Below are 57671 nucleotides of genomic sequence, written 5' to 3' on the forward strand. Positions count from 1 at the left end.
AACTGATGACCCCCTCCGTGTAAAGGAGATGCTCTACCAACTGAGCTAATCGCCCCGCCGTGTTGTTGGAGTCGCATTATAGGGATAGTTCGAAGTGAGTCAACGGTTTTTAAAACGAAAACAACCGTTCGCCGCAAATTTAGACAGGATGCGATATTTATCGCCGCTATGAACGTTTGTTTAGCTATATCTGTCAGTAATCATCGATTGCATACCGGTAACATCGTTGAGGAATTACCTCAGGGTGGTAGAATGGCGCCTACTTTTTCGAATTTCGAGCAACAGCCGGCGTCTGCTGGTCGGCGTAGCGTAATAAGGCATCGATCCCAATGAAAATCAAAACCCGTTTTGCACCCAGCCCTACCGGCTATCTCCATGTAGGTGGCGCACGTACCGCACTGTACTCCTGGTTATTCACCCGTCATTTAGGCGGTGAATTTGTGCTGCGCATAGAAGACACCGATCTTGAGCGCTCAACCCAGGAAGCTATTGATGCCATTATGGACGGTATGAACTGGCTGAATCTGGATTGGGACGAAGGCCCGTATTTCCAAACGAAACGTTTCGATCGCTACAATGCCGTGATTGACCAAATGTTGGAAAAAGGCACCGCTTATCGTTGCTACTGCTCTAAAGAGCGCCTGGATGAGCTTCGTGAGACTCAAATGGCCAATGGCGAGAAACCTCGCTACGATGGCCGCTGCCGCGATAGCCACTGTACCCACAGTGCTGATGAGCCATCGGTAGTGCGTTTTCGTAACCCGCAGGAAGGTTCGGTCATTTTCGACGATAAAATCCGTGGGCCGATCGAATTCAGCAACCAAGAGTTGGATGACTTAATTATCCGCCGTACTGATGGTTCACCAACCTATAACTTCTGCGTGGTAGTTGATGACTGGGATATGGAGATCACACATGTTATTCGTGGTGAAGACCATATCAACAACACCCCGCGCCAGATTAATATTCTAAAAGCATTGGGAGCACCTGTTCCTGAATATGCCCACGTTTCAATGATCCTCGGTGATGACGGCAAAAAACTCTCTAAACGTCACGGCGCGGTTGGCGTCATGCAATACCGTGATGACGGCTACCTGCCAGAAGCACTGCTGAACTATCTGGTGCGTTTGGGCTGGTCTCATGGTGATCAAGAGATTTTCTCGGTTGCCGAAATGACCGAGCTATTCACACTGGATGCGGTGAGCAAATCAGCCAGTGCTTTCAATACTGAAAAACTGCAATGGTTGAACCATCACTATATCAATAGCTTGCCGCCAGAACATGTTGCCGTGCAACTGTCGTGGCATATCGAGCAGTTGGGTCTCGATACCCGTAACGGCCCTGAATTGGTTGAAATTGTTAAGCTGCTGGGCGAGCGCTGCAAGACACTGAAAGAGATGGCCGAGTCTTGCCGCTACTTCTATGAAGAATTTGATGAGTTCGATGCTGACGCCGCTAAAAAACATCTGCGCCCGGTTGCACGCCAGCCGCTTGAAGCAGTCAAAGCTAAACTTGCCGCTATCACTGACTGGACCACGGAAAACGTGCACAATGCCATTCAGGGCACTGCTGACGAGTTAGGTGTCGGTATGGGCAAGGTTGGTATGCCGCTGCGTGTTGCCGTCACCGGTGCCGGCCAATCACCGGGGATGGATGTGACCGTCCATGCTATCGGTCAGGCTCGTTCACTGGCCCGAATTGATAAAGCACTGGCCTTTATCAACGAACGCGAAGCGCAACAGCAATAACTGAGCATTCTTAATATGATCAGGCGGCTACTCAGCCGCCTTTTTTATATGGATAGCATCATTAATTGTGAGCAGGATTCCATTTATTCTGCTGTTTGTTGACTGATTTGGCGGCTTTTTCAGCGCTTAACACGAGAAATAGAATTAGCCGTTGACACTGTTTCAGCGGTTTCATATCATGCGCCCCGTTCACACGATTTATTATGTGCGCATTGGGGCTATAGCTCAGCTGGGAAGAGCGCTTGCATGGCATGCAAGAGGTCGACGGTTCGATCCCGTCTAGCTCCACCAAATTTTACCTTTTTGATCAGTGCGCTTTATCGCCTAATCAGATGGGTTAAATGGGTGGCACAGAGATAAATCAGTACGAACAACCACATTTGTGGGGCTATAGCTCAGCTGGGAGAGCGCTTGCATGGCATGCAAGAGGTCGACGGTTCGATCCCGTCTAGCTCCACCACTCTTTAAAAAACCGGCTCATGGCCGGTTTTTGCTTTCCAGCGCCCATCCTTGTCACGCACCTCGTTTTAAATGCACCATAAAACCGTCACTCCGTTTTGTCATTGACCCCTGTTATCCTGCACACTCTAAATGCATTGATGACTTTAGGAATGGGGTATGGATCAGCAGCAACAAATCATTCAATGGCTCTATGCTGACTCTTATCGTATGCAGGCATTGTCTATTGCCCGCGAACTCGGGCTTAACCAATGGTGCCTGGCCGCGGGATTTGTCCGCAATCTCGTGTGGGATCAGCTCCACGGTCATCAGCTCCCGACACCACTCAATGATATTGATTTAGTCTATTTTGATAAGCAAAACATCAGCGAGCGGCATGATTTACAGCTAGAGGCGCAGTTACAGCAAAACGCCGCATCTCAGCACTCCCCTTTCCCCTGGTCAGTAAAAAACCAGGCCAGAATGCACCTGCGCAGTGGCCGTCAGCCTTATCGCAGCACAGAAGATGCCATCAGCCATTGGGTTGAAGTGGAAACAGCGATTGGTGCCAGACTCAAAGAGTGTGGGGATATCGAGTTGGTGGCTCCGTTAGGGCTGAATGCACTATTTACCCGAACTATTACTCTGAATCCTAAAAATGGTGAAATTGACACCTATCATCAACGAATAAGCAGCAAAAGTTGGCAACAACATTGGCCTGAGTTACGTTTGGTGGTTTAGTCGCTCAGAACCCTGTTTTTGCGCTCATAAAACCGCCAAGTGATAAGTTAGTGATAAGATTGTGTAAAACAGCCCTGGAAAGTTAAAGGTTAATTTTTTCCCGTCGATAAGCATTACTCCAATCCACCTTTTTCTAAGGAATAATGATGTCGAACACGATTTCAACCGCATCTGCGTCAGTCAGCAGTAGTAGTAGCTCCTCAGACAGCAGCGCTGCCGCACAGATTAAGTCCATTAATCAGCAGATCCAAAAACTGACAGAAAAATTAAGCACCTTAAAAGATTCTGGTCTGACGGCTGATGAGTTACAAAAACAGCAGCAACAGATTCAGGGTCAAATTGCCGCGCTGCAAGCTCAAGTCGCCCGTATTGAGACTCAGGAAGCGGAAAAAACCAAAGAGGGTAAAAACGATACCCTAAGCGCGAGTACGCCGACAGGTGATGGGGTTAACCGCCCTTCTGCTCAAAACCAGATTGACGTTTATATTTAATATTTTTGTGCCCTACAAAACAGGGTCATGGCGATGGACGGATCATGCCCACCGCCATGTTTTAGCCCCGCTTAAGCGGTATGACTAAGCTATCTAATCCTTCCACCTTAATTGTCAGCGTCAGTTCCATCAGCATACCCAGCTTACCTTGTGGAAATTCACCTTTGCGGGCGAACCACAGCAAGTACTCTTCGGGCAGATCGATCAATACTCGTCCCTGGTATTTACCAAAAGGCATCCGAGTATTGGCAATCTCAATCAGATCCTCTTTTTCCATACCGTCCTCTGATGTTAGAACTATTCACCCAGCAAGCGGATCATCTCTGCTTCATCAATGACTGTTATCCCAAGCTCCTGCGCTTTCGCCAGTTTTGAACCCGCAGCCTCACCGGCTATCACCAGATCAGTTTTCCTGGAGACACTGCCACTCACTTTTGCCCCCAGGGCTGTCAGGCGATCTTTCGCTTCGTCCCGCGAGAGGATCGTTAGTGAGCCAGTCAAGACCACCGTTTTACCGGCAAATGGGCTGTCAATCTCTTCAGCAATAATCTGCTGCGGCTCTGGCCAACTGATCACCTTCTCCAGCGCCTCGATCACTCGCTGATTGTGCTCCTCGCCGAGGAAGTTCAGCACGTGTTTAGCCACCACTTCACCGACATCTGGCACACTTTTTAGCTCGTCAATATCAGCTGCTCGCAGATTTGCCATATTGCGGAAGTGAGCCGCCAAATTAGCTGCCGTCGCCTCGCCCACCTCGCGGATGCCCAGGGCATACAGGAAGCGAGCAAACGTGGTCTGTTTTGCTTTCTCTAATGCCACAATCAGATTTTGTGCAGACTTTGGCCCCATCCGATCCAGCCCGGTGAGTTTACCTGCCGTCAGCTCAAATAAGTCCGCCGGGTTCTCGACATACTGTTTTTCCACCAACTGCTCGATAATTTTATCGCCCATGCCGTCCACATCCAGCGCCCGGCGGGAGACAAAGTGCTTTAGCGCCTCTTTACGTTGCGCCGCGCAGAACAGACCACCAGTACAGCGGGCAACCGCCTCGCCTTCTACCCGCTCGATATCAGAACCACACACCGGGCAGTGATCTGGGAAGGTGATCTCTTTCGCGTCCTGCGGGCGCTGCTCCATCACCACCCCCACCACTTGCGGGATCACATCGCCAGCACGGCGCACAATGACGGTATCGCCGATGCGTAAACCAAGGCGCTCAATTTCATCGGCATTATGCAAGGTCGCGTTGCTAACAATCACACCCGCCACCTGCACAGGTTCCAGACGGGCAACTGGCGTAATAGCCCCTGTGCGCCCCACCTGAAACTCAACTTCGCGGACCTGTGTTATCTGCTCTTGGGCTGGAAATTTAAACGCGGTTGCCCAACGAGGGGCGCGTGCCACAAAGCCCAACTGCTCTTGCAAATCGAGATCATCAACTTTGATAACCACACCATCGATATCGAAGCCTAAACCGACGCGGTCCTGTTCTACCTGACGATAGAAAGCAATAACCTGCTCACTGCCAGTGCAGAGCTGCACTCGATTACTGACCGGTAAGCCCCAGGCCTTAAATTTCATCAGGCGCTGAATATGACTGCGTGGAAGCTCGCCGCCATCCAACAAACCAACGCCGTAACAGAAGAAAGCTAATCGCCGTTTGGCCGTGATGCGAGGGTCAAGCTGGCGCAATGATCCAGCGGCGGCATTACGTGGGTTAGCGAAAACCTTGCCACCTTTACGGCGCGCCTCATTATTCAGTTGTTCAAAACCCACTTGCGGCATAAAGACTTCACCGCGCACTTCGACCCGCCGAGGGATATTCTCCCCCTGCAAGCGCAGCGGAATGGCACGAATGGTGCGCACATTGGCGGTAATATTTTCACCGGTGGTGCCGTCACCACGGGTTGCCGCCCTGACCAGTTCGCCATCTTCATACAGTAAACTGACCGCCAGACCATCCAACTTCAGCTCGCAGCAAAAGGTTAGCGGCTCGGTGCGTTTCAGGCGATCATGCACCCGCTTATCAAACGCCAAATAGCTCTCTTCATCAAACACGTTATCGAGAGAGAGCATCGGCACTTCATGCTTAACTTGCTCAAACGCATCAAGAGGGGCTGCGCCCACCCGCTGCGTCGGTGAGTCACTGGTAATCAGTTCGGGATGTTGGGTTTCCAAATCACGCAATTGCTGCATCAGGCGGTCGTATTCAGCATCAGGGATCTCTGGGGCATCCAACACATGGTATTGATGTTCGTGATGGCGCAATGAGGTTCTTAGTTGATTAATTTGCTGAATTATCGATTCCATAGCTCACCATCAAAGATAAAAAACCCCCGGCATGCGGGGGTTCGGATTAATTCGGTTCATTGCGAGGCAACGTGATTAGGCGGTTGCGTTTGCTTCCAGCACTTCGCGGATGCGCGCCTTATACGTTTCCAGTTTTTGCGGGGTCATCATACGGCGTTCATCATCCAACACCACACCACCGACATCATCGGCAATACGTTGGGCTGATTGCAACATAAGCTTAAAGTTCTGATGTGCATCGCCATAAGACGGCACCATCATAAACATTGAGACACCCGGCGTTGAGAAATCAGCCATGGTATCAGGGTCAAAGGAACCCGGTTTGACCATATTCGCCAGGCTAAATAATACTGGGCCACTCCCTGCGGGGCTAAGATGACGATGGAAAATGCCCATCTCGCCAAACTGGAAACCAGACTGAAGAACACTCTGTAGCAGCAACTCGCCACCTAGCGCACCACCGTGATGCGCTGCAACATGCAGCACCAAAACGGTCTCTTTCAGTTTTTGCGGTTTCACCTCAGGAGCAGGAGCAACAGGTTCTGGCTGTGGAACCGCATGAGGTGCCGGTTCTGCCGCATGTTGTGGCTCTACATGTCGCGGTTGTGAATAGGATCCGTCAACCGATCCAAGCAAAGGATCACGCTGTGACTCATGCGGTGGTTGCTCAGCAGATAGCCCACCCAAAAGAGGGTCGTCATATTCTGTTTGCACGGAAGCAAAAGGCTGCTGACGAGATTCTGTCTTCACCTGAACCGGCTTAGCATCATCATGCTGAATAACCGGCATTTCTTCATCATCGTCATCAGTATGACTAAACGAAGGCTTCTCCTGTGGATGAGCGGTGCGGACGCGCACCTCTCCTACCCCTTCATCGAGACTCTCGATCGGGGTTTCAACACGTTCTTGTTTCAGACGTTTAACTGGGCGATCGCGAAAAAGTGATGAGCGTTCTTTACGGCTGGTCCATAAACCATGCAATAACAACGCTATTATGGCGATCGCGCCAACAACGATTAATATCAGACGCAAATCCTGCATCATTACTATCTCTGTTGTTCCAATACATTGCCACCGCGGCAAACATTCACCCTTTAACTCTATTTCCCAACGAACACAAGTGCAAGTCCGTGCTCAATTTTCTTCGAAGAAAGATGATTATGCTAGATGTTTCGCTCATTTTTCGCACAATATGTGACTATGCAGTGGGAAATCATACCGATATGATACCCGGGTTGATAAGCTAATAGAGAACTGAATGGCATGGCGTATACGCAAAAAGCGGTAAAAAAGGTCAGTGGTGTCCACTATTTTGCCCAAGGATGGCAGTTGATCTCTCGTCCGGGCATCCGGAGATTTGTTATTTTGCCTTTGCTGGTGAATATTCTGCTGATGGGAGGCGCTTTCTGGTGGTTATTCAACCGCATAGGTGACTGGGTGCCACAATTGATGAGCCATGTTCCCGACTGGTTACAGTGGCTGAGTTATTTGCTGTGGCCGGTTATGGTGATTTCGGTACTACTGGTATTCAGTTACCTGTTCAGTACCCTGGCCAATTTTATCGCGGCCCCTTTTAACGGTTTACTTGCCGAGCAACTGGAGGCCAGTCTGACCGGCAAGCCCCTGCCAGACACCGGTATCATGGGGATCGTGAAAGATCTGCCGCGCATTATGGCGCGTGAATGGCGCAAATTGGCCTACTACCTGCCACGAGCCTTAGTGTTACTGCTGCTGTACTTTATTCCGGGCATCGGTCAAACACTGGCTCCGGTGCTGTGGTTCTTATTCAGCGCCTGGATGCTATCAATTCAATATTGCGATTATCCCTTTGATAACCATAAAGTGAGTTTCCAGGAGATGCGCAGTGCGCTGCGCCAAAATAAAGTCGATAACCTGCAATTTGGTGCACTGGTGAGCTTATTCACCATGATCCCCTTCCTCAATCTGGTGATTATGCCAGTTGCGGTCTGCGGTGCCACAGCAATGTGGGTTGACCGCTACCGCGAGCAGTTTATTCAACCATCACGATAATCATCTGTGGGCGTGCTGGTCACGCCCTTGTTATTGGGATTAAAACTTATTTCCTAATAACATATCGATATACCAATTACTTACTTCCATAGCCATACTGTTAGCGTATGCTTTGAACGTTTCCTACATTTTCATAGAGTTAAAGGACGGGCTATGAGCAAGATATATGAAGACAACTCTTTAACAATCGGCCATACGCCGCTGGTTCGTTTGAACCGTATCGGTAACGGACGCATTTTGGCAAAGGTTGAGTCACGTAATCCAAGTTTTAGCGTTAAATGCCGTATCGGCGCGAATATGATTTGGGATGCTGAAAAACGCGGCATTCTGACGACAGATAAAGAACTGGTAGAACCTACCAGCGGCAATACCGGTATTGCGCTGGCATTTGTTGCCGCCGCACGCGGTTACAAATTAACCCTGACCATGCCTGAAACCATGAGCATTGAGCGCCGTAAACTGCTAAAAGCGCTAGGTGCCAATCTGGTGCTAACCGAAGGTGCCAAAGGGATGAAAGGGGCAATTGCTAAAGCAGAAGAGATTCAAGCGACTGACCCAGACCGCTACCTCATTTTGCAGCAATTCAGTAACCCAGCGAACCCAGAAATTCATGAAAAAACCACTGGCCCAGAAATTTGGGAAGATACTGATGGTGAAGTTGATGTCTTTATCGCTGGCGTGGGCACCGGTGGCACCTTGACGGGGGTCAGCCGCTACATCAAAAACACCAAAGGTAAGGCGATTACCACAGTTGCGGTGGAGCCTACCGACTCTCCGGTTATTACTCAGGCATTAGCAGGTCAGGAAATCAAACCCGGCCCGCATAAAATTCAGGGTATCGGCGCGGGCTTCATTCCCGGTAACCTCGACCTAACACTGGTTGATCGTGTTGCTCTGGTAACCAATGACGAAGCCATCTCTATGGCCCGCCGTTTAATGGATGAAGAGGGCATTTTAGCCGGTATTTCTTCCGGCGCTGCGGTTGCTGCGGCGGTCAAACTTTCTGAAGAAGATGGCTTTACTGACAAAACAATTGTGGTTATTCTCCCCTCCTCGGGTGAGCGCTATTTAAGCACGGCTTTGTTCGCAGATCTGTTCACTGAGCAAGAGCTGCAACAGTAGTGATGCCGTCGCACTAAATGCTAAAAAAGCACCCTCCTGGGTGCTTTTTTTGTGGCGCACTTCAAAGTTTTTACTACATAAAGATTGATTTTAGCCTCTGGGTTTAGTATTTAACCGGACAATTATTTTGATACGCGAAATTAATCGCAGCTTCGATGCTTCTCAGGCTGAATCGATTTATCTATTATGCAATGCGTTATGCAAAGTGACAAAAAATGTCATCAGCTCACGCTGATTGAAGACATAATGTAAAGAGAGCATTATTCTTAGATACGACAGTGCTGATTTTAGACCTGAATTCAGGTTGCACCAGAAACTGTCTTTGTGACTTGCCGGTGGTTGAGGCATAGTCATGCGCGAGTCAAATAGTCTCGTTTTACGCGCACCAATACAGGCTAAAGTTTCGGTTTTACACTAGACTTTAGCTCCACAACATAAATCCAATAAGTTGGGGAAATACAATGTTCCAGCAAGAAGTTACTATTACTGCACCAAACGGTCTGCATACCCGCCCTGCTGCCCAGTTCGTAAAAGAAGCAAAAGGCTTCGCGTCTGAAATTACTGTGATCTCTAACGGTAAAAGCGCTAGCGCCAAGAGCCTGTTCAAACTGCAAACTCTGGGCCTGACCCAAGGTACTGTTGTTACGATCTCTGCTGAAGGCGAAGATGAAAAGAAAGCTGTTGAGCATCTGGTAAAACTGATGGCTGAGCTTGAGTAATCACGCGCGCTTTTTAAGTTAACACCAGTCAAGAGTAAGGTAGGGTTATGATTTCAGGCATTTTAGTATCACCGGGTATCGCTTTTGGTAAAGCACTTTTACTGAAAGAAGATGAGATTGTTATCAACCGGAAAAAGATCTCTGCTGACCAAGTGGAGCAGGAAGTCGAGCGTTTCAAAACTGGCCGGGCCAAAGCCGCAGAACAGTTGGAAGCGATTAAGACCAAAGCTGAAGCAAGCCTCGGCGAAGAGAAAGCTGCTATCTTCGAAGGGCATATCATGCTGTTGGAAGACGAAGAGCTTGAGCAGGAAATCATAGCCCTCATCAAAGATGAGCATGCCACTGCCGACGCAGCCGCTTATTCAGTGATTGAAGGCCAGGCAAAAGCCCTGGAAGAGCTGGATGACGAATATCTGAAAGAACGTGCCGCTGACGTACGTGATATCGGTAAACGCCTGCTGAAAAACATTCTCGGCCTGAACATTGTCGATTTAAGTGCCATTCAGGATGAAGTGATCCTGGTTGCAACTGATTTGACGCCATCAGAGACCGCACAGCTGAATCTGGACAAAGTGTTAGGGTTCATCACCGATTTAGGTGGCCGTACCTCTCACACCTCCATTATGGCCCGCTCATTGGAATTACCGGCTATCGTCGGCACCACCGATGTGACCAAACAAGTCCAGAATGGCGACTATTTGATCCTCGATGCGGTAAACAACAAAGTCTATTTAAACCCAACTGCCGATATCATTGAGCAGTTGAGGGCAGTGAATAATCAGTACATCACCGAAAGAAATGATCTGGCCAAACTGAAAGACTTGCCTGCTATCACGCTTGATGGTCATCAGGTTGAAGTGGTTGCCAACATTGGTACTGTGCGTGATATCGCCGGTGCTGAACGTAATGGCGCTGAAGGTGTTGGTCTGTATCGTACCGAATTCCTGTTCATGGACCGCGACTCACTGCCGACTGAAGAAGAGCAGTTCCAGGCATATAAAGCCGTTGCGGAAGCCATGGGTTCTCAGGCAGTGATCGTCCGTACTATGGACATCGGCGGTGACAAAGACCTGCCGTACATGAACTTGCCGAAAGAAGAAAACCCATTCCTGGGCTGGCGCGCTATCCGTATTGCTATGGATCGCAAAGAGATTCTGCACGCACAGCTGCGAGCAATCTTGCGGGCATCAGCATTCGGTAAATTGCGTATTATGTTCCCGATGATTATTTCGGTTGAAGAAGTACGCGAGCTGAAAGCAGAACTTGAGCTGCTGAAGAGCCAATTACGTGAAGAAAACAAAGCCTTCGATGAAACTATCGAAGTCGGTGTCATGGTTGAAACACCTGCGGCGGCGGTCATCGCTCGCCACTTAGCTAAAGAAGTTGACTTCTTTAGTATTGGGACAAACGATCTAACTCAGTATACTCTGGCAGTAGATCGTGGTAATGAGCTGATTTCACATCTCTATAACCCAATGTCACCATCGGTATTGGGCCTGATCAAACAGGTTATTGATGCATCTCACGCTGAAGGTAAGTGGACCGGAATGTGCGGTGAACTTGCTGGCGACGAACGTGCTACACTGTTGCTATTGGGCATGGGGCTGGATGAGTTCAGCATGAGTGCGATTTCGATCCCACGCATCAAGAAAATTATCCGCAATACGAATTTCGAAGATGTGAAAGTGTTGGCAGAGCAGGCATTGGCTCAACCAACAGCGAAGGAGTTGATGGATTTAGTCACCACATTCATCGAAGAAAAAACGCTCTGCTAATTCCACGATACTGGAACGCTGCCCAATATAAATACTTAGGAGAAGATCATGGGTTTGTTCGATAAACTGAAATCACTGGTTTCAGATGATAAAAAAGACAGCGGTACTATTGAAATAGTTGCACCATTGTCTGGCGAGATCGTCAACATTGAAGATGTTCCTGATGTTGTTTTTGCAGAGAAAATCGTTGGTGATGGTATTGCCATCAAGCCTACGGGCAACAAAATGGTTGCTCCTGTTGACGGCACCATCGGTAAAATTTTCGAAACTAACCATGCTTTTTCTATCGAATCAGACAGCGGCATTGAGCTGTTCGTCCACTTCGGTATTGATACTGTTGAACTGAAAGGCGAAGGCTTCAAACGCATCGCTGAAGAAGGTCAGCGCGTCAAGAAAGGTGATGTGGTTATTGAGTTCAATCTGGCCTTGCTGGAAGAGAAAGCCAAGTCTACATTGACGCCGGTGGTTATCTCCAACATGGACGAGATCAAAGAGCTGATCAAGTTGTCTGGCAGTGTCACCGTTGGTGAGACGCCAATTATTCGTATTAAGAAGTAATTTCTCGCTACGAATAAAAAACGGCACCCAAGGGTGCCGTTTTTGTTGGCTAAGACCAATTAATCAGCAGCAACCCAATGTGGTATCCGCAGTGTGATCACCAAGCCCACCGGCTCGCCATTTCTTGCTTCGACCTGTCCGCCATGGGCCAGAATCACCTTCCGCGTAATGGCCAACCCCAAACCATAGCCTTTGCCTGACATCGCAGATTTTACGCGCACGAAAGGGTCGAAAATGCAGGATAGCATACTCTCCTCGACCCCAGGCCCTTGATCGGCCACCTGAATCTGATAACTCTTATCAACCGCTGACAGCGCCACTTTTACCTGTTGACCATGGGCGGAGAAACGCAGTGCATTGCGAACGATATTGTCAATTGCCCGCCGCATCAGCTCGGCATTACCTTTAACGGTGTACTCGACTGACTGTGGCGCGACCTGTAGCAGGATCTCCACCCCCGGCACTTGTGCCTCGTAGCGAGCATCATTCACCACCACTTTCACTAATTCATGCAGATCGAAATATTCGTCATCATCGGACAAATCGTGATTTTCAGCACGTGAAAGTGCCAATAACTCACCAATCATCTTATCCAGCCGCTCCGACTCATGCTCAATACGCTGTAATGAGTTCTCCACGTTACCGGGATTCTGACGCGCCAGCCCGATAGCCAATTGCAAGCGAGCTAGCGGCGAGCGTAACTCATGGGAGACATCATGCAGCAGCTGCTCACGGGCGCTGACCAGCACCTCAAGGCGCTCGGCCATTGAGTCAAAATCACGCGCCACTTCCGTCAACTCATCATGGCGACGGCGCATTACGGGCAACAATCGCACAGATAAATCGCCCTGTGCCACCCGCTCAAAACCCGCCCTTAACTGCCGCATCGGCCGCGTCAGGTTCCAGGCTAATAGCGCACTGAAGAACAGGCCGCCTAATAGCCCCATCCAAATCATCGGGATCGGAATATTGAGTATTTCACGGCGTTTCTCGCCAGGTTCACCGCGCTCACCTCCCCCCCGTAAACCATCAATGTTATAGCTGATACGGTAACCCTGCCCATCGGGGTCTTTGGCCCACGTCGTGACTACCGAGCGATGAAGCTCTGGTTCATTGTCTCTGGCAGCTGATTTCTCAGCGGGGACGGCTTCAGCCATTGGCGCTATCATGGCGGCAGGCAAGACCGATAACTGGTTTATAGCTGCCTCTGGCCAGTCAGCAATCATGGTATTCAACGCGGGCAAGCCGCCGGAATGCAATACCGCAGCGGCTGACGCTATTTGTAGTTTGGCAATCTGGCGTGCCATTTCGCGCTCCGGCGGCTCATGGCGATTGCCGTAGAAGGAGAAGACCACCCACAGCATCTGGGTCATTAAAATAAAGGTCAGCCAAAAGCCCAGCAGGATTTTCCAGAACAATCGTCCACGCATATGTTATCCCATTTCATTGATGGCGATTATCTGATGCGATAGCCAATACTACGTACCGTTTCAATATTCAGGGTATTCCCCGGCAGAGCGGCAAGTTTCTGGCGGATATTGCTGATATGCACATCGACACTGCGGTCATAAGCTTCCCGTGGTCGCCCTAACCCTTTATCTGATAGCTCATCTTTGGTGACCACGCGATCCGGCGAGCGCAGTAGCAACTCCAGCAGATTAAACTCCGAGGCGGTCAAATCAAAGGGCAAACCCTGCCATTCACTGCTGCGTGTTGACGGATTGAGCGTCAAATCCCCCTGCGTGATAATGCTGTCATCGGTAGATGATAAGTCCGGATGTTCGTCGAAACGGCGCAGTACTGCACGTAACCGGGCCACCAATTCGCGCGGGTAGCATGGCTTCGGCATGTAATCATCTGCCCCCATCTCAAGGCCGATAACCCGGTCAATATTGTCGCCTTTGGCCGTCAACATAATGATGGGTAAACGGCTTTTCTTCCGCACTTGCCGCAACACATCAATACCACTCATATCAGGCAACATAATGTCGAGGATCAAGGCGGTATAGTCGCCGGACAAGGCACCATCAATGCCCTCTTTGCCAGTTAATACCAACTCAGCATTAAAGCCTTCGCCGCTCAGGTACTCTCTCAACATCGTGCCCAGTTCAACATCATCATCGACTAACAAAATCTTCATTTTTAACTCCCCTGCCTGATTTCAGCTATTTTCATGCCTATTTGACGCGCGCGCAGCCGGTTTTACTCAATCCTTACATATTTTTGAATCCGACTTAACCCACACTCAGCGGCCTTGGCGGTAAATTAGCTCCCTGCACCTGGCTTCACCACTCTCTTTATTGTGGTTCAAGGATTTTTGATTAATTATGCTACAGGTTACCAAATCAAAACGACGTTTTATTGGGTTAGCATTTGTGTTGCTGATGGTGGGCGGTGTGTTGCTCTTCAAATGGATATCTCCTGCAGAGAAACCCGGTTATATCACCGCAGCGGCCGAGATCCGCACACTGGAACAGACCGTCCTTGCCGATGGCACCATCAAGGCAAAAAAGCAGGTCACTGTCGGCGCACAAGTTTCAGGGCAAATCAAAGCCCTGCATGTCACCCTAGGAGAGCAAGTTGAAAAAGGCCAGCTAGTGGCCGAAATTGATGATCTTACGCAACAAAATGCGCTGAAAGACGCGGAGGAAGCACTGAAAAATGTGCTCGCACAGCGCGCAGCAAAAGTGGCGACACAGAAAAACAACCAGTTAACCTACCAGCGACAGCAGCAAATCCTCGCCAAAGGCCTCGGCGTCCGAGCCGATTTTGATAGCGCCAAAGCCACATTAGAGAGTACCCAGGCGGAGATTAATGCGCTGGATGCCCAAATTGCGCAGGCTGAGATCGCCGTGAATACCGCCAAACTCAATCTCGGTTACACCAAAATCAGCTCGCCGATCACCGGCACTGTGGTTGCCATTCCGGTTGAGGAGGGGCAAACCGTTAACGCGGTACAAAGCGCCCCCACCATTATTAAAGTCGCTCAGCTCGATACTATGACGGTCGAAGCGCAGATCTCTGAAGCGGACGTGGTCAAAGTCAAAGCCGGTATGCCCGTTTACTTCACTATCTTAGGCGAGCCGGAAGAGCGTTTTAGTGCCACACTGCGCGCCATCGAACCCGCCCCTGATTCGATAAACGATGAAACCACCACCACGACATCAAGTTCGAGTAGCAGCAGTTCCACCACCACCGCCATTTACTATAACGGCCTGTTTGATGTGGCTAACCCGAACGGAGCACTGCGTATTTCGATGACCGCCCAAGTGTATATCGTGCTACATAAAGACGAAAAAGCCTTGGTCATCCCCGCTACGGCACTGGAAAATGATCAAGGGAAGTATTGGGTTCAGGTGGTGAGCGACAACGGAAAAATCAGTGTGCGCGAGGTCACCGTCGGGTTAAACAACAATGTCGATGCTCAGATCTTCTCCGGTTTGCAGGCTGGCGAGCAGGTGATTGTCAGCCAGGCGAGCGCCGCCACCGCCAACAATAAGGCCCAACGTATGGGCCCGCCGATGGGGATGTAACTGATGACAGACCTAAACCAAAGAAAGATTTTGCTGCAACTCGATAATGTGAGCCGCTGGTTTGTTGCAGGCGAAGAGTGCGTTCGGGTGCTGAAAAACATCAACTTGGCGATTTACAGCGGCGAAATGGTGGCGATTGTCGGGGCATCCGGTTCCGGTAAATCGACTCTAATGAACATTCTTGGCTGCCTGGACAAACCCAGCTCGGGAGAGTATCTGGTGGCGGGTCGTATCCCGCAGCATTTGGATAGCGACACCCTTGCCGAGCTACGTCGTGAACATTTTGGCTTTATTTTTCAGCGCTATCACTTACTGAATGATTTAAGTGCGCGGGAAAATGTGGAGATACCGGCGATTTACGCAGGTATCAGTCGTGAAGAGCGCCGTCAACGCGCCGGCGATCTATTATCCCGCCTCGGCCTGGCAGATAGGCTAGAGTATCACCCGAGCCAGCTTTCTGGCGGGCAACAGCAGCGGGTCAGTATTGCCAGAGCATTGATGAATGGTGGCGAAGTTATTCTGGCCGACGAACCCACGGGCGCACTCGATACTCACAGTGGCAATGAAGTCTTAAACATCCTTAAAGACCTGCATCGACATGGCCATACCGTGGTCATTGTCACCCACGATATGTCGATTGCCGAACATGCCCAACGGATTATCGAGCTAAGAGACGGTGAGGTGATTGCGGATAGAGTAAGAGCAGTGCAGCAGACCGCGCCACCAGCACAACAAGCCCCCAATAGCGCAACAGAAATAGCGCCCGATATGACTAAAAACGCAGTGCTATCTCCCTGGAAATCCCAACGCGACCGCCTTCGGGAGGCATTCAAAATGGCGACACTGGCGATGGCAGCACAACGCCTGCGCACCCTGCTGACCATGCTGGGGATCATTATCGGCATTGCGTCAGTGGTCTCCGTCGTGGCACTGGGAAAAGGGTCGCAACAGCAAGTGCTCGCTAACATCAACGCCATGGGTACCAGCACGCTGGAGATCTTCCCCGGCAAAGATTTCGGCGATATGCGCTCTGCTGCCATCCAAACTCTGCGTGCCACTGATGCCGATGCATTGGCGAAACAAGGTTATATCCACAGCGTGACACCTGCGGTCTCCAGCAGTACCACGCTGCGCTATGGCAATAAATCTGTCAGTGGCACCGTGAATGGTGTTGGTGAGCAATACTTTATGGTGCGCGGCTATAGCATCGCCCAAGGGATGGCATTCACCCGTGCCAGCGTCGATGGATTGATGCAAGAGGCTGTTATTGATGAAAATACGCGCGATAAGCTGTTCCCTAACGGCGAAAATCCCTTAGGTAAAGTTATCCTGCTCGGCTCCCTGCCCTGCCGGATAATTGGGGTTGCAGCCAAGAAACAGAGCGGTTTTGGCAGTGACGAGAATCTGAATGTGTGGATACCTTACACCACCGCCATGAAGCGTATGCTGGGGCAAACCTATCTGCGCAGCATTACCGTGCGAGTTAACGATGATATAGATTTGGCGAATGCTGAACAGGGCGTCACCAAACTACTGGCCCAACGTCATGGCGCACAGGATTTTTTCGTGATGAACACCGATAGCATCCGTCAGACCATCGAGAAAACCACCTCAACCATGACATTACTGGTATCAATGATTGCGATTATCTCATTGGTGGTTGGCGGTATTGGAGTGATGAACATCATGTTGGTATCAGTCACTGAGCGCACTAAAGAGATTGGCGTTCGGATGGCGGTGGGTGCGCGAGCCAGTGATATTATGCAGCAATTCTTGATTGAGGCGGTTCTGGTCTGTTTACTGGGGGGTTGCATCGGGGTGGTGCTGTCACTGGGTATCGGCCTGCTGTTTAGCCAGTTCAACAGCAGCTTTTCGATGGTTTACTCGGCAACCTCGATCATCACCGCATTTGTCTGTTCCAGCCTGATTGGGGTGATTTTTGGCTTTTTCCCGGCGAAGAGAGCGGCGGAGATGGACCCTATCAGGGCGTTAGAGCGAGAGTGATTAATGACTTATTTCTACCGCCAAGATTTTTATTGTTAAATGTCATATCACCCAACCTGATTATGGGATCAGGTTGGGTTTTACTGGGTCATGGTAAGAGCGGTTACTCAAACACCCCGGTCGATAAATACCTATCTCCGCGATCACAAATAATCGCCACAATGACCGCACCCGGGTTCTCTGCCGCCACACGCAACGCCCCGGCGACCGCACCACCGGAGCTGACACCACAGAAGATCCCCTCTTTCGTGGCAAGCTGCCGCATGGTCTGTTCGGCTGAGATCTGCGTGATATCCAATACTTGATCCACTAATTCGGGGCGGAATATCCCCGGCATATATTCAGGCGACCAACGGCGAATACCAGGAATACTGCTACCCTCAGCCGGTTGCAACCCGATAATGGTCACCTCAGGATTTTGGCTTTTCAGAAACTGGCTGACCCCGGTAATGGTGCCGGTGGTTCCCATGCTGGAGACAAAATGGCTCACTTTACCTGCCGTTTGCTGCCAAATTTCTGGCCCTGTGCCGGTAAAATGGGCGTAGGGATTATCGGCATTATTAAACTGATCCAGCACCTTACCCTGCCCATCGGCCTGCATCATCAACGCCTGATCGCGCGCACCTTCCATGCCCTGCTCGCGGTTCACCAGAATCAGCTCAGCACCATAAGCGCGCATCGCCGCCTGACGTTCCTGACTCATATTTTCTGGCATCAGTAATTTCAGCGAATAACCTTTCAGGGCCGCAATCATTGCCAATGCAATCCCGGTATTACCGCTGGTTGCCTCGATCAACACATCGCCCGGAGCAATCTCTCCGCGCAATTCTGCCTGCTGGATCATGGCGAGAGCTGCCCTATCTTTGACCGAACCCGCCGGATTATTACCTTCCAGTTTGACCCAAATTTCTGCATTCAGCCCTTGACTTAAGCGTTGCAGTTTGACCAGTGGGGTGTTGCCGATGCAGTGTTCGAGGGTAGTCACATTCGTTACCTAACTTGAATTGATCTCAATAAAAGAAAAGGCGGCCATAAGGCCACCTCAGACTGATGACAAACCTCGACGACTCGATCTCAAGAGGTGAGGACAGGTAGAAGAGTAAAGCGTCCGCGCCAAGGATGGCGCGGCTCGAGCCTCCATGGATGGATTTACGGCGTCTTTACGATCTACCTGTCCTCTCCGCCGCTGGCACTTTGTCAATAACCTCAGACGGCCATAAAGCCACCTCTGTTTGCCACTTGCTGAAAAATTTATCAGGCGCTTTGGGCTAAAGCAATGGGTTGTAATAGGTGATCGCCTGAATATAAGCGAGCATTCAATCCACCAACGTAATAGCGATTGCCACGCACTGGGGCGTCGATATTACCCTCTGGCAGCACGACACTGATAGGATCTTGATGCCAACCAATAGGTTGCACCGTCAGTTGCCAGAAGTGACCGCGCGGGCTGACTTCAAGCACCTGTACCGGTAACGGGCAGCGATCGCTCGATTGGCTGCTGACCTCCATCTCCCATGGGCGCAGGAACAGATCCACACTGCCTTGATGCATCGGGGCTAAATCCAGCGGCCAGTGATGAGCGCCGATATATAACTGTGAGCCACGGATTTCACCACTCAGGCGATTCACTTCACCGAGGAACTCCAGGACAAAACGGGTCGCCGGGTAGCGCCACACGTCATCTGGCGTGCCGACCTGCTCAATATTCCCCTGACTCATCACCACTACTCGATCGGCAACTTCCATCGCCTCTTCCTGATCGTGGGTGACGAAGACGCTGGTGAACTTCAGTTCATCATGCAACTGGCGTAACCAGCGGCGCAGCTCTTTGCGCACCTGGGCATCCAGTGCGCCAAAAGGCTCATCCAGCAACAGAATTTGGGGTTCAACCGCCAGCGCCCGCGCTAATGCAACGCGCTGTTTCTGACCGCCGGAGAGCTGTGACGGATAACGGTTAGCCAGATGGCCTAATTGCACCATCTCTAGCAGTTGTGCCACCTTCTGTTTGATGGCCGCCGCATTTGGCCGCTCACGGCGCGGTAACACCGTCAGGCCGAAAGCGATGTTATCGAACACCGTCATATGGCGGAATAGGGCGTAATGCTGGAACACAAAACCCACGCGCCTATCACGGGCATGAAGACGGCTGACATCAGTGCCGTGGAAACTTAACCGCCCGGCGTTTTGGTTCTCTAACCCAGCAATAATGCGCAGTAAGGTGGTTTTCCCTGAACCGGACGGGCCGAGCAGCGCCACCATCTGGCCAGAAGGAATATCCAGCGTAATGTTGTTCAGTACCTTGGTGCGACCAAAATACTTGCTGATATTATCAATCTCAATGCTCATGCTTTTGCTCCTGTTCGAGACGAACAACCTGACGCGCTAAGCGCCATTGCAGGCCGCTTTTCAGAAAAAGGGTCACTATTGCCATCAGGGTCAATAACGCGGCGGCGGTAAATGCCCCGGCGGTGTTGTAATCCTGATGCAATAATTCAACTTGTAGCGGCAAGGTGTAGGTCTCGCCACGAATAGAACCGGATACCACGGAGACCGCCCCAAACTCGCCAATTGCGCGGGCGTTGGTCAACACCACGCCATACAGCAGCGCCCAGCGGATGTTGGGTAAGGTCACCCGGCGGAACATCTGCCAGCCGGATGCGCCGAGCAGCACCGCGGCTTCATCTTCCTGACTGCCCTGACTCATCATCACCGGCACCAGTTCACGGACCACAAACGGGCAGGTGACGAAGATGGTCACCAGCACCATGCCGGGCCACGAGAACATCAGTTGGATATCATGGGAATCCAACCAGCCGCCGACCACCCCGTTTGAGCCGTAAAACAGCAAATACATCAAGCCCGCGACCACTGGCGAAACAGCAAACGGGATATCGATTAGCGTCATCAATAATTGACGTCCGGGGAAGACAAACCGGGTCACCAGCCAGGCCAACACCACACCAAACACCAGATTCACCGGCACGGTAATCAGCGCCACCAGCACGGTGAGCCAAATGGCGTGCAACATATCGGGATCGAGTAAATTCTGCCCCACCACCTCAATCCCTTTCGAGAACGCGGTGATAAAGATCCATACCATCGGGATCACCAGCAGCAGGAGTGAGAACAGCGCGCCGATGGCGATCAAGGCCCATTTTCCCCAGTTGATCGGCGGGCGGGCCACGCCGTTAAACTCGCTGATATCCGCCATCAGTGCCCACCTATCCGCCGACCAAAGCGGCTTTGTAACGTGTTAATACCAAACAGCAGCAGCAGTGAAACCGCCAAAATAACCGAGGCAATGGCGCTGGCTGCCGGGTAATCAAACTCCTGCAAGCGGATGAAAATCATCAGCGAGGTGACTTCGGTCTTCCACGCGATGTTACCGGCGATAAAGATAACTGCGCCGAACTCACCCAAACTGCGGGTGAAGGAGAGTGCCGTTCCTGCCAGCAGTGCCGGAGCCAGTTCGGGCATCACCACCAGACGGAAACTCTGCCAGCGGCTGGCGCCTAAGGTTTCAGCCGCCTCTTCGTACTCTGGCCCCAACTCTTCCAACACCGGTTGTACCGTGCGAACCACAAACGGCAAGCTGGTAAAGGCCATCGCCACCGCAATTCCTAACCAGGTAAAGGAGACTTTGATCCCCAAAACGTCGTATAACCAGGCACCATACCAGCCGGTGGTGGAGAATAAGGTCGCCAGCGTCAAACCGGCGACTGCGGTCGGTAAAGCGAATGGCAAATCCATCAGGCCATCCAGCAAGCTGCGTCCGGGGAATTGATAGCGGGTTAAAATCCACGCCATCAACATGCCAAAGAGCGCATTAAAGAGGCTCGCCACCCCCGCCGCCAGTAGGGTCACTTTATAAGCCGCGACCACCTGAGGATTGGTTATCACCTCCCAGTACTGCGCCCAACTCATCTGTGCGACCTGCATCACTAACGCGCTGAGCGGTAATAGCAAAATCAGGCAGGTGTAAAGCAGGCTGCTCCCAAGACTGAGGGTAAATCCGGGCAGAACCCGTTTACTGGATGCCGACAACATTACTGATGCCCTTCCGCTAACAATTTATCCAACACGCCGCCGGTGGCAAAATGGGTACTCATCACTTGTGGCCAGCTACCGAATTGCTCCTCAACGCGGAATAATTTGGTATCAGGGAATTGGGATTTGGCCGCTTCCATCGCGGCTTTATCGTAAACACGATAGTTGAAGCTGGTGATAACCTGCTGCGCCGCTGGGCTATAGAGGTAGTTGAGGTAAGCTTTGGCGGCTTTTTCCGTGCCATTTTTCGCCACATTTTTGTCTACCCACGCCACCGGGAACTCCGCCAGAATATCGACCGGCGGGACAATGACTTCATATTTGTCGCTGCCATACTCTTTGCGGATATTATTCACTTCTGACTCGAAACTGATCAGCACGTCACCCAAACCACGTTCGACAAAAGTGGTGGTGGCACCACGACCGCCGGTATCAAACACCGCCACGTTGCCCAGGAAACGTTTCATCCAGTCGCGGGTTTTCGCCTCATCCTTGCCATTGGCCTGCTGTGTCGCGCCCCATGCTGCCAGATAGGTATAGCGGCCATTGCCGGAGGTTTTTGGGTTTGGGAACACCAGTTTCACATCTTCGCGCACCAAGTCATCCCAGTTGTGGATACTCTTTGGATTGCCCTTACGCACCAGGAAAGCCATGGTGGAGTAGAATGGCGAGCTGTTGTTTGGCAAGCGCGCCTGCCAGTCAGCGGGGATCAAATTGCCGCGATCGTGCAAAATTTGCACATCAGTGACCTGGTTATAGGTCACCACATCGGCTTTCAAACCTTGCAAAATAGCCAATGCCTGCTTAGAAGAGCCGGCATGAGATTGCTTGATGGTCAATTTATCGCCCGGATTTTGCTGCTCCCACTGTTGCTGGAAGCCCGGATTCAACGCGGTGAATAACTCGCGCGAGACATCATAAGAGCTGTTGAGTAACTCAGTTGCACAGGCGGTTGCACTGCCGAACATTAACGCGCTTAATAAGGCAACACGGGTCCATCCATTTCTCTTCACTGAGGTCTGTTTCATTCTGCACCTTATTCACTGAGTTCATCCGGCAGGCAGGTTATAAATGTTAATAACGCCCTTAATATGTTCAGTGTATTTATAACTAGGCGCATACCTATAATGCTTTTATATACCGTTTAGTGATGTGCAAGTATCAAATGCTCTAAGCCAGTCACACCGCAGGTCGCCAGCCACTCCATTTTGCGGTTCTCTACACATGAAAAAGCCCAGCCGACCTGCACTGGGCATAAATAATAGGCTGATTCTATTTTTGCGTGACAACACTGACATTGGTTGCACCAATAGCGCCACTAAATGGCTTGCCGTCGATAGCATCCACCATGCGCAAACCGGATGGCCGCACCCAGCGCTGTACGCGGGATGGCATATCAAAACCAATCAGTAGAATCACCACAAATGTCAGGCTGAATGAGAGTGAACCGAGCGCGGTGCCAAGACTCAGATGCTGAGCAATGGATGCCCCGAGAATTGGCGCTAATGCCCCACCCAGTGCGCCGACGTTGTAGGTAAAGCCCAGACCTGCGGCACGTTGTTCGGTATCGAAATAGCCGCCCAGCAATTTTGGCAGTAATCCGGCAATCCCCTGCCCCAACATCTGTTGCAAGAACAGTAAACCGCCAAGAAACACGATACTGCTGCCCTGAATAGCAAACAGCGGAATAATCAGTAATTGCGAAATCAGCAAGCTGGTCACATAAGCTTTGCGGGTGCCTAACCAATCACCGAGGAAGCCGCCCACACAGCAACCCACCGCCGCACCAAAGCCACTGAAGAATAAGATATTGCCGACCGTGTGTGGGTCATAGCCCAGATCCATTTTCAGATATGTGGGCAGTAGTGCCTGGATCGGCCATGAGTAGAGGAAGGCGCAGAACACCACCACCATCAGCATGACGCCTGTCGGCCAGCGCTCACCGCTGGTTTGAATCATAAAGTAGACGAATATTGCAGCACAAAGGATACCCAGGATCACCACCACTGGGGTCGATACCATGCCGGTAAAGCAGGCGTAGAGCGCGGCGGCGGCAAAGATGGTCAGGCCGATATTCAAATAACTCAAGTTGCTGCGATAGAGAATATCCACCATGTTGCGATTGTTAGTCTGTTTAGAGTGCTGTTGTTTGCTTTGGGCTTTTTCCCAATCTTCAGCTTCTGGCAGATTTTTACGCAACCAGAGTGCAAAAATAATTGGCAGCAATCCAATGTAGAAAAGCATACGCCAGCCAAATGCAGGAACCACGTAGCTATAGGCTTGAGCCGCTAATACTGCGCCGATAGAGAAGCCAGAAATCAGAAAACCACTGGCTTTATTGCGCATATTCTTCGGCCAGCTCTCCATGACATAGGTGGAACTGGAGCCATACTCCCCCGCCATCCCGATACCAATAATCAGTCGGGCGATAAACAGGGTGGTGTAACCCGGCGCTAAACCGCAGGCCAGCGTCCCGAAGGAGAACAGCACAATACTGGTGATCATCGCCAGTTTGCGGCCATAACGGTCACCCATGGCTCCTAGCACCAGGCCACCGAACCAGCGTGAAATAAAGGCCGCTGAGATAAGACTGGTGGCTTGAATCAGTGTCAGACCAAATTCTTGTTTAATATCAGTCAGAACCAGAGTAATAAGAACAAAATCGAAACCATCCAGGGCATAACCGATCCAGGCGGCAATAAATGCCTTCCATTGCGCAGGGGTTAGCTGCTTATACCAGCGTAATGGCTTGTCTCCACGAGATCCTACTGAAGTGCTCATATCGTCGCTCTCTCCACCACCAGCTAAATTCACTGGCAGAAACTGTTTTCCCCGCGGCAGGTATAACCATAGTAACCGATTGTTTATCATCACATAATCTGTCACTACCCGATGGTTCTCGCCACATTTATATTTATGCGGTTTAACTCCAAATAAAAATATACAAAGGAGTAAAACTCCATTTGAGTGTATAAGATCAGCCCGCTATTTCAATCACAATGTGTCTAAAACGTGACAAAGATGGCGAAATGCTAGTGTACGAGAGAGAGGCAACAGGATAACGGGGTCTTTACCTCCGCTGACGGAATATCTCCGCAGCGGGGGCTAGGTATTGCAGCAGGAAATGTATTACCGATCATCCATTTTGACTGACCGCCTGGGTGGTTTTGCGCTTAATGCTCTCCGCCTGCGCCGGATCAGCTTTAACCAGCAGGGCGTAGATCAGGTCCAGCACAAAGAGCTGCGCGATTTTGGTGCCGATGGAGTCCCCTTGCAACTGCCCCTGACGGTTGCCGTTAATCAGCACATAATCCGCCAGCTCAGTAATAGTGGAGCCCATATTGTGAGTCAATGCCACAGTGGTCGCCCCCGCCTGCTTCGCCAGCTTCAGGGCATGTACGGTTTCAGCCGAGGTCCCCGAATGGCTGATACCCATCGCCACATCACCAGGACGCATCAAAGAGGCTTGCATATACATAAAATGGTTATTGGTGGCGGCATCAACCCGCAGCCCGATCCGCATTAATTTGCCTTTGGCATCTTCCGCCGTGATACCAGAAGAGCCGACACCAAAAATGCAGATTCGATCCGCCGGACGCAGTAACTTAACCACCTGTTCGACACTCTCGATAGAGAGCAGATTTAGGGTTTCAGATAGCACGTTATTAATCGCCGACTGCAATTTATTGCCAATCGCCAGCGCATCATCGCCCTCTTGCACATCGGCATCCAACAGGCTGTTTTCACTGTTATGGCGGGTTGCCACTTCAATGGCCAGATCCATTTTGAAATCCTGAAACCCTTTATAACCCAGTGTCCGGCAGAAGCGGATGATGGTGGCTTCACCAGCCTGCGTGTGCGCGGAGAGATCAGCAATGGAGAGGTGAGTCACTTTAGCCGGTTCCGCCAGAATATAGGTCGCAATTCGCTGTGCTGAACGTGTCAGGCTATTTTGCATCGCACCCAAGGCATCAAGAATTTTACCTGGCTTAAAACGGGGGGCACCAGTCTTCACGCGGACACCTCAAGGGAAAGAGAATTGATGAACAGGGGACATATCTGGGGCGCATCATGACATAATTGCCCCATTTCGTGAAGAACAATGGCTCGGTTATGCGCAATGCATTCCATAAAAAATTGATAAAAAAACCCCGGAGGGCCGGGGAAGATGTCAAAGATAACGTGCGGTCTTATTATATAAAAATCATAGTGATAGCGTATTTACAATAGGCTGTCGTGAATCTTTACCACCACCTTCTTAATGGTGCCGGAGACAGCAATCTTGCAGCCTGGCTTATGAGGCTCGCCCGGTAAAAACAGCGCAAACATGCCCGGCAGCATACGTAATTGGCTTTTATCCGGAATATCGGCGATGAGTTGGTAGTCGTCATCAGCATGATAAGGCTCCAGGTGCTCAGTTGGTGTCAGTGTTGAATACTCAATGCCTTCAATGCCGCTTATCAATAGCTGGACGTCAGCATAGGTGCGATGCATTTCAGCTTTTTTGCTCTCAGCCGGTTGGGTGTCAAACTCCATGACATTCATGAAAAGTAGCTCACCATCAATGTCATGACGCCCACAGCTTAGCTCCGCCAGTGGCAACTCGGCCAAATAAGCTAAAACCCATTGAAGTCGCTCTGGCAACCCGCCAAAAAATGTTGTTTGTGTTAATGATCCGCTGATCATATTGACCCTCTATTTTTAATCATAAAATGAATACCCACACTCATTGCAGCCATGCTGCAGCGTCAAGAACAAAGGCTGTTTTTGGCCCAGAGTGCGGCCCCCAACAGGCCACTATCCTGCCGATGATGTGCCGCCTGTACCGGTACGCGATAAATTTCAGGTAGCGCTTTTTGCGCACCCAACACCCGCTCCAGATACCCCACAGCCAGCCCGACACTGCCACCCAGGATCACGATTTCCAGATCCAGTGCCATTTTCATGTCTGCCAGCATCTGCGCTATCGCTGTCGCGGAACGATTAATGATGTTTTCCGCCGGAAGATGACCAAGTTGCGCCATTTCAAACACTTTGGCGGCCGCGACCGGCTGTTTCCAGCCCAAGGTTTCAGCGCCAATGGCAGTGCCGGATGCCACGCTTTCGACACATCCACGGCGACCACAACCACATAGCAGACCATGGGGATCCGCTAGCGTGTGGCCAATATGCCCTGCCAGCCCGTGATTGCCGACCAGCAACTTTTTATTCAAGATAATGCCGCCGCCCACGCCAGTAGACACCGTAACGAACATCATATTATTGACAGAAATCAGACTGTCGCCATTATCACTTAATGCCTGATACTCAGCCCAGGCTGCGGCCTGCCCATCATTGAGCAACACACAGGGCAAGTCAGCGATCGACTGAATACACTCCTGCAATGGGAAATCCGCCAGCCCGCCCAGATTGGCAGGATTCAGCGCAGTGAGGCGGCCACCACTGATAATGCCTGTTGAGGCAACTGCAATAGAATCAACCAGATGCCGATAAGGTGTCACCAAGGTGTCCAGGGCGATAGCCAGTTGTTCCGCCCCGCCTCGTGGCGTCGCCACCTGCTGGCGGCCAATCAACATGCCACTCTCGGTAACCACTGCCGCAGCAATTTTTGTCCCACCGATATCCAGTGCTAATACTTTTCCCATCTGGCGTAACCCTCTTGCACCTGTAATAAATGTAATGACATTGACTATGGCAATTTCTTCGCCGTAACTCCATTATTATTTTTAAATTGGAGTTAAACTCCTAATGAGACATTTATTTACCTTTATCACCATTGCGCCCTGCAAATAAAAGATCTAACATAATGGAGTAATACTTCATTTTAAATTAAAGATCGGAGCAAAAAACCGTGCGCAATCTGACTGCGAGTGACCCGACCATGAGTAACACCAGTGATCTTCGCCACAAACTGCAAAATGGCTTGATTGCATCTTGCCAGCCACTCCCCGGCAGCGCCATGGATACACCTGAAATTGTGGCGGCAATGGCTTATGCGGCTCTCGCTGGCGGTGCAGTTGGCCTGCGGATTGAAGGTATCGACAATATTCTGGCGGTACGCCGGGTTACAGATGCGCCAATTATCGGCATTATTAAGCGCGACCTGCCGGATTCCGAGGTCAGAATTACTCCGTGGCTGGAAGATGTCGATGGCCTGAGTGCCGCCGGTGCCGATATCATCGCGTTTGATGTCACCTGCCGCGCCCGTCCGGTCTCGGTTGTGGATCTGTATCAACGAGTGCGAGCGACCGGCCGCCTGGCGATGGCGGATGCTTCCAATCTTGACGATGGCTTGCTGGCCCATCGATTAGGTATCGATTTTATCGGCACCACCCTATCCGGCTATACCCAAGATCCCGTGCCTACCGAGCCGGACTTGGCACTGGTTAATCAACTGTCCCAAGCCGGTTGTCGGGTGATTGCGGAGGGCCGCTATAACTCGCCAGCGCTGGCAGCCGCCGCGATTTCAGCGGGTGCTTATGCCGTGACTGTCGGCTCGGCCATTACCCGAATCGAACATATTTGCGGTTGGTTTTGCGAAGCTATCAAGCAGCATCAAGCCGCAAAACTGACTGAATACTGATGACTATTACGCCCATCCGGGCTACCCACTCTCTCTGATTTATAAGGATGCGTATGAAAAAGTTAACCGGCCTGATCGCAGCTCCGCACACCCCCTTTGATGAGCAGGGTGAGGTCAACTATCCCGTTATTGACCAAATTGCCGAGCATCTGGTCAATGATGGCGTAAAAGGGGTCTATGTTTGCGGCACCACTGGCGAGGGCATTCACTGCTCGGTTGAAGAGCGCAAGAACATTGCTGAGCGCTGGATCAAGGCGGCACAAGGCAAACTGAGCATCACCCTGCACACCGGCGCGCTCAGCATCAAAGATGCCGTCGACCTCTCTCGCCATGCAGAAACACTGGATATCTTCGCGACCTCCGCCATCGGCCCCTGCTTCTTTAAGCCCGGCAATCTTGATGATCTGATAGCCTACTGTCAGGCCATCGCGGCCGCAGCACCCTCGAAAGGCTTCTACTATTATCACTCTGGGATGTCTGGGGTGAATTTGGATATGGAACAGTTCCTGATCAAAGCTGAATCCAAGATCCCTAACCTTTCAGGGATCAAATTCAATAATGCGGATCTCTATGAGTTCCAGCGCTGCCTGCGAGTGAGTGGCGGTAAATTTGATATTCCATTTGGCGTAGATGAGCATCTGCCGGGGGGTTTGGCCGTTGGCGCTATCGGCGCGGTCGGCAGCACCTATAACTATGCTGCCCCACTGTTCCACAAAATCATTGCTGACTTCAATGCGGGCAATCAAGTGGCGGTGCAGCGTGGCATGGATCAGGTTATCGCGCTTATTCGTGTGTTGGTTGAATTTGGCGGTGTTGCCGCGGGCAAAGCGGCGATGCAGTTACACGGTATTGATGCCGGTAATCCACGTCTGCCACTGCGGGCACTGACCAAAGAGCAGAAGCAAACAGTGGTGAACAGAATGCGTGACGCAATATATTCTGCTTAATTGAATGGTGGCAGTGATAGCAAACAAAAGGCCGGATATCCGGCCTTTCTTTATTATAGCGATAATAATTTAGTCAGTGACGGCGCGAAATAGTAGCTGCCGGTCACCGGTTTACTGAAACCGAGTAACAGATCATGCTTGCCATCTATTGAGCCAAACATGCTTAATAACTGCTGTTCGATATTGTGTAAGCGCGCGCAATAAGCAATAAAATATAAGCCATGTTTGCCACTGGCTTGGCCGTAAGGCAGGCTTTGGCGCAAAATCTTCAGCCCCTTACCATTCTCTTTCAGATCAACCCGGCTGACGTGAGAAGTGTCTGGGCGTTGATCCGAAGGCAACTCCTGACTGTCATGCTTGGTGCGCCCAACAATTTGTTCTTGTTTATGCTCAGGAATGCGCTGCCATTTTTTCAGGTCGTGCTCATAACGCTGGACCAGGACATAACTGCCGCCCGCATCCTCTTCGCCATCAGCAATCACCGCCACCTCTGGCCGGCTATCACCCTGCGGGTTTTCAGTGCCATCAATAAAACCGGTAAAATCACGCTCTTCAACCCAGCGGAAACCGTGGGTCTCCTCTTCAACCGCAATAGCATCACCGAAAGCCGCAACAGCCGCTTGCGCTAAGGTAAAGTTGATATCCTGACGCAGTGATTGGATATGAATCAATAAATCGCGTTGAGTCGCAGGGGCGACCATTGGCGCTTTACCCAGTGGGACAAAAGGCTTTAACTCTTTCGCGCCCTGCCCATTGGATAGATCATGCCAAACGTCAGAACCGAAAGCGATAACGGCACCCAGATGTTCATGAGGAAATTGTTGCTGCAACTCTTGTAATGAATGGCAGAATTTTTTGCAACCCTGACGAATGGCATCAAATTCGCCCTGCACTCTTGCTTCCATAAATATGGCAAAACGGCAATGTTCCAGCAAAATGCCACTCTGTACTTGAGTCATCTTTTTTCCTTACTAAAAACCCGTATTGATAATGCTGGATATCATAGCTGAAACGATTTAAATAACCTTGCGTCAACGCAAAATAAAAACGGAGAAGGGAGATGAGAATATTATTAAGGCGCGAGAAATAAGCCACGCCTTAATAGCATGACAATAAAAACTATTGGCTGCTATGTCGCCATATAATCTTACTCACCTTCCAGCTTTTTAACGTGTCATCAGAGGGCATCAAGCCTTCAGGGCCATGCCAGTCACCGTCAAATAAGTAGCTTACATGCTTGCTGTCCGGTGCGGCGCACTCTATTTGCGCGGCGTCATCACCCGTGCCCTGACGGCAAACACCAAAGGCTTTTTTATATAAATCACCGAATGGAGTACCAATCTTAACACCCCACTGGCTAGGAATATTTTTATCCATTACGTCGATACGCTCTACCGTACCTTTTGGCTGACCGGATATCACCAGCTTAATTTGGCCTTCTTGCATCGCCTGATAGAAAGAGAGTAATTTGCCATCACTGGTCGCCATCCCGCTACGTAACCGATAATCACCTTTCAGCCCCTCTTTAATCTCATTTTCGGCCAACGGCGTACTGGCAGTAATCCCGCCGACACCCTGATCAGTCACCTGCAAACGACTACTGCCGCTAAACCAATTGAGCGGAGAGAGACTTGACCAGGAGAAACCGGACATGCTTGAACACCCAGCCAGCAACAAAGGGGCACCCAGTAATAACAACCGCACCCCAGACAACCGTGGGCGAATATTCATCTAAAGCTCCTTAAAAAAACCACTGCATCCAGTAAGCTTCTCTGCAAAAAACGCGACTCAGAGACAGAGTTATGGGCAGTTGAAAAATGATAACCAGTGGTTGGAGTCTTCAGCGCAGAAAAAGTGCCATTACCACGCAGGCATTGATCACTATCACTGGTCAGCGGCGCATCTAATTTACGGTGCTCTCCAGATGAAAGCCACTGGCGGTGGTTGATAAAACCCACATAGACCCCCATTTAATCGCCGGATATTGAAACTTCTGCATGTTTTAACTTAAATTTAGTCTACTCTTGAGTACCTGAGAGGCTTTTATCGCCTCCCGTTTTAGACGTAATTATTCATTCATTGAAGGAGCAATATAATGAAGAAATTAACCTTAGCTGCAACACTCATGATGTTATGTGGCGCACCACTATTAGCCCACAGCGCGATCGACACCGCGAAAGGCGGCTTTGATGGCCCAGCCACCACACAAACTCAACCGGCAACTCAGGGCGGATTTACCGGCCCTAGCGCCACGAATACCACCGTGGATAAAGTCAAAAGTATGCGGGATGACGCCCGTGTGACCCTGCAAGGGAATATCATCGAGCGGCTGGGCCACGACACCTATACTTTCCACGACGCCACCGGCACCATTACTGTTGATATTGATAACAAACGCTGGAAAGGCCAAACCATCACGCCGCAAGATAAAGTACAAATCGAAGGAAAAGTGGATAAAGACTGGAACACTGTGGAAGTGGATGTGAAGAATATTAGCAAGATCCAATAATTCATCAGTAACAACCCTATCCTCGGCAACTATTATAACGTTCAGGGGTAGGGTTAATCCTCAATACTCCTGATCAACAATCAGCCGTTTGCCCAGCATGATGCTGTCTTGGGTTTCGTAATCGAGTTTTTCATACATACCAATTACCGCGTCATTGTCTTCGCGCACCATGATATTCAGCTTCGGGCAGCCACGGGCGATGAGTTTCTTTTCGAGGCGACTGATCAGCGCATTGGCAAAGCCACGGCCGCGAAAATCAGGATGAACCCCGAGATAGTAGGCCGAGCCACGGTGGCCGTCATAACCGCCCATCACTGAGCCGACAATCGCGCCGCTGACCTCTGCGACTAAAAACAGTTCGGGATCATGGTTCAGCTTACGCTCAATATCCATTTCTGGATCGTTCCAGGGCCGCAGTAAGTCGCAATGCTCCCACAACAGAATGACCTCTTCAAAATCGTTTTGCTGAAATACGCGGATTTCCATGGATATTCGCACCTTTGAGTCAAATGGATATGCTGGTTATGACGCAATATTATATCACCCAATAATAGAGTGATATTTCCCATCGTGATAGTGCTAATGATATTTGAGTATAATCAGATAAATTTCGTTCGGCTCCCGGCTCAATAAGCACTAATCCACACCGAGAGTACAACAATGGCGTCAAATCGGGGTATACTTGGCCCCTGAAAACTTCCCGATAACTAGAACCCCGCTGATGAATTTACCCGATATCGCCCAAATCAAAACCTATCTGCTGGATTTGCAGGATAAAATCTGTGTCGCTCTGGCCGCAGCCGATGGCAATGCTACCTTCGCAGAGGAGAACTGGACCCGCGAGGAAGGTGGCGGCGGTCGCAGCAGGGTATTGATTAATGGCGCAATATTTGAGCAGGCGGGGGTTAACTTTTCCCATGTTTCAGGCGCGACACTCCCGGCATCCGCCACCGCACATCGCCCCGAATTGGCCAGTCGCAGTTTTCAAGCGCTTGGCGTATCACTGGTTATTCACCCGCTCAGTCCCTACTTGCCCACCAGCCACGCCAATGTGCGCTTCTTTATCGCCGAGAAACCGGGCGAAGATCCCGTGTGGTGGTTTGGCGGCGGCTTTGATTTAACGCCATTTTATGGCTTTGAAGAGGATGCGGTTCACTGGCATCAGACCGCCTATCAGCTGTGCCGCCCCTTTGGTGAACAGATCTATCCGCGCTATAAAAAATGGTGCGATGACTATTTTTATATTAAGCATCGTAACGAAGCGCGGGGGATTGGCGGCCTATTTTTTGACGATTTGAATAGCCCCGATTTTGATAGCTGTTTCCGCTTCACTCAGGCGGTGGGCGACGGTTTCCTCGACGCCTATTTGCCCATTGTCGAGCGGCGCAAAGCACTGAGTTGGGGCGAACGCGAACGCCAGTTTCAGCTCTATCGCCGTGGCCGTTATGTTGAATTCAATCTGGTCTGGGATCGCGGCACCTTGTTTGGTTTGCAAACCGGTGGGCGCACAGAGTCTATTTTGATGTCCCTGCCGCCACTGGTGCGCTGGGAATATAACTATCAACCGGCGGCAGAGAGTGCGGAAGCGGCATTGTACCGCGATTTTCTGCCCGTCAAAGAGTGGCTGACCGCAGGAGAACAGCACTGATGCAAATTTGGGTTGATGCGGACGCCTGTCCGAATGTGATTAAAGAGGTGCTGTTTCGCGCCGCAGATCGTACCGGCATCATGGTCACACTGGTGGCGAATCAGCCGCTAAAAACACCACCATCAAAGTTTATCCGCACGTTACAGGTTGCTTCCGGTTTTGATGTTGCCGATAACGAAATTGTACAGCGGGTGGAGAAAAATGATCTGGTGATCACCGCCGATATCCCACTGGCGGCAGAGGTGATTGAGAAAGGCGGCATCGCGCTCAATCCACGCGGTGAGCGCTACACCCCTGATACCATCCGTGAGCGGCTGAATATCCGTGATTTTATGGATACCATGCGCGCCAGCGGCATTCAGACCGGTGGCCCTAATACCCTAAATCAGCGTGATCGCCAGCAGTTTGCCAATGAGCTGGATAAGTGGCTACAGCAAGCCAGCAAGGCCCGATAAGTCAAAACCCGCCGAGGCGGGTTGAGGTTATTGACAAAGTCGCCTGAGCGGAGAGAACAGGCAGATCGTAAAGACGCCGTCTGCCCTTTGAAAAAAAAGTCCTCCTGATGGCTTGAGCCGCGCCCTCCTTGGCAGATTCAATACTCAAAGTCATTGGCGTTGCAGCTAGGCAGCAATTGAGTGAATCCCGATGAGCTGACATCAGTAACTGATTCGGGTGACCGAAAGCCGCTAACAACGCTGCAACGCCCAGGACGAAGAGTATTTAGAGAGGTTCGGTTTGTGCTTCCACGACTGCTAACGCCACCATATTCACAATACGCCGCACCGACGCAATCTGCGTCAGAATGTGAACCGGTTTTGCCACGCCCATCAATACCGGCCCAACAGTCACCCCTTCCGACGAGGTCACGCGCAGCAGGTTATAACTGATACGTGCAGCTTCCATATTCGGCATAATCAATATGTTAGCGGCCCCTTTCAGCGGACTATCTGGCATCAGATTATGGCGGATACTCTCCACCAGCGCGGCATCACCGTGCATCTCGCCATCAATTTCCAGCTCAGGTGCCATCTGATTGACCAGCGCCAATGTGCGACGCATTTTGCGCGCCGCCGGACAATCTGAAGAGCCGAAGCTTGAGTGGGATAGCAGGGCAACTTTCGGCTCGATGCCGAAGCGGCGCACAGTTTCAGCCGCCATTAACGTTATCTCCGCCAACTGCTCTGGTGTCGGATCATCGTTGACATATGTATCGGCGATAAAGGTGTTGCCGGTCGGCAGCAGCAGCGCATTCATCGCCCCCGCCACATGGGCGCCCTCACGGAAACCAAACACTTTCTCCACCACATCATAATGTTCATGATAGGTGCCGATGGTGCCACAAATCATCGCGTCAGCTTCACCTCGGTGCACCATGATGGCACCAATCAGGGTTGGGTTGCCAATCACTGCGCGGCGGGCCTGCTCCTGCGACACCCCACGGCGTTTCATGATTTGATAATATTCGTACCAGTACTCGTTAAAGCGCGGGTCAGACTCATTATTGACCACTTCAAAATCTTTGCCGATGGCAATTTGCAGGCCCAATTTCTTCAGCCGGGTCTCAATCACACTCGGGCGACCAATCAGAATTGGATATGCCAGCCCTTGCGAAATCAGCTCCTGAGTGGCGTGCAATACCCGCTCCTCCTCCCCTTCCGCCAACACCACCCGCTTCATCTCTTTCTTCGCTTGCGAGAAGATAGGCTTCATAAACAAGTTGGTTTTGTAGACGAATTCCGTCAATTTCTCGATATAAGCATTGAAGTCAGTGATAGGACGAGTGGCCACACCAGAATCCATCGCTGCTTTAGCCACTGCGGGCGCGATTTTTACAATCAGACGCGGATCGAATGGTTTCGGGATAATGTATTCAGGGCCGAAGGAGAGATCTTGCTCACCATAAGCTGACGCCACTACATCGCTCTGCTCAGCCAGCGCCAGGTCAGCGATGGCGTGTACACAAGCCAGCTTCATCTCTTCATTAATAGTGGTCGCCCCCACATCCAGCGCGCCACGGAAGATGAATGGGAAGCAGAGTACGTTATTGACCTGATTCGGGTAATCCGAGCGGCCAGTACAGATAATCGCATCTGGGCGCACCGCTTTAGCCAGTGGCGGCAAGATTTCAGGTTCCGGGTTCGCCAGCGCCAAAATCAGCGGGCTAGGGGCCATGGTTTTCACCATCTCTTGGCTTAACACACCAGGACCGGAACAGCCGAGGAAGATGTCCGCACCCGGCATGGCGTCGCCTAGTGTGCGCTGACCATGGTCATCAATGGCGTAAGCCGCTTTGGTTTCAGCCATATTGGCTTCACGGCCCTTATAAATAACGCCTTTGGAATCACAAACCGTAATGTTGTGATGCTTTAATCCCAGCGCCACCAACAGATTTAGACAGGCAATAGATGCGGCACCGGCACCGGAAACCACCAATTTCACATCACTGATATCTTTTTTCACCACCCGCAAGCCATTGAGCACCGCGGCAGTACAGATAATCGCCGTGCCATGCTGATCGTCATGGAATACCGGGATCTTCATGCGCTCGCGTAATTTCTGCTCAATATAAAAACATTCCGGCGCTTTAATATCCTCCAGATTGATGCCGCCGAAGGTCGGTTCCAGTGAGGCGATAATATCAATTAATTTGTCTGGGTCGAGTTCATCCACCTCAATATCAAATACATCAATACCCGAGAATTTTTTAAACAGAACGCCCTTACCTTCCATCACCGGTTTACCGGCTAATGCGCCGATATTTCCCAGCCCAAGTACCGCTGTACCATTGGAAATAACCGCGACCAAATTACCGCGCGCCGTATATTTGTAGGCCGCCGCAGGATCAGCCGCAATTTCCAAACAGGGGGCCGCAACACCGGGAGAATAAGCCAGCGCCAAATCCCGTTGGGTTGCTAGCGGTTTGGTTGGCGACACCTGAATTTTCCCTGGGGTGGGAAATTGGTGAAAATCAAGTGCACTCTGTTTCAATTGTTCGTCCATTGTAGGTTCCCTTTGCTTTTATGTTTTGAGGTAACAGCTGAACCAGTATAGTGAGTGAATCACCACAATCTATGAACCAGGGCATACTCTGCATAACATTTTTGTATCAATCGGGGAATTTATTTATCAATCAGAAGGGATTATCAACAATGGCGAAATTAAATGCCGCTCAGGTCGCGGCAGTAAGAGTATCGCGGTGGTACAAGTAGGAATAATATTAGTTAAAAAAGCCCTGGATTTGGGCATATTGTAACAGCATGATAGTTTTGCCATCTTTAATCCGACCATCGGCAATCATTGCTATCGCCTCGGTGAAGGGTAGTTCAACCACATCAATCACCTCATCTTCTACGCCAACATTATCAGTGACTTTCTGATCAGAATGGTATTGCGCGGCAAAGAAATAGATAATTTCAGTTACGCCACCCGGTGACATATAGGCTTCAAACAACTTTTGCACTTTATCAATCTGATAGCCGGTCTCCTCCATGGCTTCACGGCGAATACACTCTTCCGGTGAGTCATTATCCAATAACCCTGCGCAGGCCTCTAATAACATGCCTGTAGGATTACCATTAACGTAGGTGGGCATACGGAATTGGTTTATCAGTACTACTGTGCCCATTTCACGGTTATACAGCAGAATGGTCGCGCCATTACCCCGGTCATAGACTTCGCGGATCTGTTGCACTGTGGTGCCATCATCAGCTTTTAAATCAAAGGTGTATTTATGTAATTTAAACCAATTCTTAGATAACACTTCACACTGAATATTTTCAATTTTAACTGACATAACGCCCTTCTCTGCCCCAACAACACCATAAAGTTTTATCTGCTTAGCTAACGCCACTCTCTATTTATTTGCAATAGGCGATAGTGTAATAAAATATGCCCCGATAACGGGGCATATCAGAAAGACACAATTAAGATTTTTGCGATTAAAAACCGGTCGGGACATCCTTCATATCCGGCAACTTATGAGCAATACCTTTATGGCAGTCGATACAGGTCTTGCCTTCAGTGATGGCTTTACTGTGCATCTTCGCCGCCACGGTTTTTTGTGCGGTGAAGTCCATATTGTCGAAATTATGGCAATTTCGGCACTCTTGCGAGCCGTTGGCTTTCATCCGCGCCCACTCATTTTCGGCCATGGCCAGACGATGGGCCTCAAACTTCTGTGGCGTATTAATCAAGCCAATGGTCTTGGCATACAGCTCTTTACTGGCCTTGATTTTACGCACCATTTTTGGCCCCCACTCATGGGGCACGTGGCAATCCGGGCAGGTCGCCTTCACACCACTGCGGTTGCTGTAGTGGATGGTTCCCATGTACTCCTGATAAACGTTGTCTTTCATCTCATGGCAGCTGATACAGAATTTTTCGGTATTCGCCATCTCCATGCCGGTATTAAAACCGCCCCAGAAAATGATGCCACTGACAAAGCCAATCAGCAGTAAAGTCCCTAGCGCCAGTCGGCTTGGCCGACGCCACCACTGCCATATCCGTCGGATAATACCGGGCTTTTTAGTTTCACTCATCACTGGCCTCTCTCATCACTAATCTCACAGTAACACCTGGGTTATTGACCAAAGCCAGGGGCTGGTTGGAAGCTGTTACCGACAATAGGTGCGGCATCGGTTTGTGGCACATGGCATTGCAGGCAGAAATAGCGACGTGGCGAGACTTCACTCGACACTCGACCATCGCGGTCAATAAAGTGGGTCGGGCTGACGCGCGGTGCGCCGGTGGTTCGATAGTGCTCCACACCGTGGCATTGCAGGCAGCGGTTGGTATTTTTGCTGATTTGATAGCCATCCACACTATGGGGGATAAGCGGCGGCTGGTTAACATAGTTCAGCGCCATCCGCTGTTGCTGTTTCGGCATTTTCACCTTACCTTCCGCAGTCCCTGAGACCTCCGGTGATTGGCTTAAATCCATTTCAACATTGCTGGCCGCATTGACCGCGCCGGTGACCACCAATACCGCCAACAGCGATAGGATGGCCAAAAATCGGCGGTTTAGTGATTTAAACATCGTGCTATTCATTATTTCCTCCTGAAAGACACTCTCTTTTCCTGAGCATCCCTGGATGATTTTGATAAGTGAGTGGCAGAGCCCGCCCTTGGGCGAGCTGCCGTATCACGCCACTGCATCACTCCATAACATCACGCCACTACCCGTGCCAATTTCACTGCGCATTTCTTGAAGTCGGTTTCTTTGGATAGCGGATCGGTGGCATCCAGTGTCAGGTTATTCACCAGTTGTGCGGCATCGAAGAACGGCATATACACCAGCCCTTCTGGTGGGCGGTTGCGGCCTCGAGTCTCCACCAGGGAGATAAGCTCACCACGGCGTGAAATCACTTTTACCTTGTCGCCACGGCGTAGACCACGTTTTTTGGCATCCAGTGGGTGAATGAATAGCACCGCTTCCGGGAAGGCGCGGTGTAACTCAGGTACGCGACGGGTCATGGAACCGGTGTGCCAGTGCTCCAGCACCCGACCGGTAGAGAGCCACAGGTCATACTCCTCATCCGGGCTTTCGGCGGCGGGTTCGTAAGGTAGGGCAAAGATCACCGCTTTACCGTCCGGTTTGCCATAGAAGCGCACCTCCTCACCTTTCGGTACGAAGGGATCGAAACCTTCGCGGTAGCGCCAAAGCGTCTCTTTACCATTCACCACCGGCCAGCGCAGGCCGCGTTCTTGGTGATAACGATCGAATGGGGCTAAATCGTGGCCGTGACCGCGACCAAAATCGGCATACTCCTCAAATAGCCCTTTCTGAATGTAGAAACCGAAATCGCGCGCTTCGTCATTCAGTTGATCGGCTGGAATTTCACTCAGCGGGTATTTGCTCACCACATCGTTGGCAAACAGCACCTCATACAGTGTCTTACCGCGATATTCCGGCTTCTTGTTGACCAGGTCAGCAGGCCACACCTCTTCAACTTTGAAGCGTTTGGCGAACTCAACCATCTGCCACAAATCGGATTTTGCTTCGCCCGGTGCCGGGACTTGCTGACGCCAGAACTGAGTGCGGCGTTCTGCATTACCGTAAGCCCCCTCTTTCTCGACCCACATCGCCGTCGGCAAGATAAGATCAGCCGCCAGCGCACTGATGGTCGGATAGGGGTCAGACACCACAATAAAGTTGCGCGGATCACGCCAGCCCGGCATACGATCTTCGTTGATATTCGGGCCAGCCTGCATGTTGTTGTTGCACATCACCCAGTAGGCATTGAGGGTGCCATCTTTCAGCGCCCGGTCTTGTGCCACCGCATGTAGGCCCACTTTTTCGGGGATAGTCCCGGCAGGCAGTTGCCATTTGGTTTCGGCAATCTGACGATGCTTTTCATTGGTTACCACCATGTCTGCGGGCAAGCGGTGGGAGAAGGTTCCCACTTCGCGCGCGGTGCCGCAAGCAGATGGCTGGCCGGTCAGGGAGAAGGGTCCAGAACCCGGTTTGGAGATCTTGCCGGTTAACAGATGCAGGTTGTAGCACATGTTATTGGCCCAGACACCACGGGTGTGCTGGTTGAAGCCCATCGTCCAGTAGGAGACCAGTTTCACTTTCGGATCAGCATACAGCTGCGCCAGCGACTCCAATTGATCTTCCGGTACGCCGCTCATTTTAGATGCTTTTTCGACACTGTATTCGGCGACAAAAGCTTTGAAATCATCAAAACTCATTGGCTCGGAAGCATCGCTACCCGGATTCTTCGCCGCTTTTTCCAGTGGATGCGTTGGCCGTAAACCATAACCAATATCAGTGGCACCGCGACGGAAATTCACATGGCGGTCAAGGAAGCCCTGATCAACAGCATTGTTTTGGATGATGTAATTGGCGATGTAATTCATGATTGCCAGATCAGTCTGCGGGGTGAAGACCATCGGGTTATCAGCCAGTTCAAAGCTGCGGTGCTCATAGGTCGAGAGGACGGCAATTCTGACATTGTCATTGGTCAGGCGGCGGCTGGTCATGCGCGACCATAAAACCGGGTGCATCTCCGCCATATTGGAGCCCCAGAGCACGAAGGCATCCGCTTCTTCAATATCATCGTAGCAACCCATTGGCTCATCCATGCCGAAGGTGCGCATAAAGCCCACCACGGAAGAGGCCATACAGTGGCGGGCATTCGGGTCAAGGTTGTTGGAGCGGAAGCCCGCTTTCAGTAATTTCGAGGCGGCATAGCCCTCCCACACCGTCCATTGGCCGGAGCCAAACATGCCAACAGCCGTCGGGCCTTTCTCTTTTAATGCATTCTTGAATTTCAGCTCCATGATATCAAAAGCCTTTTCCCAACTGATGGGGGTGAAATCGCCCTCTTTATCATACTGGCCATCTTTCATCCGCAGCAGCGGCTGAGTCAGACGGTCTTTGCCGTACATGATTTTTGGCAGGAAATAGCCTTTTACGCAGTTCAATCCACGGTTGACCGGTGAGTCCGGGTCACCTTGCGATGCCACGATGCGACCATTTTGCGTGCCGACCAAAACACCACAGCCAGTACCGCAGAATCGGCAAGGTGCTTTATCCCACTTTATTGCGTTTGATGTCTCACCCACCACGGCCTTAGCGACTGTGGGTATGGTCAATCCGGCTGCGGCAGCTGCGGCAACCGCAGCATTGGCCTTCATAAAATCCCGGCGACTGAGTTTCATGGCATTTCCTCACCTTGGCTTTCCTGCTGGTGATACACCAGCGATACAGCCAGCACACCATCCAGATTACGTGCTGACTCAATATAATTCAGGAGCACGTCTGAGCGCGCCGCCTGCATAACCACCACCAGCTTGCCTTGCGCGGCATCACTGGTCGGTATTTCGGTGTCCGGGATAGCCAGCAAGCTGTCGGTCAATTGCGCAAATCGCGCCGGCTTGGCTTGCAATACCAATCCGCAGACATGCCACTCTTTATCGTCCATCATCACTCCGGGTGAGGGTTACGGCCTGAACTGGGCAACCGGGTACACAAGCACCGCAACCAGTACAGGCAGGTAGATCTAATTCGGGCTGAGCAATGCCATTCAGGCGCGGACGAAACTTAATTACTCGCGTTTCACAGCTATCCTGACAGCTACGACACTCAATATTGTGAAAAGGCAAACAGCGGTCTGATAGGTTGATTTTAAGTGACCAGGCTGCCCGTTCTGTTGAGGTAAAAACATCGGCTTCACATGCCTGCACGCAAGCCTGGCAAAAGCTGCATTCAGCACGCTGGAAATCTATTTCGGGGAATCCACCACTGCCCGCGATCAACACGCCGGTTTCACAAGCGGCAACACAGGCATGACATCGGGTACAACCCGCAATAAAATCAGCCTCCAACACCGACCAAGGGGGGCGTATAACAGAGAGCTGTTGCCTCTCCGCTCGCCAAAGACCGGTCAGTAATTTACGCCGCGATAAATCAGTCATGCTGATATCCTTAATACCTGCTGGCGCGCCCGCGTGTGCGATAGAGATTGTTCATTTAGCGCCCAAGGATCCATCTTGGGATGATGATAATTATTCTTATTTATATTGATGAAGGAGATCCCCCAGTGTTTACGTACTAAATACAGAATAATGAGTAATAAAATAATTACTCTTTAGAGTTAATCGGGGGGAGATATTGAGCAAGATCAATTAATTTAGTGGTTATTTACCTAATTTGTCACTGTTAAATCTATTTGCGTTATTACCTTTTTTATATAACGATTTGTTTAATGAGAATAGCTAGCAAATCAAGATGATACTTTGGTAATTATTTCTTAAGATAAAGTGCAACTGTTAAATGAATTTGACTGCTGTTTTAAAACACCAGTCACTCCTGACTCGCGGGTAAAAAATAGAGATCCAATCGGAACCCACTTATACTATGGAGGTGAATTACCGCAGGAAATAGGGTAAGACTGCGGTACACTTAAATCATAGGTCAACTAACTACGATTAATAACATGGTTAGCCTAATTAGTGACCAAAAAATAATTCACATTTTACAGCAAATACTTATACCTAAAGTCATTGGAATTGCAGGTAGGGCAGCAAAAGAACATCCCCAGATTAAGCTAATTTCGATTAACTGAGCCGGGTGAACCCACATCGCTAGCCCCTGCGATTTCACGTTAATAACGGTATAACCGTTTTTTCGGTTACAGGGATATTACTTATTATGACCAAAAGTCACACCATTATGATCGTCGATGACCATCCGTTAATGCGCCGAGGAATTCGCCAATTACTTGAACTAGATAGCAATTTTGATGTCATTACTGAGGCCAACTGCGGCAGTGATGCCGTTATTGAAGCGGCCAGATGTCAGCCGGATGTCATTCTGCTCGACCTGAATATGAAAGGAATGTCTGGGCTGGATACATTGAAAGCATTAAGAAATGAAGGTGTCGATGCGCGGATTATTATCCTCACGGTCTCTGATGCCCGCAACGATGTGTATGCCATGATTGATGCCGGTGCAGATGGTTATCTGCTCAAAGACAGCGAACCGGAAATATTGCTAGAAAATATCCGTCAGGCGGCACAGGGTGAAAAAGTATTCAGTGATGAAGTCGCACTCTATTTATCTTCTCGCCACGAACAGGTTAATCCTTTCGGTGAATTAACCGAGCGCGAATTAGATGTGCTACAAGAAGTGGCTCGCGGGATGTCCAATAAACAGGTGGCCTTTGAGTTACACATTTCCGAAGAGACCGTGAAAGTGCATATCCGTAATTTATTACGTAAGTTGAATGTGCGTTCGCGTGTGGCGGCAACCATCATGTTTTTGGAAAATAAAAAATACTAGCAGCCGCCTTGCTGGTTAATTATCAGCCAACAGCCCTAGCCGCAAGGCTATTCAATGGCCGCTAAGATAAAATCATGGTTATCGTAGATCCATTTTTTATTCAGTGGCCCCCAGCTATCTAGCTGGTAATAGCCCGCGTTATTGCGCACACCCTGCTGCACAAATGTCAGCGTGACGCCCAAACCGGGCAGTGCTTTTAAGACATCCTGCAACGTTCGCCGTGGCCAGCCAGTTAATTCCATCAAACGCGGCACGTTCAACGAGTCACCACGGCTGATAAGCCAGCACAAATAGAGACGACGGGCAAATACCGGATTGAGTTCCATACACATTCCTATGTTGAGTGACTGTTATTCAGTCTACTTGATACCCGAAAAAACACCTGTTTATCACTCTTTTCTGTATCAAGGTGAATTAACTCAGCTTTATCGAGGTTTTTTTACAGGTTCTCCTTATTTTCTTCACGTTTCCTTCAGCTTTCCCGCGTAGAGTGCAGTGTAGATTTGGCTGCAAATCATTTTTTCTATAGAGGTTGGCACTGCATGGCAAACTTTTTCATCGACCGCCCGATATTTGCCTGGGTATTGGCGATAATTATGTGTCTCACTGGGGCATTGGCAATCTCAACACTGCCGATTGAGCAATACCCCAATCTGGCACCGCCGACTGTGCGCATCAGTGCCTCCTACCCCGGTGCTTCGGCGCAAACCCTGGAAAATACTGTCACGCAGGTCATAGAGCAAAGTATGACCGGACTGGATAATCTGCTGTATATGTCATCGCAGAGCAGCAACTCCGGCAGTGCCTCGATAACCTTAACTTTCCAGGCTGGCACCAACCCTAACGAAGCCATGCAACAAGTTCAGAACCAGTTGCAATCTGCCATCAAAAAACTGCCTCAGGATGTACAGCAGCAAGGGGTTTCAGTCTCAAAATCTGGTGATAACACACTGATGATGGTGGCCTTTGTCTCCACCGATGGCAGCATGGATAAGCAAGATATTGCCGACTATGTCGCCAGTAATCTGCAAGACCCCCTTAGCCGAATCGAAGGGGTCGGCAGTATTGATGCTTTCGGTTCGCAATACGCGATGCGTATCTGGCTCGATCCTAACAAACTCAATAATTATCAACTCACTACACAGGATATTGTCACCGCTATCCAGTCGCAAAACAGCCAGATAGCCGTCGGGCAATTGGGCGGGACACCTTCGGTTGATAATCAGGCATTGAATGCCACCATTAATGCACAATCTCAATTGCAAACACCCGAACAATTCAGGGAAATCACGCTACGAGTCAACCAGGACGGTTCGCTGGTCACTTTGGGCGATGTGGCAAAAATTGAGATGGGGGCCGAGAAATATGACTATCTGAGCCGTTTTAACGGGCAAGCCGCGTCGGGGATGAGTGTCAAACTGGCCTCAGGTGCCAATGAGCTGCAAACCGATGCACTGGTAAAAGCCCGACTGGCCGAACTCGCGCCCTTCTTTCCCCATGGCCTTGAAGCCAAAATCGCTTATGAAACCACCCCCTTCGTCAAAGCTTCAATCAAGGATGTGGTCAAAACACTGTTGGAAGCCATTTTGCTGGTTTTCCTGGTGATGTATCTGTTCTTACAAAATTTCCGTGCCACCCTGATCCCGACTATCGCCGTGCCAGTAGTGTTGCTGGGGACCTTCGCGATCCTATCGGTATTTGGCTTTAGTATTAATACCTTAACCCTATTTGCCGTCGTGCTCGCCATCGGGCTATTGGTTGATGATGCCATCGTGGTGGTGGAGAACGTCGAGCGCGTCATGAGCGAAGAGGGATTAGACCCACGGGAAGCGACGCGCAAATCCATGGGGCAGATCCAGGGTGCACTGGTAGGGATTGCACTGGTGCTATCAGCGGTATTTATTCCGATGGCATTCTTCGGCGGAACCACTGGGGCCATCTATCGTCAGTTCTCCATCACCATCGTCTCAGCCATGGTGCTCTCAGTGCTGGTCGCACTGATTCTGACACCGGCACTTTGCGCGACCATGCTCAAACCTATCAGGCCGGGGCATCATCACGCCAAACGCGGCTTCTTCGGCTGGTTCAACCGCATGTTTGATAGCAACGCTCATCGGTACGAGCGGGGCGTGGCGCGGGTGTTGCACCACAGTCTGCGCTATATGCTGCTCTACTTCCTGCTGTTGGGCGGGCTGGCGCTGTTGTTCATCAAATTACCGACCTCGTTTTTACCACTGGAAGATCGCGGCGTCTTTATGGCGCAAGTCCAGTTGCCTGTAGGTTCCACCCAGCAACAGACACTGAAAGTGGTCGAGAAGGTGGAGAACTACTTCCTGACGACCGAGAAAGATACGGTGCTGTCGGTCTTTTCAACTGTGGGTTCCGGCCCCGGCGGTAATGGCCAGAACGTGGCACGGTTATTCATCCGGCTGTCTGATTGGGAGCTGCGAAAAAGCAGTGATGACTCCTCCTTTGCCATTATTGAGCGCGCGACCAAAGCCTTTAATAAGATAACCGAGGCCAAAGTGTCAGTCAGTAGCCCACCGGCTATTTCAGGTTTGGGTGGCTCCTCCGGTTTTGATATGGAGTTGCAAGATCACGGCGGTTTAGGCCACGATAAACTGATGGCTGCCCGTGACCAGTTGTTGCAGATGGCGTCCCAAGACCCTGCCCTGACACGGGTGCGGCATAACGGGTTGGATGATAGCCCGCAGTTGCAGATAGATATTGATCAGCGCAAAGCGCAAGCGCTGGGGGTCTCACTGGATGATATCAACAACACGCTGAAAACCGCCTGGGGTTCAACTTACGTTAACGACTTTGTTGATCGCGGACGGGTGAAAAAGGTCTATGTGCAGTCTGAGGCCACCGCCCGTATGCTGCCGGAAGACGTCAATAAGTGGTATGTGCGCAATAAAAGCGGCGGCATGGTGCCTTTCTCCGCATTCTCTACCACTCGCTGGGAATATGGTTCACCGCGACTTGAGCGCTACAACGGCTATTCGGCGCTGGAGATTGTCGGCGAGGCCGCGCCGGGGGTCAGTACCGGCACCGCCATGAATGTGATGGAGGATCTGGTTAAACAGCTGCCAAATGGTTTTGGTCTGGAGTGGACCGGCATGTCCTATCAGGAGCGGCTATCTGGCTCACAAGCCCCTGCCCTCTATGCCATTTCGCTGCTCGTGGTGTTCTTGTGTCTGGCGGCACTGTATGAGAGTTGGTCAATCCCTTTCTCCGTAATGCTGGTGGTGCCGCTTGGGGTGATTGGTGCGGTTGCCGCCACCTGGATGCGTGGGCTGGAGAATGACGTCTATTTCCAGGTTGGGCTGCTGACCATCATCGGGCTATCGGCCAAAAACGCTATTTTGATTGTCGAGTTTGCCAGTGAATTGAACAACAAAGGCAAAGACCTGGTGGAGGCCACACTGGAGGCATCACGCCAGCGGCTGCGGCCCATTCTGATGACCTCACTGGCGTTTGTTTTTGGTGTGTTGCCAATGGCGATCAGTCAGGGGGCGGGTTCCGGTAGCCAACATGCGGTAGGGACCGGGGTGATGGGCGGGATGATCTCTGCCACTGTATTGGCGATATTCTTTGTGCCGCTGTTCTTTGTCCTGGTTCGCCGTCGCTTCCCCGGCAGAGCACCGCGAGGGAAAGAGTAAACATTAACCTATAAATAATCAGTAAACAGCGATATATGACGTGAAAAAGGTGATATTAATAATTAATGTCACCTTTTTATTTTAAATAAAGAGCAAAATAATAAATCATTATATTAATAGTTTTCTAATAAGTAATTAATAATCAAACAAAAATAATCTTAATATATTCGCGCCATGCATTGATCATTTTTAAATCATAATCCATATTTATCTATCACGTTGCTATATTGGCGTGAAAACACAACATTATATTAACCACAATAAAGTCAGGAGATATCATCATGGGTATTCTCGGTTTGTTACCAAACAAAGTTGATGAAAATGAATCAATTGAGAACAATGAACACATTAATTGTTTAACAGAAAAGGAGTTAGCTGAACTGGAAAATGAATAGCACCATAATTAAGGAAGCCTTGGCTTCCTTAATTGATTGTTTATTGGAGGTAAATATATGGAATTACCTTATGAGCGTGAAATCACCTTAGCTGAAGCCCAAAAACGAATTTTGACTGAGTTTCAGGGGAACAGTATGACCCCCTATATAGAGAATCTGGGTCAAAATATTATTACTACCACCTGTGATATTTATGACCATAATAATAATCTACTGAGTCAAGGTATTGGCAAAGGTATTGATGGCGCAGCATTAATCGGCTCTTTTTATGAAGCATTTGAACACTATATTTCAACAAATCATCAAAAGTTCGGTGAAATATCATTATGTAAAACAAATAAGCTGCAACACACATTAAAAGAGTATGATTTCGTTAGAAGTTTGTTGCAAACTCAGCCAGATACAAAAATTGGCTGCCGCCATTACCGAAATATCACTGGCGATATTTCTGTTTTTTACCCGGTCGCCTTTTCAACCCCCGATTACGCCGATTCGCCTATTGAGGGAGATGACTTCGATTATCAGGTATTACGCCGCTATTCCAGCAACAGTGGCACGGCTATTGGCTCCTCTTTTCAAGAAGCCACTCTACATGCAGTTAATGAAAGTATTGAGCGTGAAGATATTTCACAATTTTTGATTAACTACTTTTATCAGGAGAGTGATGATGAGTTACGGCGGGTGAACCGGGATTCACTACAACAAGATCTTCATCATTTATGGTGCCATGCTGAGGCTGAAATAGCGGACCAAATTACAGTACTGGAAATCAGCCACTCTTGCGTCTGCCGGACCTTCATCGCTTTCGGCCACAAACCCTGCCAGGCGATACACTTATTTGGCGCAGGAACATCCCTCTCGCCCTACTATGCCCTATCCAGAGCCATTACAGAGCTGGTTCAATTTCATTCCATTGCAGCCCGACACCCTCATCTCATTGAGGCACAACATCATTACTTGCGGCGTCTATCGCCATGGCCAAAGCTCCGCCGTAGCTGTAAAGCTAATTTACCCGGATTATTAGCTGATCGGACCTTACAAGCTGTCGATATTCCAGAAGATGAACCCATCACGCCGGTGATTGATCAACTACTGCATGTCGAGCGAGGGTTAAATGCGCAAGGGCACCTGGTGCTGATCACTATCCTCTATCAGAGTGCTGCAGGTTGCACGGTAACCCATGTCCTGATCCCCGGTTTTGAGCGCTTCTTTCTGATCAATAGCGGCAATATTGTCGTCCCATGGTTGGGCTACCAATATCAAAACAGTTAGCGAGAATTTGTCGATAAAAAAGGCAGATACCTCAACGGTTCTGCCTTTCTGCGAGCGATCACTCGCCCCTGGATCTGTATCGATAAAACAACAAAAAGATAATAACTCTTACTGCCGGTTTATTCGCTTACGCCTTACGCAGCATAGCATCGATAAACTCTTTCCACGTACTTAACTCAAACTCAACCATAACGTCCTCTCTAATTATCGCGAGTCATTATACGCCTATTATTTGAACAGTCAAAATAGAAAGCAGGCGAATGAGTTGAGCAATAAAAAAGAGCTGCTTGAGGTTATTGACAAAGTGCCAGTGACGGAGAGAACAGGCAGATCGTAAAGACGCCGTCTGTCCTTTGAAAAAAAAGCCGTCCCTGGAGGCTCGAGCCACGCCCTCCCTGGCGCGGACGCGTTACTCCTCCACCTGTCCTCACCGTTTTAGATCGAGTCATCGAGGTCTGTCATCAGTCTGAGCCGCTTTTACTTAAAGCAGCTCAGATACTGAACATCACAGCAAGTCAGCTTTATCCCTTAGGGAAGACCCACAGATGCTCGATCGGTAAAGAGAGCGAGCATAGCTCCTCGCGGCGAACCTCAGCGCCATAAGCGCGGATCACAAAATCGTCAGCCGCAGTGCGGAACAGATATTCCCAACGGTCGCCCAGATACATGCTGGTCAGCAGGGGTAAATTGAGCTGGTTACCGTTCGGATCATCCGCCAGATTGACCCGTTCGACTCGGATCACTGCCGTGCCTTCCTGCCCCGCAGTGACTCCTTCGCCCGCCCATCCCCACAGCGCCCAATCTTTACCTTCAATGCGCGCCTTACCCTCACTGACCTGCGTGACCTTGCCATGTAAGCGGTTATTGCTGCCCATAAATTCTGCGGTAAAAAGCGTCGTTGGCGAACCGTACATCTCCTGTGGCGTCCCCTGCTGCTCAATTTTGCCGTTATTCAGCAGCAAAATACGATCAGAGATTGCCATCGCCTCATTTTGGTCATGAGTCACCATCAGCGCCGACAAGCCGAGTTTGATGATCAATTCACGTAGGAACACCCGTGCTTCCTCGCGCAATTTGGCGTCCAGATTTGACAGCGGCTCATCCAGCAGAATAACCGGCGGGTTATAGACCAGTGCACGACCAATGGCAACACGCTGCTGCTGCCCACCAGAGAGCTGATGGGGATGGCGATGACCCAGCGCCCCCAGCCCCAGTTGGTCGAGCACCGCTTGCACCCGCTGAGTGATCTCCGCCGCCGACGTTTTGCGCAACTTCAGCGGGTAAGCAATATTCTCAAATACCGTTTTATGGGGCCACAAAGCATAAGACTGGAACACCAAGCCCAGATTTCGCTCTTCGGCGGGGATTTCGCGGTTCGTTTTACCATCATAAACCCTGTTTTCACCAATGATAATGCAACCCTGACTCGGTTTCTCCAAACCCGCTACTGCGCGCAGTAAGGTGGTTTTCCCACTCCCCGATGGCCCCAGCAGAGAGACCACTTCGCCGCGCTTTAATTGCATCGACACCCCTTTCAAGACCGGGTTGTCGCCATAGGTTAAATGCAGGTTATCTACTGATAATTCAATCATTTAGTTTAACTCCAAAGCGCAATGCAATACCCAGCCCCAACACCACCAGCAGGATATTAATAAAGGAGAGCGCGGCAACGATATCAATCGCCCCCGCCGCCCACAGTGAAACCAGCATCGAGCCAATGGTTTCCGTACCCGGTGACAGCAGATAAACCCCGGTGGAGTATTCGCGCTCAAAAATCAGAAACATCAGCAGCCACGAACCAATCAGGCCATAGCGGGATAGTGGAATGGTGACATGGCGAGTCACCTGACCCCGGCTGGCGCCGTTGCTGCGGGCCGCTTCTTCCAACTCAGGCCCGACTTGCAGCAAAGTCGACGAGATCAGCCGCAGGCCATAGGCCATCCACACCACGGTGTACGCCAGCCAGACACTAAAAATGGTGCTGCGCAGAGAGCGGAGCCACACCACCAGATTCCCCCGTAACCACTCGGCCATTGGCAGCGAGGATAACCAGCCCTCTTTCAAGGAGTTATCCAGCCACATCGGCAGGAACAGGAAGACCCATAAAAATGCCAGCCCCGCCAGCAGCCCCGGCACCGCACGCGGTACTAATACGCTGTAATCAAGGAAACGCGTCACGCCATCAGGTTTACGGTGCATCGCAATGCCGATAAACAGATAGCAGATAACTGCCAACGCGCCGCCAAATACCCCGATCGCCATCGAGTTGACGATGGCCCGCAGCAAGTTAGGTTGCTGCCAGATGGTGCGGAAAGTGTTGAGCGATAGCTCATCCCAGAGCGATACCCCCATGCCCCAGTTAGAGACAAAAGCACGTAGCACCACTCCCAGCAGCGGCACGCCAATGGTAACCGTCAGCCAAAACGCCACCACACCACCGGCAATCCAACGCCACTTGCCCAGAGGTAACAGTCGCGCCTGAGACGCTTTACCTTTGACCGTAACAAAACGGTTGGCGGTACGCATCAGTACCCGCTGTAACATCACCAACGGAATGGTGATGCAGATAAGTATCACCGCCACAGCGGCCATCAGATGGTAAGAGGGGGTTCCCAGCTTATTGGTCAGTTGGTAGAGATAGGTCGCCAACACCAGGTTGCCCTCAGGATCGCCCAATACCAGCATCAGCCCGAACACTTCCAGTCCAAGGAAGAACAGCAATACGGTGATATACAAAATCGACGGGCGCACCATCGGCAAACTCACCGCCGTCATCACCTGCAATGGCGAGGCTCCTGCCGTGCGTGCCGCCTCTTCCACATCAGAACCGACACTGCGCAGCGCCGATGAGATATAGAGGTAGGCGTGGGGAACGTGGGTCAGGCCCGCAATCACCACGATGCTCGACATCGCATAAATATTCCAGGGCACAAAACCGATCAATGACTCCGCCCACAGGGAGAAGAATCCCACCGGTCCTGCTGCCACCACGTAGCCAAACCCCAATACCATGGGCGAGACAAAAATAGGCACCAAAATCAGCGGTTCGATGATCCGGCGGCCAGGTAAATCAGTCCTGACCATCAAAAAGGCCAGGATCCCCCCCAACGGAATAGCGATAACCACCAGCCCGAAAGCCAGAATAAAACCACTTTTCAGCGCCTTATAAAAATCGGGATCAGCAAAAATGAAGCGGAATGCCTCAAGGCTGAACACTTTGCTCGGTGAGAAAAAGGGGGCAGAAAGGAAACTTTGAATAACAATAAATGACAGTGGCACGTAGATAACCAGTGTGGTTATCAATACCACCAAGCCGCGCGGCAAGCTTTGCCACTTTCTGCGCAATGCTTTCATAATGAGTCCCGTTGGTTAAAAATCCATGATAAAACCAGTAAAATCAGAGTGCGTACCGCCACTGATACGCACCAGGGGGATCCCTTATTTCGCGGCCGCGCTGCGCCACTGTTTGATGTAATCCAGACGTTTAGCCTGCTCCATATACTCCAACAGGCTCTCATCAACCGCGATCGGTTTGAGCGCATTACCGAGCTTCTTGGTCATGCCATCGATGTCGTTGTTACCCTCGATATCGTTGCGAATTGAAGGAATATCTGACTGATTAGCCAAAATATTTTGGCCCGCTTCTGATAGCACGTAGTTAACCCACAGTTTGGCCGCATTATTATTGGTCGCATTTTTACTGATAAATGTGACTCGCGACAGCACCAGGGTGTAGTCCTGCGGGTAGGAGATCCCAAGAGAAGGGTCTGTTTTCGCACGAGTTTCGGCGTAAGAGCCGAGGATATTAAAGCCAATCAGATTCTCACCAGATGACACCCTTTCCATCATCGTACCGGTGGAGGATTGCACCGTCAGCCCGCCCTTGGCGATATCAGCCAGTGTCGCAAAGTAGTTAGGATCAGCTTTGAAATCCTGCACCGACAGCATGAAACCTAAACCTGATTTTTCAATATCATAGGTGGTCACTCTCTTTTTGAATTTATCAGGCTGGCTGGCGATGAGTTTTGCCAGTGCGGCATGGGTCGTCGGCACATCTGCTGCGGGGATCAGGCGCTTGTTATAGATGAAAACCACCGGCTCGTAAGTGGTGCCGTAGGCCCTGTTTTTCCATACCGCCCATGTTGGCAGCTCACCCTGCTCTGGAGAGAGGTACTCCTGCGCATAGTCGGTAGCCAACTTCAGCGCCGTATCCATTGAGGAGCTCCATACCACGTCACCGCTGAGGCTACCTGATGCCTGCTCACTGATGTAGCGGTTGTATAACTCGGTGCTGTTCATGTCGTTGTATTCGACCTTAATCCCCGGATAGGCGGCTTCGAATCCCTTAATCAGCGGCGCAGCGGCTTTGATATCCGTCGAGGCATACACCACCACTTTGCCCTCTTTTTTGGCACCATCAATAATGTTTTGATAATCAGCAGGGTAATAAGTTGGGAGTTGAGCTGCGGCTGGAAGAGTGGCTAATGCCGCCGTCGCCATCATTAATACTTTAAATTTCCTTAACATATAATTAACTCCAATATCCATTTATGGAACGAAAAAATAACATATAGTTAATATGTGTCGCTAAGCAATGAAGTTAATTTTTTGTCTTCTTATTTTGTGATGGCGCTCATTTATCGCGCTATTATTACCTTAACTCTCTCTAAAAGATCTGCGGCAAAGATTCACTTCGGGGAGGGGCGACACTGTTGATAGGCGAATTGGCTGCGCTCAGCTTGCCAGAGGTACAATTCCGGAGTAGCGTGCTCATTAATTCGAGCAGTTTGCTAATTAATTACTGTGTGAAACTTAAATGACTGTGTGTCACTTAAATGACAGTGTGAAACCATGAAACACTCCATCGACTCGTTAAAAGAGCTGGGCCGTTATAATGATGCGCTGGCAATGGCGCAGAAGTTGCTGCTCCACTCACCCGATAACGCCAGTCTGATGTATAAAATCGCCTCCCTGTATGACGTGCAGGGGTTGGAGCTACAGGCAATCCCCTTCTATCGTGCTGCCATTGAACACCATCTGGTGGGTAAAGAGCTACAGGAGGCCTATTTGGGGCTGGGTAGCACTTATCGGGAACTGGGGTTATATCAAGCATCGTTAGAGACACTTGACCGCGCGCTGACGGCCTTCCCGCAAGCGAAAGAGATAACCTTGTTTCGCGCCATGACGCTGCACAATCTGGGTGAAACCCAAGAGGCGGTTGCAGCTTTGCTACTACTGTTGGCGCAGACCTCAAACCATCAAGAGATCAGCCTTTACCAAAAAGCGCTGCGCCAATATGCCGTTGACCTTGACGCTATCGGCTAAAACCGCAGCTCATACCTGATTGTCGGAACGCCAAACAACCCATAGCCGTCTGGATCCAAACCTCATTTTCCCGCATTATGGGCTAATTGCTCCTCTTGAGCCGGGCAGCCGCATCAATAGCTGACCTGTTTTGCCACTCTAGCCGAGGTACTATTTTTCCATGTCAGATAGCCCAGCCACCCCATCATTGCGCCTTTATGGCATTAAAAATTGCGATACCATAAAAAAGGCCCGCCGCTGGCTGGAAGAACAAGGTATTGCCTATCAGTTCCACGATTATCGCGTGGATGGATTGAGTGACGAACGTCTGCAAGGCTTTATCGATCAGCTGGGTTGGCAGCCGCTACTCAACACACGCGGCACCACCTGGCGCAAGCTGCCAGAAGCCCAGCGAGACAGCATCACCGATGCCCAAACCGCCAAAGTGCTGATGTTAGAGCAGCCCGCCATTATCAAACGTCCACTGTTGGAAGCCGCCAATGGCAACATGCTGCTGGGCTTCAACATTGAAAGCTATCAATCCTTTATCCAAAACCAAACCGCAATTGAGGTGCAATAACATGATCTGTCCGGTAATCGAACTGGCCCAACAATTAATTAAGCGCCCGTCGCTCAGCCCGAATGATGCGGGTTGCCAGGAGATCATGATCAAGCGCTTAGAGGCGATTGGTTTTACTGTCGAACCGATGAATTTTGGCGATACCCTTAATTTCTGGGCATGGCGTGGCGAAGGCGAGACGCTGGCGTTTGCCGGTCATACCGACGTGGTGCCAACCGGTGATGAGAGCCATTGGAGCACTCCACCCTTTGAGCCGACCATTCGTGATGGCATGTTGTATGGCCGTGGTGCTGCCGATATGAAAGGCTCACTGGCCGCTATGGTGGTCGCCGCCGAACGTTTTGTTGCCGCGCACCCGAATCATAAAGGCCGCCTGGCATTTATGATCACCTCCGATGAAGAGGCCAAAGCGATTAATGGCACCGTAAAAGTGGTTAATGCGCTGATGGCGCGCAATGAACGGCTAGATTATTGTCTGGTTGGCGAACCCTCCAGTACCGATAGAGTCGGCGATGTGGTGAAAAATGGCCGCCGAGGCTCGATCACCGCCAATCTGCGCATCCACGGTATTCAAGGGCATGTGGCCTACCCCCATTTGGCTGACAACCCGGTGCACCGCGCCATGCCAGCCCTGAATGAGTTAGTTGCCACCCGCTGGGATGAAGGCAATGAGTTCTTCCCAGCCACCAGTATGCAGATTGCTAACTTACACGCGGGCACGGGCAGCAATAACGTGATCCCCGGTGAGTTCTACGTGCAGTTCAACTTCCGTTTCAGCACTGAACTGACCGACAGTCTGATTAAGCAGCGGGTTGAAGCCCTGCTGGATCGCCATCAACTCAATTACAGCCTGGAGTGGGTGCTCTCCGGCCAACCCTTCCTGACCGCCCGAGGCGCGCTGGTCGATGCGGTGGTTAACGCCGTTGAGCATTATGCTGAAATCACGCCGCAACTACTCACTACCGGTGGCACCTCGGATGGTCGTTTTATCGCCTTAATGGGCGCTCAGGTAGTGGAGCTGGGGCCGGTTAATGCCACTATCCATAAAGTGAATGAGTGTGTTCATGCTGCTGATTTACAACTGCTAAGCCGGATGTATCAGCGAATCATGGAGCAACTTATCGCATGACAGTTAACACATTAACCCCACAGATGCTTACCGGGCGCTCAACGGAACATTTAGTGGTGTTAACCGGCAATCACCGTCTACAGCCGCAAGCCGTTGAGGCCTTTCGGGCCATGCAACAGGCGGCGAAAGCGGCAGGTTTTGATCTACAGCCTGCCAGCACTTTTCGCGATTTTGACCGCCAATTAGCGATTTGGAATGGTAAATTTCGCGGTGAGCGACCAGTATTAGATAAAGAGAGCCATCCGATAGATATCAGTCAGCTTGACGATGCGGCCCGCTGTGAAGCTATTTTGCGTTGGTCTGCCCTGCCGGGGGCCAGCCGCCATCACTGGGGCAGTGATCTGGATATTTACGATCCCTCCTTGCTACCCGCGCAGACCAAACTACAGCTGGAGCCATGGGAGTACCAGGCTGGCGGCTATTTTTATCCGCTCACCCAATGGCTAAGTGCGCATATGGCTGAATTTGGTTTTTACCGGCCTTTTAGCGAGGAGAGTGGCGGCGTTGCCGCAGAGCCCTGGCACTTGAGCTATCGCCCGTTAGCCGTCACGGCGGCGCATTTACTGACACCCAAAATCTTGCTGGAAGCCTGGCAATCACAGGATGTGGCGGGCAGTGAGTGGCTAGCGAGTCATTTACCCATGATTTTTTCACGATTTATCGTGACACCCACTCTAGAGGGATTTTAACCATGCAATGGCTAGCAGATTACTGGTGGATTATCCTTATCCTACTGGCGGGGATTATTTTAAACGGTATCAAAGAGTTGCGCCGTCTCGACCATAAACGCTTTTTGAGTAATAAGCCGGAGATCCCACCCCACCGCGACAATAATGCGGAGTGGGACGACGACGATGACTGGCCGGATAAAAACAAGAAAAAGTAGACCGATCGCGAACAACCCCGCGAAGGGATAACCCCCTTCGCCAATAACCTTTATCTCGCGGCAAGATCCTGATGCAAATGGGCAATCGCCTGCTCTAGCATCGGCTGATTGATGCCATGCCCCATGTTGGGTACAAGATCCAACGTCACATCATTGCCTAATGCCGTTAAGCTGCTGGCCGCTTTTTTGGCGTGTTCTACGGCTATCACACCATCCTGCTCGCCATGGATCAGATGGATAACCACATCAGCTATCGGTTGCTGTGGCAAAGTGGCAAACCGCCCGCTGAAGGCAATAATCCGCCCGGCTAACTGTGGCTGCGCTTTCACCCCCTCTAATGACATGATAGTGCCCTGCGAGAAGCCAACCAGCGTGGTCTGCTGCACCCCCAAACCGCTTTGTTGCTGCCATTGACGCACCGTGGCAACCCATTGAGGGATCACTTCATCGATACGCCCCTGGCGGCCCTCTTCGGTAATTCCCTGGACCGAAAACCACTGCCGTCCATTGCCCATACTGCTGGCAAACGGCCCATCAATGCTGACCACCAGCGCCTGAGGAAAAGCTTGCGCGAAATGGCTGCCTACCGGTGCCATGCCAGCGGCACTGTCGCCGACCCCATGGAACAGTAAAATCAATTGTTCTGCCTTGGCGGGTTGCTGCACCACGATATGTTGTTGATTCATTAGGGCCTTCAATCATTGAGTGACGATAGCATTACTATACGACCGCTCGTGCCGCAAGGATATTGGGTTTTATTGATGGAGTTGGTGGGAATTATTGAAGGTGATCACCAGCAGGTTCGGTGTATCAACCCCACCTTAATAGAATCAATCCCCCGCACTCCTTCGGCTGCCTCCTGCCGCCAACGCGCCACTAACGCCTTGCGCCCAGAAAGACCCTGTGAGCTAACAATCTCCGCAAGTGGAACACCCTGCTGCAAATATTGCCGCAGCGCAGGAAGGGGTAATTCACTTTGCACTAACAGGCGCTGCAACGCAGGCAAACTGGCCTCTAACGGGCGGGAAGCAAAGGCAAAACCCGCTAATTCACGCCAGTCGTCGTCATCTAAGGTGACATCAGGTTGCTCAGGCAGGGATAGCGATGCTGGCGTGTCGATCTCAATCCATTGCTGCAACCAATACCAATCTCGCTCTAATTGCTGCCGTGCCGCGTCACTGAGTGCTTGCCCGGCGCGACTCAAAGGGAGCAGCGCCATGGCGGCATAGCAGCCGCTACTGGCCTCTTGGTGGCTGCCAATGCGCACCAGTTGAAATCCACAGGTGTGCCAAAAATGCGCTAATTCTGCTGTATAACCAAAACTGACCGAAAGAAAATCAAGCTGATGTTGCTGCGCACGCACCTGCTCGGCGGCAATCATCTGGCGGGCAATCCCCTGCCGCCGCCATAATGGGGCGACCGCCACCCGGCTGATACGCCGTGACAGTAGGATCG

The 57671-nt window shown here is 50.8% G+C and carries 54 protein-coding genes and 2 tRNA genes (1 of these 56 running past the window's edge); 25 read left to right on the forward strand and 31 right to left on the reverse strand.

Annotation, left to right across the window (positions count from 1 at the left end; genetic code table 11):
- Nucleotides 1–329 precede the first annotated feature (329 nt).
- The 5 genes from gltX to AACW11_RS00025 all read left to right on the forward strand — a co-directional run bounded on the left by gltX (nt 330) and on the right by AACW11_RS00025 (nt 3418).
- Nucleotides 330–1748: a glutamate--tRNA ligase gene (gltX, locus tag AACW11_RS00005; RefSeq protein ID WP_212585420.1), complete on the forward strand. Its 1419-nt coding sequence runs from the start codon at nt 330–332 to the stop codon at nt 1746–1748.
- 214 nt (nt 1749–1962) lie between these two features.
- Nucleotides 1963–2039: transfer RNA gene (locus AACW11_RS00010), tRNA-Ala, on the forward strand.
- A 93-nt stretch (nt 2040–2132) separates the two neighbouring features.
- A tRNA-Ala gene (locus AACW11_RS00015) sits at nt 2133–2208 on the forward strand.
- Nucleotides 2209–2366: 158 nt separating this feature from the next.
- Complete coding sequence (locus tag AACW11_RS00020; protein WP_212585421.1) at nt 2367–2927, forward strand: nucleotidyltransferase family protein; 561 nt, start codon at nt 2367–2369, stop codon at nt 2925–2927.
- 146 nt (nt 2928–3073) lie between these two features.
- Nucleotides 3074–3418 carry a FlxA-like family protein gene (locus tag AACW11_RS00025; RefSeq protein ID WP_212585422.1) on the forward strand — a complete coding sequence of 115 codons (345 nt, stop codon included), beginning with the start codon at nt 3074–3076 and terminating at the stop codon, nt 3416–3418.
- A 61-nt stretch (nt 3419–3479) separates the two neighbouring features.
- On the opposite strand, the gene AACW11_RS00030 is transcribed toward AACW11_RS00025, so the two are convergent.
- From AACW11_RS00030 to zipA, 3 genes are all read right to left on the reverse strand, one after another.
- Nucleotides 3480–3695: a DUF3820 family protein gene (locus tag AACW11_RS00030; protein ID WP_212585423.1), complete on the reverse strand. Its 216-nt coding sequence runs from the start codon at nt 3693–3695 to the stop codon at nt 3480–3482.
- A 20-nt stretch (nt 3696–3715) separates the two neighbouring features.
- Nucleotides 3716–5728, reverse strand: coding sequence for an NAD-dependent DNA ligase LigA (ligA, locus tag AACW11_RS00035; protein ID WP_212585424.1), 2013 nt, complete (start codon nt 5726–5728; stop codon nt 3716–3718).
- Nucleotides 5729–5803: 75 nt separating this feature from the next.
- Nucleotides 5804–6772, reverse strand: coding sequence for a cell division protein ZipA (gene zipA / locus AACW11_RS00040; protein WP_212585425.1), 969 nt, complete (start codon nt 6770–6772; stop codon nt 5804–5806).
- 219 nt (nt 6773–6991) lie between these two features.
- Between zipA and cysZ the strand changes: the two genes are divergently transcribed.
- The 5 genes from cysZ to crr all read left to right on the forward strand — a co-directional run bounded on the left by cysZ (nt 6992) and on the right by crr (nt 11933).
- Nucleotides 6992–7759 carry a sulfate transporter CysZ gene (cysZ, locus tag AACW11_RS00045; protein WP_212585426.1) on the forward strand — a complete coding sequence of 256 codons (768 nt, stop codon included), beginning with the start codon at nt 6992–6994 and terminating at the stop codon, nt 7757–7759.
- A gap of 153 nt (nt 7760–7912) precedes the next feature.
- Nucleotides 7913–8881, forward strand: a complete 969-nt coding sequence (gene cysK, locus AACW11_RS00050; RefSeq protein WP_004877754.1) for a cysteine synthase A — start codon at nt 7913–7915, stop codon at nt 8879–8881.
- 461 nt (nt 8882–9342) lie between these two features.
- Nucleotides 9343–9600, forward strand: coding sequence for a phosphocarrier protein Hpr (ptsH, locus tag AACW11_RS00055; protein ID WP_004393588.1), 258 nt, complete (start codon nt 9343–9345; stop codon nt 9598–9600).
- A gap of 47 nt (nt 9601–9647) precedes the next feature.
- Nucleotides 9648–11375: a phosphoenolpyruvate-protein phosphotransferase PtsI gene (gene ptsI, locus AACW11_RS00060; protein WP_049600830.1), complete on the forward strand. Its 1728-nt coding sequence runs from the start codon at nt 9648–9650 to the stop codon at nt 11373–11375.
- Between the two features lie 48 nt (nt 11376–11423).
- Nucleotides 11424–11933, forward strand: coding sequence for a PTS glucose transporter subunit IIA (gene crr / locus AACW11_RS00065; RefSeq protein WP_005277622.1), 510 nt, complete (start codon nt 11424–11426; stop codon nt 11931–11933).
- Between the two features lie 59 nt (nt 11934–11992).
- Here crr and AACW11_RS00070 read toward each other — a convergent pair whose 3' ends face one another.
- Nucleotides 11993–13363 (reverse strand): ATP-binding protein, encoded by a 1371-nt coding sequence (locus AACW11_RS00070; RefSeq protein ID WP_212585427.1) that lies wholly within the window; start codon nt 13361–13363, stop codon nt 11993–11995.
- Nucleotides 13364–13389: 26 nt separating this feature from the next.
- Nucleotides 13390–14073, reverse strand: coding sequence for a response regulator transcription factor (locus tag AACW11_RS00075; protein WP_212585428.1), 684 nt, complete (start codon nt 14071–14073; stop codon nt 13390–13392).
- 187 nt (nt 14074–14260) lie between these two features.
- Between AACW11_RS00075 and AACW11_RS00080 the strand changes: the two genes are divergently transcribed.
- Complete coding sequence (locus AACW11_RS00080) at nt 14261–15466, forward strand: efflux RND transporter periplasmic adaptor subunit (RefSeq protein WP_212585429.1); 1206 nt, start codon at nt 14261–14263, stop codon at nt 15464–15466.
- Between the two features lie 3 nt (nt 15467–15469).
- Nucleotides 15470–17470 (forward strand): MacB family efflux pump subunit, encoded by a 2001-nt coding sequence (locus tag AACW11_RS00085; protein ID WP_212585430.1) that lies wholly within the window; start codon nt 15470–15472, stop codon nt 17468–17470.
- 103 nt (nt 17471–17573) lie between these two features.
- On the opposite strand, the gene cysM is transcribed toward AACW11_RS00085, so the two are convergent.
- From cysM to AACW11_RS00135, 9 genes are all read right to left on the reverse strand, one after another.
- Nucleotides 17574–18455 carry a cysteine synthase CysM gene (cysM, locus tag AACW11_RS00090; protein ID WP_212585431.1) on the reverse strand — a complete coding sequence of 294 codons (882 nt, stop codon included), beginning with the start codon at nt 18453–18455 and terminating at the stop codon, nt 17574–17576.
- Nucleotides 18456–18724: 269 nt separating this feature from the next.
- Entirely contained in the window at nt 18725–19816 is a 1092-nt protein-coding gene (gene cysA, locus AACW11_RS00100) for a sulfate/thiosulfate ABC transporter ATP-binding protein CysA (protein ID WP_212585432.1), read from the reverse strand.
- Nucleotides 19806–20681 (reverse strand): sulfate/thiosulfate ABC transporter permease CysW, encoded by an 876-nt coding sequence (cysW, locus tag AACW11_RS00105; RefSeq protein ID WP_212585433.1) that lies wholly within the window; start codon nt 20679–20681, stop codon nt 19806–19808. The genes cysA and cysW overlap by 11 nt, the downstream gene beginning before the upstream one ends.
- Complete coding sequence (gene cysT, locus AACW11_RS00110; RefSeq protein WP_212585434.1) at nt 20681–21517, reverse strand: sulfate/thiosulfate ABC transporter permease CysT; 837 nt, start codon at nt 21515–21517, stop codon at nt 20681–20683. Before cysT ends, cysW begins: the two co-directional genes overlap by 1 nt.
- Nucleotides 21517–22545 (reverse strand): sulfate ABC transporter substrate-binding protein, encoded by a 1029-nt coding sequence (locus tag AACW11_RS00115; protein ID WP_212585435.1) that lies wholly within the window; start codon nt 22543–22545, stop codon nt 21517–21519. The genes cysT and AACW11_RS00115 overlap by 1 nt, the downstream gene beginning before the upstream one ends.
- A 244-nt stretch (nt 22546–22789) precedes the next feature.
- Entirely contained in the window at nt 22790–24298 is a 1509-nt protein-coding gene (locus AACW11_RS00120; RefSeq protein WP_212585526.1) for an MFS transporter, read from the reverse strand.
- Between the two features lie 355 nt (nt 24299–24653).
- Nucleotides 24654–25532, reverse strand: a complete 879-nt coding sequence (locus AACW11_RS00125; protein WP_212585436.1) for a MurR/RpiR family transcriptional regulator — start codon at nt 25530–25532, stop codon at nt 24654–24656.
- A gap of 206 nt (nt 25533–25738) precedes the next feature.
- Entirely contained in the window at nt 25739–26203 is a 465-nt protein-coding gene (nanQ, locus tag AACW11_RS00130; protein ID WP_212585437.1) for an N-acetylneuraminate anomerase, read from the reverse strand.
- Between the two features lie 62 nt (nt 26204–26265).
- Nucleotides 26266–27162 (reverse strand): N-acetylmannosamine kinase, encoded by an 897-nt coding sequence (locus AACW11_RS00135; protein WP_212585438.1) that lies wholly within the window; start codon nt 27160–27162, stop codon nt 26266–26268.
- A gap of 236 nt (nt 27163–27398) precedes the next feature.
- Here AACW11_RS00135 and AACW11_RS00140 point away from each other — a divergent pair, with 236 nt between their 5' ends.
- Together AACW11_RS00140 and AACW11_RS00145 are read left to right on the forward strand one after the other, a co-directional pair.
- Complete coding sequence (locus AACW11_RS00140) at nt 27399–28100, forward strand: N-acetylmannosamine-6-phosphate 2-epimerase (RefSeq protein WP_212585527.1); 702 nt, start codon at nt 27399–27401, stop codon at nt 28098–28100.
- Nucleotides 28101–28153: 53 nt separating this feature from the next.
- Nucleotides 28154–29047 (forward strand): dihydrodipicolinate synthase family protein, encoded by an 894-nt coding sequence (locus AACW11_RS00145; RefSeq protein WP_212585439.1) that lies wholly within the window; start codon nt 28154–28156, stop codon nt 29045–29047.
- A 53-nt stretch (nt 29048–29100) separates the two neighbouring features.
- Here AACW11_RS00145 and AACW11_RS00150 read toward each other — a convergent pair whose 3' ends face one another.
- The 3 genes from AACW11_RS00150 to AACW11_RS00160 form a co-directional block, all read right to left on the reverse strand.
- Nucleotides 29101–30006 (reverse strand): Dyp-type peroxidase, encoded by a 906-nt coding sequence (locus AACW11_RS00150; RefSeq protein ID WP_212585440.1) that lies wholly within the window; start codon nt 30004–30006, stop codon nt 29101–29103.
- Nucleotides 30007–30166: 160 nt separating this feature from the next.
- Complete coding sequence (locus AACW11_RS00155) at nt 30167–30778, reverse strand: RpoE-regulated lipoprotein (RefSeq protein ID WP_212585441.1); 612 nt, start codon at nt 30776–30778, stop codon at nt 30167–30169.
- A complete protein-coding gene (locus AACW11_RS00160) occupies nt 30775–31005 on the reverse strand; it encodes a hypothetical protein (RefSeq protein ID WP_339379030.1) in 231 nt (76 codons plus the stop codon). The genes AACW11_RS00155 and AACW11_RS00160 overlap by 4 nt, the downstream gene beginning before the upstream one ends.
- Nucleotides 31006–31142: 137 nt before the next feature.
- On the opposite strand from AACW11_RS00160, the gene AACW11_RS00165 reads away from it, so the two are divergent.
- On the forward strand, nt 31143–31556 hold the full coding sequence (locus AACW11_RS00165) for a YgiW/YdeI family stress tolerance OB fold protein (protein ID WP_212585443.1): 414 nt from the start codon (nt 31143–31145) through the stop codon (nt 31554–31556).
- 60 nt (nt 31557–31616) lie between these two features.
- On the opposite strand, the gene AACW11_RS00170 is transcribed toward AACW11_RS00165, so the two are convergent.
- Nucleotides 31617–32042 (reverse strand): GNAT family acetyltransferase, encoded by a 426-nt coding sequence (locus AACW11_RS00170; protein WP_049600761.1) that lies wholly within the window; start codon nt 32040–32042, stop codon nt 31617–31619.
- A 235-nt stretch (nt 32043–32277) separates the two neighbouring features.
- On the opposite strand from AACW11_RS00170, the gene hemF reads away from it, so the two are divergent.
- Together hemF and AACW11_RS00180 are read left to right on the forward strand one after the other, a co-directional pair.
- Nucleotides 32278–33204 carry an oxygen-dependent coproporphyrinogen oxidase gene (hemF, locus tag AACW11_RS00175; protein ID WP_212585444.1) on the forward strand — a complete coding sequence of 309 codons (927 nt, stop codon included), beginning with the start codon at nt 32278–32280 and terminating at the stop codon, nt 33202–33204.
- A complete protein-coding gene (locus AACW11_RS00180; protein WP_048616788.1) occupies nt 33204–33659 on the forward strand; it encodes a YaiI/YqxD family protein in 456 nt (151 codons plus the stop codon). Before hemF ends, AACW11_RS00180 begins: the two co-directional genes overlap by 1 nt.
- A 265-nt stretch (nt 33660–33924) precedes the next feature.
- On the opposite strand, the gene maeB is transcribed toward AACW11_RS00180, so the two are convergent.
- The 7 genes from maeB to napF form a co-directional block, all read right to left on the reverse strand.
- Nucleotides 33925–36204 (reverse strand): NADP-dependent oxaloacetate-decarboxylating malate dehydrogenase, encoded by a 2280-nt coding sequence (gene maeB, locus AACW11_RS00185; protein WP_212585445.1) that lies wholly within the window; start codon nt 36202–36204, stop codon nt 33925–33927.
- Nucleotides 36205–36421: 217 nt separating this feature from the next.
- Nucleotides 36422–36997, reverse strand: coding sequence for a GDP-mannose pyrophosphatase NudK (gene nudK / locus AACW11_RS00190; protein WP_212585446.1), 576 nt, complete (start codon nt 36995–36997; stop codon nt 36422–36424).
- Between the two features lie 145 nt (nt 36998–37142).
- The gene (napC, locus tag AACW11_RS00195) at nt 37143–37742 is read right to left on the reverse strand and encodes a cytochrome c-type protein NapC (protein WP_212585447.1); all 600 of its coding nucleotides are present in this window, start codon (nt 37740–37742) and stop codon (nt 37143–37145) included.
- 41 nt (nt 37743–37783) lie between these two features.
- The gene (gene napB, locus AACW11_RS00200; RefSeq protein WP_212585448.1) at nt 37784–38251 is read right to left on the reverse strand and encodes a nitrate reductase cytochrome c-type subunit; all 468 of its coding nucleotides are present in this window, start codon (nt 38249–38251) and stop codon (nt 37784–37786) included.
- A 119-nt stretch (nt 38252–38370) separates the two neighbouring features.
- Nucleotides 38371–40866, reverse strand: coding sequence for a nitrate reductase catalytic subunit NapA (gene napA / locus AACW11_RS00205; protein ID WP_212585449.1), 2496 nt, complete (start codon nt 40864–40866; stop codon nt 38371–38373).
- A complete protein-coding gene (napD, locus tag AACW11_RS00210; RefSeq protein ID WP_212585450.1) occupies nt 40863–41129 on the reverse strand; it encodes a chaperone NapD in 267 nt (88 codons plus the stop codon). The genes napA and napD overlap by 4 nt, the downstream gene beginning before the upstream one ends.
- On the reverse strand, nt 41119–41622 hold the full coding sequence (napF, locus tag AACW11_RS00215) for a ferredoxin-type protein NapF (RefSeq protein WP_212585451.1): 504 nt from the start codon (nt 41620–41622) through the stop codon (nt 41119–41121). Before napF ends, napD begins: the two co-directional genes overlap by 11 nt.
- A gap of 736 nt (nt 41623–42358) precedes the next feature.
- On the opposite strand from napF, the gene AACW11_RS00220 reads away from it, so the two are divergent.
- On the forward strand, nt 42359–42988 hold the full coding sequence (locus AACW11_RS00220; RefSeq protein WP_212585452.1) for a response regulator: 630 nt from the start codon (nt 42359–42361) through the stop codon (nt 42986–42988).
- A gap of 47 nt (nt 42989–43035) precedes the next feature.
- On the opposite strand, the gene AACW11_RS00225 is transcribed toward AACW11_RS00220, so the two are convergent.
- Nucleotides 43036–43314, reverse strand: a complete 279-nt coding sequence (locus AACW11_RS00225; protein ID WP_212585453.1) for a winged helix-turn-helix domain-containing protein — start codon at nt 43312–43314, stop codon at nt 43036–43038.
- A 216-nt stretch (nt 43315–43530) separates the two neighbouring features.
- On the opposite strand from AACW11_RS00225, the gene acrD reads away from it, so the two are divergent.
- On the forward strand, nt 43531–46650 hold the full coding sequence (gene acrD, locus AACW11_RS00230; RefSeq protein WP_212585454.1) for a multidrug efflux RND transporter permease AcrD: 3120 nt from the start codon (nt 43531–43533) through the stop codon (nt 46648–46650).
- A 452-nt stretch (nt 46651–47102) separates the two neighbouring features.
- Complete coding sequence (locus AACW11_RS00235) at nt 47103–48317, forward strand: YcaO-like family protein (RefSeq protein WP_212585455.1); 1215 nt, start codon at nt 47103–47105, stop codon at nt 48315–48317.
- Nucleotides 48318–48838: 521 nt separating this feature from the next.
- Here the strand turns inward: AACW11_RS00235 and AACW11_RS00240 are convergent.
- From AACW11_RS00240 to AACW11_RS00250, 3 genes are all read right to left on the reverse strand, one after another.
- Entirely contained in the window at nt 48839–49909 is a 1071-nt protein-coding gene (locus AACW11_RS00240; RefSeq protein WP_212585456.1) for an ABC transporter ATP-binding protein, read from the reverse strand.
- Nucleotides 49902–51671 carry an ABC transporter permease gene (locus tag AACW11_RS00245; RefSeq protein WP_005273344.1) on the reverse strand — a complete coding sequence of 590 codons (1770 nt, stop codon included), beginning with the start codon at nt 51669–51671 and terminating at the stop codon, nt 49902–49904. Before AACW11_RS00245 ends, AACW11_RS00240 begins: the two co-directional genes overlap by 8 nt.
- An 84-nt stretch (nt 51672–51755) precedes the next feature.
- Nucleotides 51756–52844: an ABC transporter substrate-binding protein gene (locus tag AACW11_RS00250; protein ID WP_212585457.1), complete on the reverse strand. Its 1089-nt coding sequence runs from the start codon at nt 52842–52844 to the stop codon at nt 51756–51758.
- Nucleotides 52845–53168: 324 nt separating this feature from the next.
- On the opposite strand from AACW11_RS00250, the gene AACW11_RS00255 reads away from it, so the two are divergent.
- The 5 genes from AACW11_RS00255 (at nt 53169) to AACW11_RS00275 (ending at nt 56216) form a co-directional block, all read left to right on the forward strand.
- Nucleotides 53169–53642 (forward strand): tetratricopeptide repeat protein, encoded by a 474-nt coding sequence (locus AACW11_RS00255; RefSeq protein ID WP_212585458.1) that lies wholly within the window; start codon nt 53169–53171, stop codon nt 53640–53642.
- A gap of 160 nt (nt 53643–53802) precedes the next feature.
- Nucleotides 53803–54201, forward strand: a complete 399-nt coding sequence (locus tag AACW11_RS00260; RefSeq protein ID WP_212585459.1) for an ArsC family reductase — start codon at nt 53803–53805, stop codon at nt 54199–54201.
- Nucleotide 54202: 1 nt separating this feature from the next.
- On the forward strand, nt 54203–55330 hold the full coding sequence (dapE, locus tag AACW11_RS00265) for a succinyl-diaminopimelate desuccinylase (protein WP_212585460.1): 1128 nt from the start codon (nt 54203–54205) through the stop codon (nt 55328–55330).
- A complete protein-coding gene (locus AACW11_RS00270; protein ID WP_212585461.1) occupies nt 55327–56019 on the forward strand; it encodes a M15 family metallopeptidase in 693 nt (230 codons plus the stop codon). The genes dapE and AACW11_RS00270 overlap by 4 nt, the downstream gene beginning before the upstream one ends.
- A 2-nt stretch (nt 56020–56021) precedes the next feature.
- Complete coding sequence (locus AACW11_RS00275; protein ID WP_212585462.1) at nt 56022–56216, forward strand: YpfN family protein; 195 nt, start codon at nt 56022–56024, stop codon at nt 56214–56216.
- Between the two features lie 50 nt (nt 56217–56266).
- Here AACW11_RS00275 and ypfH read toward each other — a convergent pair whose 3' ends face one another.
- Together ypfH and AACW11_RS00285 are read right to left on the reverse strand one after the other, a co-directional pair.
- Nucleotides 56267–56902 carry an esterase gene (gene ypfH / locus AACW11_RS00280; RefSeq protein ID WP_212585463.1) on the reverse strand — a complete coding sequence of 212 codons (636 nt, stop codon included), beginning with the start codon at nt 56900–56902 and terminating at the stop codon, nt 56267–56269.
- 104 nt (nt 56903–57006) lie between these two features.
- Nucleotides 57007–57671 carry the end of a tRNA(Met) cytidine acetyltransferase TmcA gene (locus AACW11_RS00285; RefSeq protein ID WP_339379031.1) on the reverse strand. It continues 1366 nt past the right edge of the window, so the window shows 665 of its 2031 coding nt (coding positions 1367–2031); the start codon falls outside the window, past its right edge — the gene reads right to left on this strand; it ends in the stop codon at nt 57007–57009.

Source organism: Yersinia sp. Marseille-Q3913 (genome assembly GCF_963892745.1).
Taxonomy (GTDB): Bacteria; Pseudomonadota; Gammaproteobacteria; order Enterobacterales; family Enterobacteriaceae; genus Yersinia; species Yersinia bercovieri.

Excerpts from the sequence above, each read along its gene's own strand:
- ligA (WP_212585424.1), bottom strand. The coding sequence starts at position 5,728 with ATGGAATCGATAATTCAGCAAATTAATCAACTAAGAACCTCATTGCGC.
- ypfH (WP_212585463.1), bottom strand. The coding sequence starts at position 56,902 with ATGAATCAACAACATATCGTGGTGCAGCAACCCGCCAAGGCAGAACAA.
- AACW11_RS00275 (WP_212585462.1), top strand. The coding sequence starts at position 56,022 with ATGCAATGGCTAGCAGATTACTGGTGGATTATCCTTATCCTACTGGCG.
- AACW11_RS00070 (WP_212585427.1), bottom strand. The coding sequence starts at position 13,363 with ATGCGTGGACGATTGTTCTGGAAAATCCTGCTGGGCTTTTGGCTGACC.
- AACW11_RS00120 (WP_212585526.1), bottom strand. The coding sequence starts at position 24,298 with ATGAGCACTTCAGTAGGATCTCGTGGAGACAAGCCATTACGCTGGTAT.
- AACW11_RS00155 (WP_212585441.1), bottom strand. The coding sequence starts at position 30,778 with ATGAATATTCGCCCACGGTTGTCTGGGGTGCGGTTGTTATTACTGGGT.
- AACW11_RS00165 (WP_212585443.1), top strand. The coding sequence starts at position 31,143 with ATGAAGAAATTAACCTTAGCTGCAACACTCATGATGTTATGTGGCGCA.
- crr (WP_005277622.1), top strand. The coding sequence starts at position 11,424 with ATGGGTTTGTTCGATAAACTGAAATCACTGGTTTCAGATGATAAAAAA.
- napA (WP_212585449.1), bottom strand. The coding sequence starts at position 40,866 with ATGAAACTCAGTCGCCGGGATTTTATGAAGGCCAATGCTGCGGTTGCC.
- cysA (WP_212585432.1), bottom strand. The coding sequence starts at position 19,816 with ATGAGCATTGAGATTGATAATATCAGCAAGTATTTTGGTCGCACCAAG.
- dapE (WP_212585460.1), top strand. The coding sequence starts at position 54,203 with ATGATCTGTCCGGTAATCGAACTGGCCCAACAATTAATTAAGCGCCCG.
- cysZ (WP_212585426.1), top strand. The coding sequence starts at position 6,992 with ATGGCGTATACGCAAAAAGCGGTAAAAAAGGTCAGTGGTGTCCACTAT.
- cysW (WP_212585433.1), bottom strand. The coding sequence starts at position 20,681 with ATGGCGGATATCAGCGAGTTTAACGGCGTGGCCCGCCCGCCGATCAAC.
- AACW11_RS00235 (WP_212585455.1), top strand. The coding sequence starts at position 47,103 with ATGGAATTACCTTATGAGCGTGAAATCACCTTAGCTGAAGCCCAAAAA.
- AACW11_RS00140 (WP_212585527.1), top strand. The coding sequence starts at position 27,399 with ATGAGTAACACCAGTGATCTTCGCCACAAACTGCAAAATGGCTTGATT.
- zipA (WP_212585425.1), bottom strand. The coding sequence starts at position 6,772 with ATGATGCAGGATTTGCGTCTGATATTAATCGTTGTTGGCGCGATCGCC.
- napD (WP_212585450.1), bottom strand. The coding sequence starts at position 41,129 with ATGGACGATAAAGAGTGGCATGTCTGCGGATTGGTATTGCAAGCCAAG.
- AACW11_RS00170 (WP_049600761.1), bottom strand. The coding sequence starts at position 32,042 with ATGGAAATCCGCGTATTTCAGCAAAACGATTTTGAAGAGGTCATTCTG.
- nanQ (WP_212585437.1), bottom strand. The coding sequence starts at position 26,203 with ATGATCAGCGGATCATTAACACAAACAACATTTTTTGGCGGGTTGCCA.
- hemF (WP_212585444.1), top strand. The coding sequence starts at position 32,278 with ATGAATTTACCCGATATCGCCCAAATCAAAACCTATCTGCTGGATTTG.
- AACW11_RS00085 (WP_212585430.1), top strand. The coding sequence starts at position 15,470 with ATGACAGACCTAAACCAAAGAAAGATTTTGCTGCAACTCGATAATGTG.
- AACW11_RS00150 (WP_212585440.1), bottom strand. The coding sequence starts at position 30,006 with ATGACTCAAGTACAGAGTGGCATTTTGCTGGAACATTGCCGTTTTGCC.
- AACW11_RS00255 (WP_212585458.1), top strand. The coding sequence starts at position 53,169 with ATGAAACACTCCATCGACTCGTTAAAAGAGCTGGGCCGTTATAATGAT.
- AACW11_RS00225 (WP_212585453.1), bottom strand. The coding sequence starts at position 43,314 with ATGGAACTCAATCCGGTATTTGCCCGTCGTCTCTATTTGTGCTGGCTT.
- AACW11_RS00020 (WP_212585421.1), top strand. The coding sequence starts at position 2,367 with ATGGATCAGCAGCAACAAATCATTCAATGGCTCTATGCTGACTCTTAT.
- napF (WP_212585451.1), bottom strand. The coding sequence starts at position 41,622 with ATGACTGATTTATCGCGGCGTAAATTACTGACCGGTCTTTGGCGAGCG.
- AACW11_RS00025 (WP_212585422.1), top strand. The coding sequence starts at position 3,074 with ATGTCGAACACGATTTCAACCGCATCTGCGTCAGTCAGCAGTAGTAGT.
- AACW11_RS00080 (WP_212585429.1), top strand. The coding sequence starts at position 14,261 with ATGCTACAGGTTACCAAATCAAAACGACGTTTTATTGGGTTAGCATTT.
- AACW11_RS00075 (WP_212585428.1), bottom strand. The coding sequence starts at position 14,073 with ATGAAGATTTTGTTAGTCGATGATGATGTTGAACTGGGCACGATGTTG.
- ptsI (WP_049600830.1), top strand. The coding sequence starts at position 9,648 with ATGATTTCAGGCATTTTAGTATCACCGGGTATCGCTTTTGGTAAAGCA.
- napB (WP_212585448.1), bottom strand. The coding sequence starts at position 38,251 with ATGAATAGCACGATGTTTAAATCACTAAACCGCCGATTTTTGGCCATC.
- AACW11_RS00250 (WP_212585457.1), bottom strand. The coding sequence starts at position 52,844 with ATGTTAAGGAAATTTAAAGTATTAATGATGGCGACGGCGGCATTAGCC.
- gltX (WP_212585420.1), top strand. The coding sequence starts at position 330 with ATGAAAATCAAAACCCGTTTTGCACCCAGCCCTACCGGCTATCTCCAT.
- AACW11_RS00135 (WP_212585438.1), bottom strand. The coding sequence starts at position 27,162 with ATGGGAAAAGTATTAGCACTGGATATCGGTGGGACAAAAATTGCTGCG.
- AACW11_RS00180 (WP_048616788.1), top strand. The coding sequence starts at position 33,204 with ATGCAAATTTGGGTTGATGCGGACGCCTGTCCGAATGTGATTAAAGAG.
- nudK (WP_212585446.1), bottom strand. The coding sequence starts at position 36,997 with ATGTCAGTTAAAATTGAAAATATTCAGTGTGAAGTGTTATCTAAGAAT.
- AACW11_RS00030 (WP_212585423.1), bottom strand. The coding sequence starts at position 3,695 with ATGGAAAAAGAGGATCTGATTGAGATTGCCAATACTCGGATGCCTTTT.
- napC (WP_212585447.1), bottom strand. The coding sequence starts at position 37,742 with ATGAGTGAAACTAAAAAGCCCGGTATTATCCGACGGATATGGCAGTGG.
- AACW11_RS00260 (WP_212585459.1), top strand. The coding sequence starts at position 53,803 with ATGTCAGATAGCCCAGCCACCCCATCATTGCGCCTTTATGGCATTAAA.
- AACW11_RS00220 (WP_212585452.1), top strand. The coding sequence starts at position 42,359 with ATGACCAAAAGTCACACCATTATGATCGTCGATGACCATCCGTTAATG.
- cysK (WP_004877754.1), top strand. The coding sequence starts at position 7,913 with ATGAGCAAGATATATGAAGACAACTCTTTAACAATCGGCCATACGCCG.
- AACW11_RS00145 (WP_212585439.1), top strand. The coding sequence starts at position 28,154 with ATGAAAAAGTTAACCGGCCTGATCGCAGCTCCGCACACCCCCTTTGAT.
- AACW11_RS00115 (WP_212585435.1), bottom strand. The coding sequence starts at position 22,545 with ATGAAACAGACCTCAGTGAAGAGAAATGGATGGACCCGTGTTGCCTTA.
- maeB (WP_212585445.1), bottom strand. The coding sequence starts at position 36,204 with ATGGACGAACAATTGAAACAGAGTGCACTTGATTTTCACCAATTTCCC.
- cysT (WP_212585434.1), bottom strand. The coding sequence starts at position 21,517 with ATGTTGTCGGCATCCAGTAAACGGGTTCTGCCCGGATTTACCCTCAGT.
- AACW11_RS00240 (WP_212585456.1), bottom strand. The coding sequence starts at position 49,909 with ATGATTGAATTATCAGTAGATAACCTGCATTTAACCTATGGCGACAAC.
- acrD (WP_212585454.1), top strand. The coding sequence starts at position 43,531 with ATGGCAAACTTTTTCATCGACCGCCCGATATTTGCCTGGGTATTGGCG.
- ptsH (WP_004393588.1), top strand. The coding sequence starts at position 9,343 with ATGTTCCAGCAAGAAGTTACTATTACTGCACCAAACGGTCTGCATACC.
- AACW11_RS00270 (WP_212585461.1), top strand. The coding sequence starts at position 55,327 with ATGACAGTTAACACATTAACCCCACAGATGCTTACCGGGCGCTCAACG.
- AACW11_RS00245 (WP_005273344.1), bottom strand. The coding sequence starts at position 51,671 with ATGAAAGCATTGCGCAGAAAGTGGCAAAGCTTGCCGCGCGGCTTGGTG.